Below are 57671 nucleotides of genomic sequence, written 5' to 3' on the forward strand. Positions count from 1 at the left end.
AAATTGGAAGTTCCTATTGATGTAATGACTATTGCTTCTCCAGAGCCATCATTTGAGGATATGGAAGCACTCCGATGCCAATTAATAAATCAGCACTATGATTTATTAATTGGCATCGGTGGGGGAAGTGTGTTAGATACGACAAAAATTCTTTCTGTTATGTTAACGAATAAGGAAAATATTCGTAGCTTTATTGGAACAGATAATATTAAGCAGCCAGGTGTAGCAACTATTCTGATTCCTACTACAGCAGGAACTGGCTCGGAAGTAACAAATATCGCTATTTTTACTGATTTACAAGACAACATGAAAAAAGGGATAGTTAGTCCTTATTTATTGCCAAATGTAGCTATTGTCGATGCAAACTTAACATTAACGGTGCCTCCAGCTGTGACAGCAGCTACTGGAATGGATGCCTTAGTTCATGCTATTGAGGCTTACACATCTGTAAATGCAAATATGTTAACAGATAGCATGGCAATCCAAGCAATTAAATTAATCGGAGGTGCTATCCGCAAAGCCGTTCATCAGGGGAATGATATAAAAGCACGAGCTGATATGGCGATGGGAAGCTTACTTGCTGGAATTGCTTTTGGTAATGCTGGTGTAGGTGCAGTACATGCACTTGCTTATCCACTTGGGGGCAAATATAAAATTCCACATGGTGTATCTAATTCACTTTTGCTCCCGTATGTAATGAAGTATAATGTAGTGGCAAATGTGGAGAAATTTGCTGAGATTGCAGAAGCGCTAGGAGAAAATGCACGAGAAATGTCTTTAAGAGATGCAGCAGACCAAGCAGTTTTTTCATTGACGCGTTTATGTAAGGACATAGGAATTCCTAGGAGCTTAGAAGAAGTTGGCGTTTCCTTAGAGGCTCTTCCAGCTTTAGCTGAGGAAGCAAGCAAAGTAGAGCGACTATTAAAAAATAACCCACGAACATTATCACTAGAAGATATCCAGAAAATTTATGAAGAAGCGTATCGGGGTTAATTACTCCAATACGCTTCTTTTTTGACGAAAATTAATTGATCTGGTTTACGATAGTTTCTACAAATTCGGTTGTTAATGCTTGACCACCAAGATCTTTTGTTTTAACACCGGATTCCATTGTTTGATACAAGCCTGTTTCTACGATTTCCGCGATTTCTTTAAGCTTCGGATCTTGATGACGTTCTGCAAGCCATTCCATTAACATCACCGTAGATAGAATCATTCCTGTTGGGTTACTAATATTTAAGCCTGCAATATCTGGTGCAGAGCCATGTGCAGCTTGGGCCATTGCTAAATGATCATTTGTATTAATAGATGGTGCTAATCCCAGGCTACCGACAAGTTCGCCAGCTAAATCAGAGAGAATATCTCCATACATATTCTCTGTGACAATCACATCAAAATCTTTTGCACGACGAACTAAATGTGCTGCCATTGCATCTACATGATAGGAATCGACTTCTAACTCTGGATATTCTTTAGCAACATCCAAACAAACTTGCAGAAATAATCCCATACTTAAATGAAGGACATTTGCTTTATGCACGATGGTCAATTTCTTTCGGCGTTGCATTGCCATATTGCAGGCAGCATATGCAATTCGTTGGATCGCCTTTTTAGTAAAAACACCAGCTGTCAGTACAACATCTTCTGTAATTTTCCATTCGCCATGGCCAACATGCATATTACGATCTGCATAAAAGCCTTCTGTATTTTCCCGATAGATGACCAAATCTGCATCCTTTACAACTCCATCAATCCCTGGCATTGATTTTGCCGGGCGAATATTTGCATATAAATCAAGGATATGGCGGAGTCCTCCACTTGGGTTAAGTTGTTTTCGATGTTCGGGTGGATAAGAAGAAGAATCATGGGGGCCAAGAATCCAGCCATGTGTATCCTTCAAAGCGTTTATGGTTGACTCTGGCAATGGCCTATTATCTTTCTTAATCGCTTCCCAACCCATTGGTAAATGAACCCATTCCATATTTGTATTTGTTTTCTTAACAGCAGCTGTAAATACCTTCACTGTAGCATCGACAATTTCTGGACCAATGCCATCTCCCCGAAGTACACCTAGACGATAGTTTTTCATTTTATCTACTCCCATCATGAAATAAAAGATTCTTCCTTGCTATTGTTATTTAAACGAATCAAATTTACTTTAATAATATTCAAAATTATATTATATTTAGAAAGGAATAGCTAAAAAATGAAATGCACCATTTCTTATCAAAGACTTGTAAACCTATTAAAATAGAGCATTCATCAGTGGAATAGAAGTTTTTGATAATAAGCAATAAAAATATTAAATTTGAAATCTGGATTCTAATTTTGTATAGTATATTCAGAAAATAGAAAGAGGGAGATATTTTGAAAAATTCACCTAAATTGGCGATGTATGATTTTGGAAAAACAACATTGAATGCGTGTCAATTTGATCTGAGATTTTCTTATTTTACTTATGTTCCAAGTGATTATGATCCAGAAGGGGATCAAATCTATAACTTAGCTGTAATTGTTCACGGAACAAATCGTCCAGTGCAGGAATATCGTGATGCTTTTATCGATTTTGCGGAAGCAAATCAATCCATTATTCTTGTACCAGTCTTTCCAGCAGGAATCGCGTTTCCTGGTGAATTAAGTTCTTATAAATTTATTCATTATGATGGTATTCGTTATGATGATATTTTATTTGCAATGATGGATGAATTAGCAGCAAAATATCGTGTGAGAACAGATAAAGTTCTAATGCACGGGTTTTCCGGTGGAGGACATTTTACACACCGCTTCTTATATTTACATCCTGATCGCTTATTAGCTGCATCTATTGGTGCACCAGGTAGAATTACATATTTAGATGATACAAAGCCTTGGTATCTTGGTATTAGTGATTTTGAAGAAAAATTTGGTGTGCCAGTTCGTTTTGATTTGATGAAGCAAGTGCCAGTTCAAATGATTGTTGGCGGCGATGATGTAGAAATGGAAGAAATTAATGATACCAATGATCCATTTTGGATGGACGGAATGGACGCTTATGGGAAGACAAGAGTAGAACGCTTAAAAGCGTTGCATAAGAATTTTGCAGACCATGGAATCGAAGCACGGCTAGATATCGTTCCAGGTGTTAAACATGAAGGATTTAAAGTATTAGAGCCAGTGAAGGAATTTTTTACTAAATCATTAAAAAAATAAGATGTTCTAACAATTAGTGGGTAAGGTCATGTAAAAGTGACCTTGCCTACTATTTTTCATTTTAGAGGCATAGTCTATTGCTGATCCAAGCGAATATCAATTTATCTCGGTTGTTTGAATTGCTCCAATTCTACTAGAAATCAGCTTTAAAAATCATAGACTTGGAGATTATTCCAAGCATTCATTATAATGAGAAGTATATTGATAATGAAGAGAAATGATGTGAGATAAATGAAAATTTTCCATACAGCTGATTGGCACTTAGGAAAATTGGTTCAAGGCGTTTATATGACAGAGGATCAGGCATATATTTTAGATCAGTTCATTCAAGCAATTATTGAAGAACAACCAGATGTGATTATTATTGCTGGAGATTTATATGATCGTGCAGTACCGCCCACAGAAGCCGTTCATCTTTTAAACGAAGTATTAAATAAAATTGTTTTGGAATTAAAAATTCCTGTTATTGCAATTGCGGGAAACCATGATAGTCCTAGTAGACTTCAATTCGCGAGCGGTATTTTAAAGCAAAAAGGGTTACATCTTGTTGGACAATTACTTAGTGAAATCGAGCCAGTGGTTTTACAGGATGAATACGGGGAAGTTCATTTTCATTTGGTGCCATATGCAGATCCAAGCTTAGTGCGAAATTATTATCAGGATGAAGCCATTAAAACACATGATGATGCAGCGAAGAAAATTGTTGAAAGTATTAAAGAGAAGAAGGATCCATCAGCTCGTCATGTTTATGTAGGGCATGCTTTTATCACGCCAACTGGGGAAGAGGCTGAAAATACAAGTGATTCGGAACGTCCTTTATCTATTGGTGGTGCAGAACATGTATCAGCTCGTTATTTTTTAGAATTTGACTATGTGGCGTTTGGACATCTGCATCAAGCTCATCATGTATTAGCTGAACATATCCGTTATGCAGGATCTCCAATGAAATATTCCATTTCAGAGGGCAATCACAAAAAAGGATTCTATATTATAGAAATGGATGGAGAAGGTGCTTGTCAAATTGAAAAACGTTTATTAACACCAAAGCGTGATATGAGAAGAGTAGAAGCCATGATGGAAGACCTGCTGACACATCCAATTAATGAAGATTATGTATTTGTTACATTATTGGATCAAACGCCAATGCTATCCCCAATGGAGAAAATTCGCTCTGTTTATCCGAATGTGATGCATGTAGAACGGAAAAATACTTTTGTAAAGCTACAAGATGGAGAAAAAGAATCCATTCATCGTAGTAAATTAACAGATTTTGAATTATTTGAAGCCTTCTATAAAGAAGTAAAGGGTGTAGAAGCAACAGAGGAAACCACGGAGGTTTTTAAAGATATTTTAGAAGAAATATTAAAGGATGAAAATAATGACTAGGAAGGAGGACAGCTGATGAAGCCTTTACGATTAACCATGACAGGTTTTGGACCTTATAAAAACACAGAAATTATTGATTTTACTAAGCTAAATGAAAATCGTTTATTTGTTATTTGTGGGAATACTGGTGCAGGTAAAACAACAATCTTTGATGGGATTTGTTTTGCTTTATATGGAAGTGCTAGTGGTTCAGATCGGGAAAATTATATGATGCTTCGTAGTGATTTTGCCGATGATCAAGTACATACGTCAGTCGAGCTTTTTTTTGAAATCCATCAACGCCGTTTTCGCGTTTTACGTCAATTACCTCACGTGAAAAAAGGAAATAAAACGAAAACAGGTGAAAAGTATGAGTTTTATGAAATTATAGATCAGGAAGAAACTCCTGTCGTCGATCGACAAATTGTATCAGAAATTAATTTGAAAATAGAAGAATTAATTGGGTTAACCGAAGATCAGTTTAAGCAAATCATTATGCTTCCACAGGGTGAATTCCGTAAATTATTAACTTCGGAAACAGAAAACAAAGAAGCTATTTTACGGCGGTTATTTAAAACAGATGGTTATCAGAAGATTAATGAAAAGTTGCGTAATAAACGAGCAGAGGTTGAGAAAGCATATGAACGTGAAAAAGCTGCTATTGATACAACAATAAACAATATTTCAGCAACACTTCCTGTACGTGAAGAGTCAATACTATTTCCATCTTTAGCAGCCGAGCATGTTAATGTGGCTCAAGTTTTAACTGGATTAGAAAGAGAAATTTCTTATTATCACCAGAAAATAGAAGAAGATAAAAAAGCTTATCAAGAAGCACTCAAGCTGTATAATGCGAAGACTCAAGCTTTATTTCAGGCTGAGGCCTTGAATGAACGTTTTGGGGAATTAGATAAGAAAAATACGAGATTACAGCAGCTTCAAACAGAATTACCTCATATTCAAACGAAAGAAAAACAATTACTGACTGCCGAAAGAGCAAATCAAATTGAAATCTATGAAAAGCAAGCAGAAGAAGCTGCTAATGAAGTTTTAGGAAAACAGAAAGCTTTAGCAGAAGCGAAAAGCAATGTTGAAAAAGTAACAGAAGCATTAAAACAAGCGGAAATAAAATTACACGAAGAAGAAGCAAAGAAAGATGTTAGGGAAAATATTCGTACAGAGCTGGATCGTTTAAATCAATTTCTTCCAGTTGTTCAAGCAATGGAAGTCGAAAAAAAAGCACTAGAAACATATCAGAAGAATGCGGAAGAGACGAAAAAACAGTTACATCAACTAGAGGAAAATTGGAAAAAGCAAAGTGAAATTATTCAACAAAATGAAAAACAAATTTATCAAGATGAACAAATCATTATTGATCTTCCAGAGAAAATGGAGAAGCGTAGTAAATTACGCGAACATTGGAATATACTTACGAATTTGCGGAAATTAAAACAAACGAATATGCAGATTAAGAAAGAAAAGCAAGAGAAGGACGAAGCTTATCAGCAGGTGAAGAGGCACTATGACTTGTTGGAAGAGAAATGGTTGAACGGACAAGCAAGTATTTTAGCAAATCATTTACATAATGGTGATGCTTGTCCTGTTTGTGGTAGCCTCACACATCCAAACAAAGCTGATCATCAAGAGGAATTTGTATCCCGTGAACAGCTTGAATCTATGCGAAAACAACTTAATGAAGTAAGCAATCATTTAAGTGAAGCAGCAGGTCAGTTGAAAAGTAACCAAACACAAATCGAGCAGCTTCAAGCTTCTATTCATGAAATGGGTATTCAATTTCAATCACTAGAGAAAGTTATTTCTGAAGTTGAATCAGCAGGGAAGCAATTGAATGAAGAAATTATTACTTTGCAGAAAAAGCAAGAATTATTAGCTGAAAATAAGCAAAAGCTTGAAAAAGTGAAACTAGAATATAGGAAATTAGAGCAGCAAAAACATTTATTAGAGAAGGATTATTATGAACAGCAAAATTTATATGATCGAACTCATGCAGTCTATGAAGAAAGAATTCGCCAAATACCTGAATCCTTCCGTGTGTTAGCTACATTGGAAGCTCGTATTCAACAATTACAGAAACAGCAACGTCAATTAGAGCAAGCTTTAGAGCAGGCGCAAGCTAATTACCAAAATCAACGAGATATGTTAACAAATGCTCATGCTACTCTCAAGCATACGGAAACACAGCTTCAGGATGCTAAAACACGAGAAGAAAAATCAATCACTGCATTTGACGAAGCAATTACTCGAGCACAATTTTCTTCTAAAGCAGAATATTTAGAAGCCAAATTACCAGAGTTAGCTTGTACTCAATTAAAGCAGGAAATAGAGCAATTTAAACAAGAAAAGGTTACTGTTGAAAGGCAAGTGAAAGAATTACAAGAATCCCTACATGAAAAAGAAAAAGCTGATTTAACTGTATTAAGTGAAGAAGTACAACAATGGAAAGAGAAATATGAGGAGAAATTAAAAACACTACAGCTATCTGAAAAATATTTCCATGAAGGTACAGAAATAAAAGAGCGCATTGAAAAAACTAGTACACAAGTTACTGCTTTAGAAGCTCGCTATGGAGTGATTACAGATTTATATGATGTCTTGCGCGGACAAAATAGTAAGAAGATATCCTTTGAAAGATATCTCCAAATCGAATATTTAGAACAAATTATTGAGGCAGCAAATTATCGTCTCCAGCAATTATCAAATGGACAATATTTCTTATTACGTAGCGAACGACAAGAATCGCACGGAAGGCAAAGTGGCCTTGCACTTGATGTTTATGATAATTACACCGGTCAAATTCGTGATGTGAAAACTTTATCAGGAGGAGAGAAGTTCAATGCATCACTCTGTCTTGCATTAGGAATGTCTGATGTGATTCAAAGCTTCCAAGGGAATGTTAGAATTGATACGATGTTTATTGATGAGGGCTTTGGCTCATTAGATGAGGAATCTTTACATAAAGCAATCGATGCTTTAATTGATTTACAGAAATCAGGAAGAATGATTGGAGTTATTTCTCATGTACAGGCATTGAAAAATAGTTTCTCAGCAGTATTAGAAGTGAAGAAAAGCAGAGAAGGCTACAGTACAACAAAATTTGTTTTGAAATGAGAATGGAAAAGGAGCAAATAGAAAATCTATCTGCTCCTTTTCTTAAGTTATTTATTTTACACTTCTGGTGTAGGAGTTGGTTCTCCATATCCTTCTTGATAATTTTCCTCAATCATCTCGCGGATTTCTTTGATGCTCTTTCCATTCTGATATTCAACAATGGATTCTACAGCAATAGTTAAGCAAGCATTGCATCTGGTAGCATGATCATCCCATACAATGGAGCCGTCTGCTTCATTTTGATGAATAAAGCAGTCATAGTTATCTTTATGACCAATTGCATCATCACCACAACCACAGTAACAAGGGATATGTTCTAATAATTCTTGATGTTGACTTACCGCAGCATATATATTTCCCATTTCCTCTGCATGATCATTTAAAAAGCTAGGAAGTTCATTAGAGGATGCTGTTTTTTCTCGAAGATCACCAGATGGAGTGTGATGATGTCCATCTTCTTCATGATCAGACGTTGAATCATTTCCAGAACATGCACTTAAAATAAGCAATAGAATAAATATAGAAATCGTTATTTTTTTCAAAAAGAATACAGTCCTTTCTTCATCAACAATAATGTTTGCTACTCTCTATCTTAATATGAATACAATCATGAATCACGGAATTTTATAGAAAAATAAAAATAAAAAGTGATTTGTTACGGATTTTTGAAAAATAAATTTGACAATTATTATGTTTGTATACATAATATATAAAACATAAACAATATACGAACGTTTTAAAAGGAATTAGTATGTGAGCCTTATGATGAAAGAGAGCGAGATTTATAAGCTGAAAAATCTCGTCATTAATAATTCACAGAACCTGTCCTTTGAGTCCTATGCTAAAAACATAGGCGCTTTTTCAGCGTTATGAAATAAAGTGGGGCATATTGTATGTCCAATAATGGTGGTACCGCGGAAGTGAAACCTTTCGTCCTTATAATTATTTTAAGGGCGGAAGGTTTTTTGTATATTTTTTTATATGGTTTTGAATTTTCATGCAAAAAGGTGGCGTATGAATTGGCTAAGAAAAGAATTGTAGTGAAAATCGGAAGTAGTTCATTGACGAATGATAAAGGAGAAATTGATCTAAATAAATTTACGGATCATGTGCAAGCTTTAGCAAACCTCCATGCAGATAAACACGATATTGTCGTTGTATCGTCAGGTGCAGTTGCAGCTGGATTTAAGAAATTGGGCTATAGCTCACGTCCTGTTACTATAAAAGGGAAGCAAGCAGCTGCAGCAGTAGGGCAGAGCCTATTAGTCCAGTCTTATATTGAGCATTTTTCTAAATATGATATTGTACCAGCACAGATTTTATTAACAAGAGGAGATTTCTTAGATCGTGATCGGTATCGCAATGCATTTGCTACTATAACAGAGCTTCTAGATCGAGGCTTGATACCGATTATTAATGAAAACGATACGGTTGCAATTGATGAGTTGACATTTGGTGATAACGATATGCTTTCAGCTTTGGTAAGTGGTTTCATTCATGCAGATCAATTAATTATTTTAACTGATATTAATGGATTATATACTGCAAACCCAAATACAGATCCCACTGCCCAGAAAATTGATTTTCTAGAAGGAATCACAGATGAAATGATGAAAGCTGCGGGAGATTCAGGCTCTAAAGTAGGAACTGGGGGAATGAAATCCAAGCTTCTTGCTGCAAAACGAGCAACTTCCTTAGGTGTATCTGTATTTATTGGGCAAGGGGAAGGACCGGATAAATTAAAAATTATCCTTGAAGGGGAAGGGGACGGAACCTATATTGCTAGTCACACAGAGGGAGCTATTAATACGAAGCGTCAGTGGATTGCCCTTCATTCTGAAAGTGTAGGGAAGCTGTATATAGATCCAGGTGCTGAAGAAGCGATTATGTTTAAAGGGAAAAGTTTGTTACCAGCGGGAATTTTCAAAGTGTCTGGTACCTTCCAAAAAGGAGAAGTAGTTGAAGTACACGGAATGAATGGATTACTTGGAAAAGGAGAAGTAAGCTGTTCGTCAGATGAAGTTATGAAAAAAATTATGAGTAGAAACCAGGAAGAGGCAATAGAGAACTGCGTCTTATCTGGAGAAGTGATTCACCGAGATCGTTGGGTCAAAAAAATTAATGCTTAGGAGGTTATAATCATGAGTGAAGTATTGCAAAAAGGAAAAATTGCAAAAGAAACTAGTTATCAATTAGTAAACATAACGACCGAGGAAAAAAATCAAGCCTTACAGAATATAGCCAAACAATTATTAATAGACATAGAAAGTATTTTACAAGCAAATAAAATAGATTTGTTAGAAGGAAAAGAGAAAGGGCTAACAGATGCATTTTTAGATCGAATTATGCTAGATAAAAAACGTATTCAAGATATGCATGATGCCATTGGGCAGCTAGTTACATTAGTGGATCCAGTTGGAGAAATCTTAGAAACTATTGAAAAAGAAAATGGAATTCATGTACAAAAAAAACGTGTGCCTATTGGTGTAGTTGGCATGATTTATGAGGCAAGACCGAATGTAACGATAGATGCTGCGACATTAGCATTAAAAACAGGAAATGCGATTATTTTACGTGGTAGCTCATCAGCAAAACATTCAAATATAGCATTAGTATCATCTATTCATCGCGCATTAGAACAAAGTAAGATACCTGCAGATGCAGTGCAATTAATTGAAGATACGAGTAGAGAAACAGCGAAAGAATTATTTTGTTTAGAGGAATATTTAGATGTATTAATTCCGCGTGGAGGAAGTCAATTAATTAAAACAGTAGTACGAGAATCTACTGTTCCTGTTATTGAGACTGGTGCTGGGAATTGTCATTTGTTTATTGATCATTCAGCCGACTATCAAATGGCAGAAAACATTGTATTAAATGCTAAGCTTCAGCGTCCATCGGTTTGTAATGCAATAGAATCCCTTCTAATCGAATCAGGTTGGTTTGTAGCTAATGGGGAACGTTTACTTAATAAATTACAGGAAAAAGGCGTATCTATTTATGGAGATGAAAAAGTGCGTCAAGTATGTCCAAATGCATTTGAAGCTACAGAGGATGATTGGGAAAAAGAATATTTAGGCTTATCTATTAGCGTGAAAGTTGTGGAAACTTGCAAAGAAGCTGTGGAGCATATTAATAACTATGGAACAAAGCATTCAGAAGCTATTGTGACAGAAGATAAGGAGAATGCGAAATTCTTTTTACAAAATGTAGATGCTGCCGCAGTGTATCATAATGTATCAACTCGATTTACAGATGGCTTTGAATTTGGTTATGGTGCAGAAATAGGAATCAGTACACAAAAATTGCATGCAAGAGGTCCAATGGGATTGCCTGCATTAACTTCTAGTAAATTTTTTATTACTGGTGAAGGACAAATTAGAAATTAATAAAAAAGAACGCTATAGCCGCTTAGAAAGTGCTGTAGCGTTCTTGTCATTTTAACTCCAAACTTCGTTGGCAATATCAACAATATATTTTAATTTCTTCCACTGATCTTCTTCTGTTAATTTATTTCCATGGTGTGTAGATGCAAATCCACATTGTGGACTAATACAGATTTGCTCAAATGGAATATAATTAGAAGCTTCCTTAATGCGAGCAATAATCTCATCCTTATCCTCAAGCTCTCCATGTTTAGATGTGAATACACCAAGTACTACTCTAGGACCAACTTTTGGTACATGTTTTAAAGGTTCAAATGTTCCAGCGCGCTCATCATCATATTCTAAGAAGAAGCCATCTACTTTTTCTTTAGCAAGTAGGGTAGGTGCAATGAGATCATAGCTTCCTGAGAATGCATAGTTAGAACGGTAATTACCACGGCAAAGATGTGTTGTAATATATAAATCTTCTGGTTTATCATCAAGCACTCTATTGATAACGCGAAGTGCTAAATCAATTAAATAATCTCTATCATATTTTCCATCGTTAAATGGAATGTCAGGAGAAGAGAGACCTGCGATATATACATCATCTAATTGTAGATAGCGGCATCCTGCATCGTAAAATGCTTGGAGTGCATCTTTATATGCTTGTATCACATCATTTGCATATTCTTCGATATCTGGATAGATAGATTCATCAATAATACCTGCATTAAATAGCTGGTTTGGGCTTGGAATTGTTTGTTTAGCAACAGCACGTCCACCAACAATCTCATTAAATAATTTGAAATCCTTAACATGTGGATGATCAGGATTAAATGAAACCTTACCAACGTTGCGAACGTTATATCTTTCTGTTTCTTCACCACCAGCGAATTGGTAACCTTCGTCTGGAACATATCCTTCAATACCATTTAGATGCTCCAAAAAGTCTGTATGCCAGAATCTTCTTCTGAATTCCCCATCTGTAACCGCTTGTAAACCAACTTCAATTTGCTTGTCTACAATTTTTGTAATTTCTTCTGTTTCAATAATGTATAATTCTTCTGCTGAAAGATTTCCTTCCTTAACATCTTTTCTTGCTTGATGGATTCTTTCAGGGCGTAGTAAACTTCCTACATGGTCTGCGCGAAATGGAATTTTAGTCATATTATAATTCTCCCCTTAAATATTTTTAATTTTATTAAATACTTGTTTTAGATCTGCAATGATGTCGGCTGCTTCTTCTACGCCAACTGAAAAACGAAGTAAACGATCACAAATACCACGACGTTCTCTTTCTTCAACTGGCATATCTGCATGTGTTTGTGTCGTTGGATATGTAATGAAACTTTCTACACCACCAAGACTTTCTGCAAATGTTATCAGCTGGATATTCTGTAAAAAAGGATCCACCCATTCTGTTTTCTTCAAACGAAAGGATAACATTCCACCTTTTCCAGCATATAAAACATCTGTAACAATTTCTGGTTCTGATTCTAGATATTTAGCAACTTCCTTCGCATTTGCATCATGTTGTTTCATGCGAAGATGAAGCGTTTTTAAACCGCGTATCATTAACCATGAATCGAATGGAGACAATACAGCACCAGCTGTGTTATGGAACATAGCGAGCTTTTCGGAAAGCTCTTTCCCTTTAGATACGACTAATCCTCCAAGCACATCATTATGGCCACCAATATATTTTGTAGCGCTATGGATTACAATATCTGCCCCCAATTCAATTGGACGCTGGATATAAGGAGTTAAAAAAGTATTGTCAACAATGAGTAAGAGATTATGTTTTTTAGCTAATTTATTAGCCGCTTCAATATCGATTTCATGCATGATTGGATTTGTAGGAGATTCGATAAATAATGCCTTTGTATTTTCATTAATCAATGCTTCGGTTTCTGTTAAATCTGTAAATGTAGAATAAGTTGTATGAATGTTATATGCATCCCTATATTGATCGAAAATACGGAATGTACCACCATAAATATCTTCAATTGCAATTAACTCATCACCAGAGTGAAATAAAGTTAATACAAGTTGAATAGCAGCCATTCCGGAACTACAGGCAAATCCTGCATCACCAGATTCAAGGCTTGCAATACCTTCTTCTAAAATTGTACGGGTAGGGTTTTTCGTACGAGTATAATCGTAGCCTGTAGATAGTCCAATGCCTTTGTGTTCATAAGCAGTGGATAAATAAATGGGCGGATTGATGGCGCCTGTTTTATCGTCGCTTTTGTTTCCAATTTGAACTAATTTGGTTTCTATGTTTGTCATAAGACATTCCTCCTCTCAAAAATTTATTCCAGTGCTAATGGTAGAAAATAAAAAGACCTCTTCTTGAAAGTAGAAGAGGTCTTTAATCAGCGCACTAGATTATTCTCTTCTTATCTTCAAGCATTATGCTACTGGATTTGGCACAGTACTTATAAAAGTCTGTTGCCGAGATATCGCAGGGCCAGTCCCTCCATCTCTCTTGATAAGAAATATAATGATTTAATTGTTGCTCTAACATTACTTTATTTGAAAAAAAATGTCAACTAATATTTGGAAGGTGATTTTAGATTGGAAATTATTAAATAACTTGTAATAGGGAAGAGCATTCAAAATTGACTTTTCTGACATGAATTGATGTATGAAAATACGGAAAATATGTTATATTTAATGCAGAACAGAATTTACATAGAGGGAGAGAGTATTACATGAAGCTTGTTAGTTATAAGGCAAAAGCAAACCAAAGCTCAGCTCGTATGGGGTTTATCGTAGAAAACAAAGTAGTTGACCTTCAGGAAAGCTATCGTCTAGCGATGTTTGCAGAAGAGAATTTATCAGCAATAGAAGAAATTGACAAGGAATTACCAGCATGTCCCAATGCTTTTTATCGAATTGGACAGCCAGCTTTTGATAAAGCAAAAGCTGCTTATGAATATTCTTTACAGGTAGATAAATCAGATGTTATTTCACTAGATAGAGAAAAAGTAACTTTAGAAACACCAATTCCTGAACCACGTAAAATTATCTGTATCGGGCGAAATTATATTGAACATGCCGCAGAAATGGAAAGTGATGTACCGGAATTTCCAGTATTATTTACAAAATACGCTACATCCTTAATTGGACCTGAAGATGCTATTGAAAAAACACCACAAACAGAAAAATTAGATTATGAAGTAGAATTATGTATTGTAGTTGGAAAAGAAGCAAGAGAAGTGAAGAAAGAAGATGCTTTTGCTTATATTGCTGGATATACCATTGGAAATGACACAACTGCTCGTGATTTACAAAAGCGTACACCACAATGGTTACAAGGAAAAGCAATTGACCGTACTTCACCGATTGGTCCATGGGTAGTTAGCGCAGATGAATTATCTGATCCTGCTAATTTAAATGTTCGTTCTTATGTAAATGGTGAGAAGCGTCAAGATTCAAATACGAATAAACTTATTTTTGATGTGCCATTTTTAATGGAATTCATCTCACATTTAGTAACATTAGAGCCTGGAGATATTATTATGACAGGTACTCCAGATGGGGTAGGAGTAGCTATGAAGCCACCTCAATTCCTCCAAGCTGGAGACATAGTTACACTAGAAATAGAAAATATTGGAACATTAGAAAATAAAGTGATTGATCGTCCATAAATGAAAATAGGGATTGTTGAAAAATAAAACCTTCAACAATCCCTGCTTTTTATTTAATGCGATTTTGTAAATCAATTAATGCTTTGTTTAGATCGTCCATCATTTTATCAATAGCTTCTTTTTTAGGAAGGTCAGGATCAAGTGTGATCGGGTCTCCAAAAATAAGATGTGGTTTTCTAAATTTAAATAAGTCACTAAAGTTATTTGGTCCAACATATGCTGCTGGAACAATTGGAGCTTTGGAATGTGTTGCAATGGTAACGGCACCTTTTTTTAATGGAACTTCCTCTGTTGTTCTTGTACCACTTGGGAAAATCCCGACGATTTCTCCATCTTTTAATAATTTACGTGGGATTTTAATAGAGCTTGGTCCTGGATTTTCACGATTGACTGGAAAAGCCTTTAATTTCCCCATTAACCATTTAAGCGCAGGCTTTTGGAATAACTCAACTTTTGCCATGTAGTTAATTTTGGTTGGTAAAATTGAGACACCTAACCATAAAATATCCACCCAACCTGTATGTGTACAAGCAATGATATAGCCGCCATCCTGTGGTAGCTTTTCTTTTTGATGTACTTTTAATGGTCTAAAAATAGTTAAAATAATTTTTAATAAATATGCTGCAATGTAGTAAATCATAGTAGTCCCCATTTCCTATATTCTATTTCTGTATGTTCATTACGATCTATAGGAGAAATATAGAAGCTCCTGTTGATTGCAATTTTGTTTTATCTCTATCATCATTTTACAAGGAATCTCCAATTCGTCAATTGCTGTTTAGATCTCAGTACTTTATTTTAGGTATAAGATGGAAAGAATTTTTCCTTGCATTATGAGGTATTCATCGCTATCATATACATATAGGCTACGGTGTACGTGATAATTCTAAGTTTTAACCTCTATAATTGGAATAGGGAGTTTTAATCGAAGTTGAAATGTCAAGCCCTCAATGTGTAGGGGACGACAGGAAGGCTTCTGCAAACACCCACTTAGCGAAGTGGTGGTTTAAAACTTTTTATTTTTTGTTACGGCAATCGTGGCTTAACCTAAAAAATAAATGATTTGACCAGTTCCTTCTTAAGAAAAGAATATAGGAAGCTGGTTTTTTTGTAGGTAAAAAACTATAGAAAAATAAGCGTTTCATACATAATTGTTTGATTACATAATAGGATTGAATTTAGTCAAAGAAAAACTAGAAATCTTCTAGTTTTTTTAATATGGCTTTTTGAAAGCGCTTTAAAAAGGTGGGAGGGAAATTATTTTTGGACAAGATTCCAATCCAACAACGTTCTACACGAAGTAAATTACCAATTGTTCTCGTACTTATAGCAGGTTCTTTCTTGTCTTTGTTAAATCAGACCCTTTTACTGACCGCTACACCTCAAATTATGCTTGATCTTGACTTAACAGAAAACACAGTGCAATGGCTAACGACTGTTTTTATGCTGGTCAATGGAATTATGATTCCAATTACTGCTTTTCTAATGGAGACATTTACAACAAGGAAATTATTTATGACTTCCATGTGTGTCTTTTTTATCGGAACAGTGATTTGTGCAATTGCACTGAACTTTCCGATACTGATGTTTGGTAGGATTATTCAAGCAATTGGTGCGGGGATTTTAATGCCATTAATGATGACGGTATTAATCATGATTTTTCCTATCGAACGAAGAGGGACAATTATGGGTACAGTTGGATTAGTTATTTCTTTTGCTCCAGCACTTGCTCCTGTGATTGCTGGTTGGCTGATTGAATTTATTCATTGGAGATTTTTATTCTTAATTGTACTGCCATTAGTTATTATTGATATAATTTTTGCTTATTTTGTTTTGAAAAATGTAATTACCCGTACTTTTCCAAAGGTCGATTTTATCTCGATTGCACTATCTACTATTGGATTTGGAGGGTTGTTATTTGGCTTTAGTACGATTGGTAGTAATGAACAATTTAATTATGTCACATTTGGTGTAATTATTTTAGGGTTTATTTCTCTTGGATTCTTTATCCGCAGACAGTTTATACTCAAACAACCAGTTCTAGAATTTCGAGTTTTTCAAAATAAAACCTTTCGAATCACAACCGTCATTGGCATGGTTGGTTTTATGGGATTGATTTCTTCAGAGACTATTTTACCTATCTATATGCAAAACATGGCAAGCTTTACTGCACTAGATGCAGGAATGATGATGTTACCTGGGGCATTATTAATGGGTTTCTTATCACCAATTGTAGGGAGAATCTTTGACCATATTGGAGCTCGTTGGCTACTTATCATTGGTTTAGGAATTACTACGATAACTACATTACTATTTACCAATCTAAGTGCAGATACGACCCTTACCTATTTAACAGTGGTATTTACGATTCGTATGCTAGGATTATCCATGATCCTAATGCCTGCAACAACGGCAGGTATAAATCAATTACCAAGACATTTGATTCCACATGGCACAGCGATGAATAATACGATGCGACAGGTGGGAGCTTCTATAGGGACCGCATTATTAGTGAGCATGATGACATCGCGCTTTATTATTGGTGATGTTGCTGAAAGTAATACAGAAGCTTTTATTCATGGAGTAAATGTTTCATTCTATGCTGCAACAGCGATTACTTTTATCGCATTTATTCTTGCTTTTTTTGTACGAGATAGAGAAAAACATAGAGTGAAACAAGTAATGAGAAAAGCTGTAGGAGAGGAATAGGAAAAGAAGCGCTAAGAAATAGATGCGCTTCTTTTCTTTTGAACTGGAACCTTTTTCGAAGAACTAATACTATGTAAAACCATTCCTAAAATCACGAGTGCCATACCAATAAAGGAAGCCACAGCTGGAAGTGGGGCGCTTAATAAGATAAGCTCGCCAATTAAAGCAAATAATACTTCTCCAGATTGTGTCGCTTCGACACCAGCTAATTTCTGATTATCATTTTTCACGAGCTCCGTTGCATAAAAGAATAATCCGGTCGCAATAACTCCAGAAGAAATTGCCACGATGAAAGTTTGACCGACTTGACTAGCAGTTGGTAAATCTTCAGTTAAAAGTCCATAAACAGATAAAATAATCCAAAACGGCATACTGGCAATAGTCATTCCTAAAATACGTTGAAAGGTTGTTAATTCTCCGTTAGAGATTTGCATCATCTTTCGATTTCCTAGTGGATAGGCAAATGCCGAGATAAGCAGTGGAATGACACAAAGCATCATATGAACCCAAGAAACAGAGGACGCATGTTCAATTTGCATAATAAATATACCTAAAATGATAACGACGGAAATCCATATGCTTTGCATAGGTATCCGTTTTGAACCACTTTTATTAATAAATGGTACTAATAGAGAACCAGCAATAATGGTTAATTGAAATGTAGCAGCAACAAGCCAACCTGGCCCAAAGCTTGAGGCAAAGGTTAATGGTGCATAAAATAGCCCAAAACCTACAGTGCTCCAAAGAATCCACTGTGTAGGATATCGCCTTAAATGTGCCAACACAGGTTTAATATTTTTTTGATAGCCAACAATCAATAATAACATTGGTAGCATGAAGAAAAATCTTAGGGATGCACTCCAAATCCAGCTTCCCCCTTCAAGATCCATCATGCGATTCAAAATAAATGTTACTGAGAAAAATAAAGCAGATAAAATACCGATAAAAATAGCTCTCATCTTCCGTCTCCTTGCAGTAATATTCTATATTGGATAGCGAATTTCAAAGAATTCCTGTCTAATCTAATAATGAAGTAAATCTATTATAGCGCAAACTTGATTTATAGAAGTGAATTATTTTACGATAATTTTAACTAGAAATGAGAGAGGAAACTATATCATGCAGAGAATCCATTCTTTTCCAGCTGTATTGCCGAAAAATCCACGCGTACTTATTCTTGGATCTATGCCTAGTGTGAAATCTTTGGAAAAACAGGAGTACTATGGTAACCCACGTAATCACTTTTGGCCAATTATGTTTGAATTATTTCAACAAAAACCGCTAGAAACATACTCAGAAAAAATAGCTTTTCTAAAAGGGAAGAAGATAGCATTATGGGATGTCATTCAAAACTGCTTTCGCCAAGGGAGCTTAGATGCAAATATTATTGAAGAGGAACCTAATGATATATTCCAGCTGTTAGATACATTTCCAAGTCTAAAGCTAATTGGGTGTAATGGTACAAAAGCATATCAAACATTTCAAAAGCATTTTAAAAATCTTGAAAAGTATGATGTAGAGGTTATCCAGCTTCCATCTACAAGTCCAATTCCCGGTAAATACACTAAATCTTTTTCGGAAAAAGTAGAAGCTTGGTCTATTATTTTGCCTTATTTAATGGGGTAACATTTTCTGCTGAATGATGATATGGATGTTAAAATAAATTGAATCGTTTATAATTAAAATGGAAAGAAGAATTTTAAAACTATTTTAAATAAATATACATTGGAGGGGAAAATGATGAGTATGTTAAAAGAAAAATTATTGCAAAGTTACGATGCGAAATACGATATAGATGGGATTAAAGGAGAGCGAGTAGCTCAGCGTCTTCATGCGATATCAGAAATTGGTCTTAGTCCTGCAAATGGCTCAAATCGTTCTGGATATTCTAAAGAGGAATTGGCTGCGAAACAATTAGTTATCGGCTGGATGAAGGAAGCAGGCTTAGAGGTTCGTCAGGATGAGGCGGGAAATGTTTTTGGACGTCTTGAAGGGAAACAAAATGATTTACCAGTAATTATGAGTGGATCTCATGTAGATAGTGTGCCAGAGGGTGGACATTTTGATGGTCCATTAGGAGTAATTGCTGCATTAGAAGTGGTAGAAGCTTGGAAAGAATCCGGTTATCAACCGATAAAGCCATATGAAATTGTTGTTTTTAGTGATGAAGAAGGATCTCGCTTTATGTCAAGCCTGCAAGGAAGTAAAGCAATGATGGGCTTGGAGAAATTGGAAGATAAATTAGCATTAAAGGATGGAACAGGGGCAACCTTCACGGAAGTATTAGCAGAGGTCGGTTTAGATGCCCAGAAATATTTACAAGCGCAAAGAGATCCACAAGAAATTGATACGTATGTAGAAGTACATATTGAACAAGGAAAACGGTTAGAGAAATTAAACTTGCCTTGTGGAATTGTTACTGGAATTGCTGGCTCTTGTCGTATTGAAATGACTTTTCTTGGAAAAGCAGGACATGCAGGAAATACACCGATGGATGATCGCCAAGATGCGCTATTAGCAGCAAGTGACTTTGTTGTAGCGATTAATAAATTACCACATCAATACAGTGATTCAGCTGTGGCAACAGTAGGGAAATTAAATGTAGAGCCAAATGGTGTGAATGTTATTGCAGGAAAAGTAAATTTATTTGTAGATACTCGTGATATTTACAAAGATAAGCGTGATCAGTTAGTAGATCATATTTTAAAACTTTCTTCAGAAATTGCCGAAAAACATAATGTGACTGTTGAGCATGAAGAGAAGTCACGAGTAACACCAATTCAAATTAGTTCGGAATTACAGGAAAAGCTTGCTCAATCTGTTGGAAAATGTGGAATAGAGCCCTTCTATTTACCAAGTGGTGCTGGTCATGATGCAATGATTGTAGGATCTAAGCTTCCTGTAGCAATGATTTTTGTTCAAAGTAAGGATGGCGTGAGTCATAATCCAGCGGAATGGTCAGAGCTATCTGATTGTGTACAAAGTATTCGCGTATTAAAAACATTTATAGAAGAGCTACAAGAAAATAAATAATAGCTGAAGGGGAGAATAAAATGAACCCAACATTAGAAACGATTATGAATCACCGTTCGATTCGTAAGTTTACAGATGAGAAGCTAACAGAAGAAGAAATTCATACGATTGTAAAAGCTGCGCAAATGGCATCAACATCTAGCTATGTCATGGCGTTTACGATTATCGGGGTTACAGACAAGGAAAAGAAAGCCCAACTAAGAGCAGTTTCTGGTCAACCTTATGTAGAGGATAATGCACATTTATTCGTATTTTGTGCTGACTTAAAGCGAATTCATGACCAATCTTCAAAGGATGAAACAGTTTTAACAAGCTTACAAAGTACAGAAGCATTTATTGTAGCAACTGTAGATGCTTCTTTGGCAGCACAAAATGCAGTTGTTGCAGCAGAATCTATGGGACTTGGAATTTGTTTCTTAGGTAGCTTAAGAAATGATATTCGCCGTACGAGTGAAATTTTAAATATCCCAGAATACGTTATTCCTTTGTATGGAATTGCTGTAGGTTACCCTGATCATAAGCCTGAACAAAAACCTAGATTTCCAATTCCAGTTGTTTATCATGAAAATGGCTATGCTCAAGATGAGAGAGAACAAAAACAACTATTAACAGAATTTGATGAACGTATCAAAGACTATTATGATAGTCGTTCGGAAAATCAAAGATTAGACACATGGACGAATCAAATGGATCGTAAATACAGTAAGTTGACTCGAATGGATGTCACTCAGTATGTGCAAGGTCAGAAACTAAATATAAAATAGAATTTAATGTCGTAGGGAAAGTTTAAAATTCCCTACGGCATTTTATGTTAGTCTGTAAGGTTGAAAATAATGCGTATCTATTTCATCATCCTAAAAATACCACTAAAATAAACAAAGAATCTTTTGTATAATAGATTCATATGATGAACAGGATAAGGGGAGATCGCATGCGCAAAAAAATAAAATACATCGTAATTGGAATCGTCCTCGTATTCTTTGCAATAAATATTGGTGCGAGTTTTTTCTTTTACAACTTAGCTATTGATAGAAATGTAAAAGAATTTTTGCAGGGGAATAATGATCTAGAAGTTTCTGCTGAGGCATTAGAAGTCTTTCTAGATGGAGATTGGCGAGACTGGTCAAAAAATCAAAACTATGAAATTTATAATATAACATCTTATGATGGTCTAGAATTGCAAGGATATTTTCTACCAGCTAAGGAACCTACTCATAAACTGGTAATCTTATCACATGGTTATTTAGGTCATGCAAAGGATATGGCTTTATATGGACAGCATTATTATGAGGAATTAGGATATAATATCTTTTTTGCGGATGCAAGAGGACATGGGCAAAGTGAAGGAGATTATATTGGTTTTGGTTGGCATGATCGCTTAGATTTAGTGCAGTGGGTTGATACATTGGTCGAAAAGCTAGGGGAAGAAACAGAAATAATCCTACATGGTCTTTCAATGGGGGCTGCAACAGTTCTAATGACAGCTGGAGAAGAGCTTCCTGATAATGTGAAGGGAATTATTGCAGATAGTCCGTATACATCTGTATGGGATATGTTCGATTATCAAATTACTCGAATGTTTCATCTACCAGCATTTCCAGTACTTCATTCCACAAGTGCTTTGACAAAAATAAAAGCAGGTTATACTTTTGGTGAAGCAAGCGCATTAGAACAAGTGAAAAAAGCAAATCTACCAATTTTATATATTCATGGAGAAGCAGACACCTTTGTACCAACAGATTTAGCATGGGAATTATATGAAAATACAAATAGTGAAGCAGAAATATATACCTTTCCTGATGCGGGGCATGGAGAAGCATTTGTAATTCATAAGGATGCTTACTTAGAAATACTTGAAAATTTCTTAGACAGCCTTGAAATGGGAAGCTAGATTTGGAATTTTTATGCACTGTCATGGAGGAAAAATAGATGTTAAGTATTGTGAAGAATCCTAAAAATAAAGTATATAGAGAACTACTTGATATCTGTTTTCAATTTTGTGATGAATTTCAACTAGTCTTAAGAACAGATATAGACGAAGATGTCTCAGAGTTGGAAAATGAATTAAAAGTGCTTCAAAATTCATTTACAGTGATGAAAAAAGAATCTGAATGGGCTAGTACGATGTTAGATGGTGCTACAGCAGATGTTTATTATTTCAAAACTACTGAAAACGCAAAAGCAATACTGAAGAAAATGTCTAGTTCTCTTTTTGAATGGCAAATGCCAGATTTACCGGAAGATTTATCTTTCTATCAGAATGGGAAAGTTTGGATGAGCACATCTTCGCATGAAGAACTCTGTTTTATTTATCCTCAAAATAAGCTAGAGACAGAGAAAATCAAAACAATCAATGGATTAAAAATAGAAGAAGTGGAAGATTAATAATTAGTAGTGTAATATCCATTTATTGGGTTTACACTACTTTTTTTATTTAAGCCTCTTATGAAAGAATGTTTTATGAAATTCTCAGTCACTGTTATATGATAATAGTTATGAGAACGGAGATGGTGATATTGATTTTAAAATTGTTATCTAAGGAATTTTCTGTAATACAAGTTTCAGATTTGAGTATGATAGATTTTTCAATAAGTCCATTATTTATTGGGAAAACAGAAGAGGAAACATCTGTAGTTCTTCCTACTGAAAATGTTCCCACACAAACCATCAACCGGGAGGATCATTGGAAAGCCTTTAAAATTGATGATGTTTTAGATTTCAGTTTAGTTGGCATTTTAGCTAAAATATCGACTTTATTAGCTGAAAAATCAATTAGCATTTTTGCAATTTCAACGTATAATACAGATTATCTTTTAGTAAAGAGTGATGATTTAGAGAACGCTATAAAGGTTTTTAGTAATAATGAATATATAGTCAAAATTTAAGTGTTAGAAGATACAATTTCTGGTCTTATTAGGAAAATTTATCATGTCTTGCATCATTAAACATTAAATAAAGGCATTCGGAAAATGTGGTAAACATTTTCCGAATGCCTTTTTAAATTTATTTAGCTAACAGAAATCTTCTTATCTACAATATTAGCATCTTCTTCATATGCTGCTTGTAATTTTCTCGTAATTGGACCTGGCTTTCCATCATTTACTTGCTTACCGTCAACTGAAATAATTGGCATTACTTCAGCTGTACTGCTAGATAAGAATACTTCATCTGCTGTATCTATATCTTCTACGGTAAATGCTTCTTCAATGAATGGAATATTCAAGTCTTTAGCAAATTGCTCTACACGCATACGTACACATCCGTGTAAAATACGGTTTGTTGCTGGGTACGTGTAAATTTTCCCATCCTTCACTAGATATGCGTTGGATGAACTACATTCTGTAATCACACCAGCTTTTTCAAGAAGTGCTTCAAAACAGCCATTTTCTCTAGCTTCTTGTTTTGCTAGAACGTTAGGAAGCAAATTTAAACTCTTAATATAACAACTTTCCCAACGAATATCTTTAGTAATTAGTGCAGAAACTCCATTTGTTAAAAAGTCTAGATTACGTGCTTGATCAGATGCATATGCATAAATATTAGGTACTGTATCTGTTGGGAAAGGGTGGTCACGTAGTGCAGAACCACGAGTTACTTGTAAATAAACTTTACCATCAGCTTTCATATCATTTTTCTCTAATAATTCATGTAATAACTCAGTAAATTTTTCTTTTGAATAAGGCATGTCAATACGAATTGCTTCCACGGAACGATATAAACGATCTACATGTTCTTGAAGTAAATAATATTTTCCTTCATAAATACGTATTACTTCATAAACACCATCACCAAATTGCAATCCACGTTCTTCGAAAGGGTATGTCAATTTGTCACGATGCAAGAATTGATCTTGTGATAAAACAATAGGATAACCAGACATGAACTCTCCTCCTTTAGATAACTACATTTTATATGTTCCTGTTCATATTGTAAATGGTATTCTGCCCCTAAATAAATTATGTGGAGAGAAAACAAGCTAAAGCAAAAATATTTGTATTAGCAGTACATGTATAAGTGATTGATTTTTTTGAAGTTTTTAATTTGCTAGATAATACAATGTTCCTAAGAAAAAAGAAACTAGATTAATATGCTGGAAATATGGTTAAATAGAAAAGTAGAAAGTTTGAAATAAAATCCGCAATAATTATTATTCTTCAAGATATTTAAGAGAAAGGCAATTTAAAAAGGAGGATTTCTGATTTGGAAAATGTAATTGAGCTTAAAAATGTTCGCAAATTATTTAAGCAACAAGCAGCAGTAGAAGATCTCAGCTTTACTGTGAAAAAAGGTGAAATTTTTGGTTTGCTCGGTCCGAGTGGGTCAGGTAAGACGACAACAATAAAAATGTTGACTGGGCAATTAAAAAGTACAAATGGAGAAATGAAAGTATTAGAAAAGGGTCCAAATGAGTTCACATCCTCAGCGTTTAAATCGAGAATAGGAATCTTATCAGATAATAGCGTGCTATATGAGCGTTTAACTGTATATGATAATTTGAAGTTATTTTGTAAACTATACGATGTGTCACTTGATCAAATTGATTATATGTTGAAAGAAGTTAATTTAGCTGGTGAAGAGAAGAAAACTGTTTCAAAATTATCTAAAGGGATGAAGCAAAGAATTTTACTGGCAAAGGCGCTTATTCATAAACCAGAGCTAGTGTTTTTAGATGAACCAACCTCTGCATTAGATCCAGGAAACATGGCACAAATCCATCGAAGCTTAAAAAAGTTAAATGAAGCAGGAACAACTATTTTCTTAACCACCCATAATATGGAGGAAGCAACTGTTTTATGTGATCGAGTAGCTTTTTTACATCAAGGGAAAATTCAAGAATTAGATGAGCCAGGTGAATTACGCTATAAATATTCAACACATGATTTTCATGTGGAAACATTTTCAGGTGAAGTTATCACATTGGCAAATACAGCTGAAAATGGTGAGAAAATAAAACAGTTAATTGAAGATGGGCAAGTAAAAACAATGCAGACTGATAACCCAACCCTAGGAGATATTTTCTTAAAGGTAACTGGAAAGGAGCTAGAGGAATGAACACACAACGAATCTTCGCGATTTTTGAAAAAGATATGAAAGATTTCATGAAAAATACGATGACATTATTTATGCCGATTGTTCCTATTATTCTAGCGTTCTTTTACAGCCGCATTGGTGGCGATGAAGAGATGCCAATAGAAATGATTTATTTAGTCGTAGGTGTTATTTTCTCCTCTGTATCTGCTGGTGGTATCATGATAATGATGGCTGAAGAAAATGAGAAGCAGACATTACGTGGACTTACACTATCTCCAGCCACTATTTTTGATGTGCTTGTTGGTAAAAGTTTAGTTATTGTATTATTAACAATTGCTACAATGATTATTTCCCTAGCTATAATGGGCATGGGGCCAATTTTAGATGTAAAAGTCATCATTGGTTTAATTATTCTATTCTTGTTCTTTTTATTCTTAGGAATTGGAATTGGTTTATTTGTAAAAACAGTTGGAATGACAACCGCTTATTTAATGCCTATTATGTTCTTATTTGGTTTTACACCAATGGTTCAGTTACTTGGCTTAGAAGAGGGAAGCTTAGTACTGAAAATTTTCAACTATTTCCCTATGATCCAGCTGATTGATGCTTATTACCTAGATACATGGACACCAATATTCATTGTTGCGATTTGGGTAATTGTTGCAGCTATATTCATGTATGTTTGCTTTAAACGTACAATGAAGGATGAATAAAAGAGCAAGAAAAAGATTGTAATATTTACACTTTTATCCTATAGTGCAGAAATTCTGTTCTATAGGATATTTTTCTGTATAATGAGAGTAGAAAAATATAAGGAGAGAGCAAGGGAAGGAGGGATAAGGATGAATGTAGAACAGTTGAAAGCAGATCTTATTACATACAGTAAAACGATTGGAATAGATAAGATTGGCTTTACTACAGCAGATGTTTTTGTAGAGTTAAAAGAACGTTTAAGAACGAGCCAAGTTTTAGGTTATGCTTCTGGGTTTGAAAAGGGAACAGTGGAAGAGCGAACAGAGCCAAGAAAGCTGCTTCCAGAAGCACAATCCATTATTTCGATTGCATTAGCATATCCATCACGAATTGAATCACCTCCCAAAAGCACCAAAGAAGATCGCCGCGGTATCTTTTGTCGTGCGTCCTGGGGAACGGATTATCATGTTGTGCTAAAGGAAAGAATAACAAAATTAAATGCATATCTTCAGGAAAAAGTTCCGGATTTAGTAAGTAAAATAATGGTTGATACTGGAGAATTATCAGATCGTGCTGTAGCAGAGCGCGCAGGAATCGGCTTCAGCGGTAAAAATACATTAATTATCACTCCAGAGTTTGGTTCCTTTGTTTATTTAGGAGAACTGATTACAAATATTCCTTTTCCTTCTGATCAACCAGTGGAGGAAACCTGCGGAGATTGTGAAATCTGTTTAACAGCATGTCCAACCGGTGCACTTGTTCAAGGCGGACAATTAAATGCTCAAAAATGTTTGGCGTTCTTAACACAGACCAAGGATTTTTTACCAGATCCGTTTCGTGAGAAAATTGGGACACGTGTTTATGGTTGTGATACTTGTCAGGCAGTTTGTCCTTGGAATAAACAAGTGGACTTTCATTTGCACGAGGAATTTGAAGCTGAACCAGAAATTGCTAAACCCAAATTAAAACCAATGCTTCGAATATCTAACCGAGAATTTCGAGAAAAATTTGGACATATTTCTGGCTCATGGCGTGGAAAAAATCCACTTCAAAGAAATGCAATGATTGCGTTAGCACATTATAAGGATGAAAGTGCAGTTGAAGTATTAACAGAAGTGATGAATAATGATGTCCGTCCTGTCATTCGTGGCACAGCAGCATGGGCTTTAGGAAAAATCGGTTCTAAAGAAGCTTTTATTGCAATTGAACAGGCAATAGATAAAGAAAAAGATGAGCAAGTGCGTTTTGAAATGGAGAAAGGTTTATCGTTCCAGAAACAATAAGAAATGAATAGAGGGGATTAGCATATGAGTGAAACAATCATTTATTATGAAGAAATGGATTCACCCATTGGGCCACTTTTATTAATGGTTCATGATGAAAAAGCTATTCGTATTGATTTTGGTCGACTAACAGATGTCAAAGAAAGAATAGAGAAATGGCTAAACCGCTATTTTCCAAACGCAGTTTTTGTTTGTGAACCAAAGAAATTGCAGCATATAAAGCAGCAGCTAGAAGCTTATTTTGCTAAGCAGCAAACGGCTTTTGAATTTGATTATCAATTCTATGGAACATCTTTTCAAAAACAAGTATGGGAAGCGTTATTTACTGTGCCTTATGGAGAAACAAAGGCATATAAGGATATTGCTATTGCCGTCAATAATCCTAAGGCAGTTCGAGCAATTGGTGGTGCGGTTAATAAAAACCCGATGTCTATATTTTCACCATGTCATCGAATTATAGGAATGAATGGGAAGCTTGTTGGCTATGGTGGAGGATTGGATAAGAAAAAATATTTGTTGAAACTAGAAAACATTTTATAATTTTAATATCACCTTCATATTAGTAAATATGGAGGTTTTTTTATGGACAATAATAAGAATGAGTGGTTGAAATTATTTGCTGTTATGGGAGGAGAAGATTGGTGGGAAAGAAAAAAATTAGAATGTGAAGAGCGTGGCGTAGAAATAATTAAATTACATGCTAGTGCTCAACCTAGCCGACAAATAAAGCTTAATAATGAAATAAAAAATTTTGGGCAAGTATATTTGAGGTTATTAATCCAACAAGAGGGTGAATATTATCATGAAGAGCGTATTATGCCCTATTTGACTATCCGTAATAACGAAGGAGTACGTTTAGTATCACGGTCTAAACAAAATCCTGGTACAGAGTTGAATAATTTATCACATCCTTATCAAAAGAAAGACAGTAAACGAACAACTCGTTTTGTCTATGATCGTTTTGCAGCAGTTCAGTATGCAGAGCGCTGGTGGAATAGTTATAATCCGCAATATGAAATATTTGAGGTGGATTGTACAAATTATGTTTCTCAATGTTTATTTGCTGGAGGTGCACCCATGCACGGCTATCCTAATCGTAGCCAGGGCTGGTGGTATCAAAATAATCAATGGAGCTTCAGTTGGTCTGTTGCACACTCCATGCGCTGGTATTTAAGTGGTGCTGAGAATATGTTGTTTAGTAAAGAGGTAGAATCTGCCCAAGAGTTAAATCCTGGAGATGTTATTTGTTATGATTTTGAAGGGGATGGGAGATTTGATCATACGACAATTGTAGTTGCTAAGGATGCAAATGACATGCCGCTTGTTAATGCACATACAAATAATAGCAGGCATCGTTACTGGACTTATCAAGACTCTCTTGCATGGACACCAGAGACTCAATATAAGTTTTTTCGGATTGGAGAAACATGATATAATCAAGAAGGAAAAAGATAGAGCTTAATAGGAAGTTAGGAGAATTAGCATATGAGTTTACACGTTGTATTATTTCAACCCGAAATACCAGCAAATACTGGAAATATTGCGAGAACTTGCCTGGCTACTGACACTACTTTACATTTAATTCATCCACTTGGATTCTCAACAGATGATAAAATGTTGCGACGTGCAGGACTAGATTACTGGAAGAATGTCGATATTAAAGAGTATCAATCTATCGATGAATTGTATGAAAAATATCCAGATGGTATCTATTATTATATTGAAAACTTTGGTGAAAAATATTATACCGATTATGATTATAGTAGTATAGATGAAGATATCTTTTTTATTTTTGGAAGAGAGACAGATGGAATACCGAGAGAAATGATTTTAGGGAAAGAAGATTATTGCTTACGTATTCACATGAATGATAAGGTCCGTTCCTTAAATTTATCCAATACAGCTGCTATTTTAATTTACGAAGCTTTACGCCAAAGAAACTTTCCAAATATGGATTAAAAAAATCCGTCATCTTATCAAACTGTCCTAGAAGGTTAGAAGGAATCTAACGAGTATAGTTCAGTTTCAGATGACGGATTTTTTATATGTTTTCATTATTGATTTTTCTTTGGAACACCTGGTTTTGCTTCATATGCAGAAGTTAGGCAAGCTACAATAAACACAACACATACACCAGTGATTAGAAATAAATTCATAAAGGATCCTCCTCTTATTATGTATTGCTCTTCATAGTTATTATAATCATATAGGTTGTTTTAATGACTACATTATACATAAAACTTCTCTTAAAGTGAACCTTTAATTGGTTCGAGTTATTTGCAAAAGCATTTTTATTGCTACATAAATAAGCCGAATAGTGAGTAATATTCGTGAAATCATGCAGGAAAAGCGACAATTTTTTTCTTCTATTGTATTCTTGTCGATTTTATGAAAAATAAAGCTCGAACTAAATTGTCATCCTTAAAACTTTTGGTATAATAGAAAGAGGGAATGAAAGGAACAATCCTTTACTTTAACGAAATGCAAAATTTAGGTATATTTGTGTCAATTTATATTATTTTGACAATATTTCGAATAAAGTCTTTTAGTTGATGAAGTTATCTGTCGCTCTTATAATAGTAATGATATATATTTATTATTACTATATCTAATTAAGTTTACTCTAATTGGGGGTATTAAACGTGGTTAAATCTACGGAAGATTTATGGGGGAAGTTTCATGGTCCTAACATAGGTTATGTTGAAGAACAGTATGACCTGTATTTAGTAGATCCCGAAGCTGTAGACCCGTCATTAAAAACGCTATTTGATGAACATGGAGCACCTACATGGCTTTCGCCAGTAACAGGTGAAACTGAAGGAGCAGCTCCAGCAGCAACCTCTATTCAAGATGTGCAAAAGCTATCCTCAGCACTTAAATATGTTGAGGCTATTCGTCGTTTTGCTCATACAAAAGCAGATGTTTATCCTGTTGGTAGTATTGAAGGAGAGGCGAAAAGTCTTGAACCAAGTCATTATGGATTAACAGAAGCAGATCTGAAAAATATTCCAGCTAACTGGCTAGTAGCGAATGTGCCAGCTGGTTTGAACAATGGATTAGACATTGTCAACCACTTAAAAGAACTTTATACTGGAAAAATTTCATTTGAATATGATTATGTAAGCAATGATGAGGAACGTAATTGGCTGCAAGAACAAATTGAATCAGGTAACTATAAATTTAATTTTTCAGCTGATAAAAAGAAAGGACTTTTAGACCGTCTTGCGCAAGTAGAAGGCTTTGAAGCTTTTCTACAAAAGACATTTGTAGGTCAAAAGCGCTTTTCTATTGAAGGACTTGAAGTAATGGTTCCAATGCTTGATAAAATTGTAGAGCAATCTGCAGAAGAAAGCATTGAGAATGTAATGATGGGAATGGCACACCGTGGACGTTTAAGTGTGTTAACGCATGTCTTAGAAAAGCCATTTGATAAGGTATTCTCTGAATTTAATTACGGCTCTGGTAAGGAAATTTTACCGTCTGAATCTTCACGTGAGATTTCATATGGTTGGACGGGAGATGTTAAATACCACTTTGGTGCAGTAAATAATGTTACGACAGAAAGTGGTAAGACAACGAAAGTAACGTTGGCGCATAACCCATCTCATTTAGAAGTTGCTAACCCAGTAGTAGAAGGATTTACTCGTGCAGCTCAGGATGATCGTTCTACAGGTGGACACTCCAAACAAGATGTTTCTAAAGGAGTTTGTGTAGTTGTTCATGGAGATGCAGCATTTATTGGAGAAGGTGTAGTTGCAGAAACAATTAACCTTGGTGGAATTGAAGCATATCACACAGGTGGTACACTTCACATCATTGCAAATAACCTCCTAGGATATACAACAACTGGTAGAGAAGGACGTTCTACTCGTTATACAAGTGATTTAGCAAAAGGATATGACATTCCGGTTGTTCACGTGAATGCAGATGATCCAATTGCTTGTCTAGATGCAGTAAAATTAGCTTTCGAATACCGTCAGAAATTCAATAAAGATTTCTTAATTGATTTAGTAGGCTATCGTCGTTATGGACATAATGAGATGGATGAGCCAAGAGCAACTCAACCACTTCTTTATAAAGAAATTGATGAGCATCCAACAATTACAAAGGTATATGCAGAGAACCTTCAAAAAGAAAATATTATTGCAGAAGATGATTTATCGAAAATGCTTAAAAATGTTGAAGATAAATTACAAGCAATATATGATAGCATGGAAGAAGTAGATTTAGAAGTATCTACTGTTGACATGCCTGCAGAATTAGAAGAATCTCTAGACCAATTTGAAACAGCGGTACCTCTAGAAGAGTTGAAGAAAATCAATGAGGATATGCTGAAACGTCCTGAAAAATTTGCAGGATTCAAACGATTAGATCGTGTGTTCAAAAAACGTGCGACACTTTTCGAAGATGGTCAAACAGCAGATTGGGGAACAGGGGAAGCATTAGCTTTCGCATCTATCTTAAAGGATGGAACGCCAATTCGCTTAACAGGGCAAGATTCTGAGCGTGGAACATTCGCACATCGTCATATGGTATTGCATGATGTGAATAGCGGTGAAAAATATTGTATTTTACACGGTTTAGAAGATACAAATGCATCTTTTGATATTCATAATAGTGCGCTATCTGAAGTAGGGGTTCTAGGCTTTGAATATGGATATAGCGTTCAAGCACCAGAAACACTCGTATTCTGGGAAGCACAGTTTGGTGATTTTGCAAACACAGCACAAGTAATGTTTGATCAATTCCTTTCATCTTCACGTGCGAAATGGGGAGAAAAGTCAAACATGGTATTATTATTACCACATGGTTATGAAGGGCAAGGTCCGGAACACTCAAGTGCACGTTTAGAGCGTTTCTTACAAATGTCTGCAGAAAACAACTGGATTGTTGCAAATGTAACATCATCTGCACAATTATTCCATTTACTACGCAGACAAGCAGCATTGAAGAATACGGATCTAGCAAGACCATTAGTATTAATGACACCAAAGAGTAGTTTATTACGTAATGAACGTGTAGCTTCAGAAATGCAGGAGTTTGCAGAAGGCAAATTCCAAACCTTAAAAGATCAACCGAATTTAAAGGTAAGCAAGAAAAATGCAAAACGTTTAGTAATCGGTAGTGGGAAAGTTATGATTGACCTAGAAGAAGCAATCATTAACTCAGAAGAAAGCTTTGGTTGGTTACGTGCATTAAGAGTTGAACAACTTTATCCATTCCCAACTGAGGAATTGGCTAAAGAATTAAAAGCATTACCGAATCTTGAAGAAATTGTATGGCTTCAAGAAGAACCCCAAAATATGGGACCATGGACATTTGTTGCAGACTACTTAAGAGAACTATTACAAGATGGGCAAACTTTACGTTATGTTGGACGTCCAAAACGTTCTGCTCCTTCTGTGGGTGATCCGAATGTTCATAAGCTATATCAAAACAATATTATTTCAGAAGCTATTAAGCCGTTATAAAGGAGGAAATTCCCGTGAAGGAAATTAAAATTCCAGAACTTGCTGAGTCCATTATGGAAGGTACAATTGCAGAATGGCTAGTAAATGTTGGAGATACAGTTGAAAAAGGTGACGCAGTACTTGAATTAGAAACAGATAAGGTAAATGTAGAGGTGCATTCTGATTTTTCAGGTGTTATTACTGAACTTATAAGTGAAGAAGGCGATGATGTACAGGTTGGAGATGTCGTTGCTAAGATTGACGAAAGCGGAGAAGGTGGCGGATCTGCTCCTGCTGCTACAGAAGAACCAGCAGCTCCTCAAGAAGAAGCAAAAGAAGAAAAAACAGAAGCTCCAGTTGTTGAAGAAAAAGTAGAAGCTGGTAAAGATGTTGTTGCAACACCAGCAGCAAGAAAATTAGCTAGAGAATTAAATATTGATTTAAGTGCAGTTCGTGCAGTAGATCCTTTAGGTCGTATTCGTCCTGAGGATGTAGAAGCAGCTGCGGCAGCTAAGAATGCTCCAGCACCTACTAAGAAAGCAGCACCAGCTCCTAAAGAAGCTGAAACTAGCTTCGATAAGCCAGTTGAGCGTGAAAAAATGTCTCGTCGTCGTATGACAATTGCGAAGCGTTTAGTTGAAGCTCAGCAAACAGCTGCAATGTTAACTACTTTCAATGAAGTAGATATGACTGCAGTAATGAACTTACGTAATGAACGCAAAGAAGCCTTTATCGCTAAAAATGGTGTGAAGCTTGGTTTCATGTCATTCTTTACTAAAGCAGTAGTTGCTGCGTTAAAAGACTTCCCATTATTAAATGCTGAAATTGATGGTACTGACTTAATCGTGAAGAAATTCTATGATATTGGAATTGCAGTATCAACAGATGAAGGATTAGTTGTTCCAGTAGTTCGCGACGCAGATAAGCTAAGCTTTGCTGGAATTGAGAGCAGCATTATCGATTTAGGAACTAAAGCGAAAAATAAAGAATTAGCAATGGGTGATCTTTCAGGTGGATCATTCACAATTACAAATGGTGGAACTTTCGGTTCTATGTTATCTACACCAATCCTAAACACGCCACAAGTTGGTATTTTAGGAATGCACAACATCCAAAAACGTGCAATGGTAATGCCGGATGATTCTATTGAAGTTCGTCCAATGATGTACTTAGCACTTTCATATGACCACCGTATTGTTGACGGAAAAGAAGCAGTACAATTCTTGGTACGTGTGAAACAATTATTAGAAGATCCATATGATCTTTTATTAGAAGGTTAAATAGAAATTTTAAAAGCCATGTTTTGATTATTTTCAATCAAAACATGGCTTTTTTGTAATGGAGTCATATGATATAAAAAAAAAGAATTTCCTTTAGTTACAAACGCATCAACTTTGAACCAGTTGCATATTGTCGTTGTACATATAATAGGCGTATTAATAATGCAATGGAACCAATAGTTAAACCAATAATTAGACCTACCCAATAACCGAATGGTTCAAGTGCGGTGTATTTTGCAAGAAGCCAACCACTTGGTAAACCGATAATCCAATAGGAAATAAGCGCTATATATAATGTGATATTTACATCTTTATACCCTCGAAGTGAACCTTGAATTGGTGGACCAAAAGCATCTGCAATTTGGAAAATAATCGCATAAATAATAAATTGTTTTGTTAAGTCAATGACTTGTGGATTTGAAGAATACATTCGTGCAATTTCATCATCAAAAATAAATAAGATCAAGCCTACAAAAATAGCAATAATAAAACCACTGCTAATCCCTATATAACCAAATGTTCGAGCATGACTAAATCTTCTTGCACCAACCTCGTATCCTACGGCAATTGTTAGAGCCATCCCAACACTAAGTGGAATCATGTATAACAAAGAAACGAAATTCATTGCTGCCTGGTGTGCTGCAATAGTATATGTACTATAAACACTGATGAAAAGAGTTACAGCTGCAAAAATACTAGATTCAAAAAAGATGGAGATACCAATAGGCACTCCTACTTTTAATTGTTCCCACCAATAAGAAAATAAAGGCTTACTCCATGATTTAAAAATATGATAAGGACGAAAGATTTCCGATTTATAGATGATTACAATTGTAATGATACAAACTAGCCAATAAGTGAGTGAAGTAGCTATTCCAGAGCCAATTCCACCAAGTGCTGGAAATCCAAATTTCCCAAAAATTAAAAGATAATTTAACAGAACATTGATTGGTAACGAAATTAAAATAATAAACATAGAAACATTTGTTTTTCCAAGTGCATTCATAAAGTTTCTAAGTGTTGTAAAGATAAATAAAGGCATAATTCCAATACAAATTGCGAGTAAATAATATTTCGCAATATATAGTACTTCAGGTTCTAATGATAATAAGTTCAAAATGGGATTTACTAAAAGTAAAATAGCAATAATGACAATAATTGAAATAAAAATGGAAACATAAATTCCTTGTTGAACTTGTTTTGGAATATCATCATATTTGTTGGCACCAATTAATTGAGCAATAATTGGTGTTAGGGCAAGTAATATTCCAGTCACACTTGTAAAGATAGGAGACCATATGCTAGCTCCTATTGCCACTCCAGCAAGATCAACAGCTCCGGATTGACCTGACATAACTGTATTAAAGAAAGTCATTAAATTTAAGCTAATTTGTGTGATGAGGATGGGAAATAAAATAATGGAAAATAATTTTAGTTTTTCTTTTAATGAAAAAGTTTGATACATATTTCTCATCCCTTTTATTATATTTTTGTTATGATAGATAGGAAATTATAAAATACCATTAAAAACAGTATAGCGTGTTAAATTGGATTGGCAAAGAAAGGAAGTTCAAAAAGATGAAAAAGAAAAGAATTCTTTTTACAGGTGGGGGAACGGCAGGACATGTCATTGTGAATGTAGCATTGATTCCCCTTTTTCAAAAAGAAGGCTGGGAAATAGATTATATTGGTTCAAAAGATGGAATTGAACGAAAATTAATTAGTGAGCTACCAGGAGTTCAATATTATCCTATATCTACAGGAAAGCTACGACGTTATATGTCTATTGAAAATATAAAGGATCCCTTTAAAGTATTGAAGGGGATATTCCAAGCATGGAGAATTATTGGGAAACGAAAGCCTTCTGTTATTTTTTCAAAAGGGGGATTTGTATCTGTTCCAGTTGTACTTGCAGCTAAATTACGTGGTGTACCTACAGTTATTCATGAATCAGATTACACACCAGGGCTTGCTAATAAGCTATCTATGCCATTTGTAAAACAAATTTTAACTACATTCCCTGAAACTTTAAAATATGTAAATCAAAAAAAAGCAACCTATGTTGGGGCGGTAGTACGTGAAGAGCTTTTTATGGGAGATAAACAGAAGGGGTTAAAGCTTACTAATTTTACTACAGATAAGCCTGTTTTATTAATTATGGGTGGAAGTGCTGGCTCCCAAAAAATGAACGAAATTGTTCGAGATAGCTTAGATACATTATTGGATCATTTCCAAATTATTCATATTTGTGGTGAGGGTCATGTTGATGAAAAAATGAATCAAGCAGGTTATGTTCAATTTGGGTATGTAAATGAAGAGCTTAAAGATTTATTAGCAATTACTAATTTCGTTATTTCTCGTGCTGGAGCAAATGCTATTTTTGAATTTTTAGCATTAAAAATTCCTATGTTACTTATTCCTTTGTCTAGAGCGGCAAGTCGTGGAGATCAAATTATTAATGCCAAATCATTTACCAAAAGTGGTTATGCTAGAACAATAGAGGAAGAACAATTAACAAAGGAAAGCTTTATTGATGAAATAACTCAACTTCAAAAGCATGCACCAGCTTTACTAGAAACAATGAAGAATTATCAGAGTGATCAAGCTAGAGATACCGTTATGGCTATCATTAAAGAAAACAGTAAATAAAATAATAGTGACCTAGCACATAAAAGGCTATGCTAGGTCACTATTATAGTATAAAAAATATGCAAATTAAAACTTATTCAAAGTTAGCGCTCTGCACTTTTCCTTCTCTATTCTCTTGTAACAACATCCGCTTTACCAGTGTGTGGATCAATAACAAGTCCATGTACTTTTACCTGCTTAGGTAGAAGTGGATGATTACGGATGATTCGAACACTTTGTTCAATTGATTCTTCTACAGTGTCGAACCCATGGAATTCCTTTTCTAAATAGATGCCTGCATGTTTTAATGTGTCTAGGGTTTCCTGAGTAACCCCTCTTTCTTTCATATGCTCAACAAGGGCAGTTGTATCTACTCGAGACATACCACAATCATGATGTCCAACAACAATAATTTCTTCTGCTTTTAGTTCATAAACAGCAACTAAAATACTTTTCATAATACTATCAAAAGGCTTACGAATAATAGCTCCAGCATTTTTAAGCATTTTCACATCGCCATTTTTCAAATCAAAAGCTTTTAAAAGTAATTCAATAAGTCTAGACTCCATACAGGTGAAAATCACCATTTTTTTATTAGGAATACTGTCTGTTTCATACTGCTTATATTTTTCCTCTGCAACAAATTTTCTGTTATATTCTAGTAATCTTTCTAATGACATGAAAAATTGCTCCTTTATGAAGTTGTTCAAAAAGTCCAACAAAAATGACGCATCGAACAGGGAAACTTCGACTAAGTTCCGACACGTCCTGCATCTAACGTCGAAGTCACTACAACACGCGCAAGTCCATTACTCGAGGCTACGTTGCCTTGAGCTTTCGATGTATATGATGTGCTGCGAAGTACAGGATGTACTATTGCGGATGTTGCTCTCGTGAAGTGGCGTACTTAATCCGTATTCCTTTAAATGTGTTGCGAACTGAACTGATTACAGTTTTTTATCGAACTTTTTGACCATACACTTTATGGAAAGTAAAAATCCTGTTCTTATTTTAAGAGAAAAAGAAAAAATAAGCTACTATTATTTAGAAAAACGTAACTTTCCATTGTAAATATTGATATATAAATATAAAATCCTGTATTCCATTGTGAAAATTCCCCATTACAATCGACTGAACAAAGGAAGAAGGTATATACTTAGGGTAGAATATGTGATTGAGGTGCTATATGGATAAGAAAGAGCATGAAAATCAGGATATTATTGATAAGGATCTTTATGAAGATATAGATGATGAAGAAATGTATGAGTTGGTGCAAGAAGCTAGAAGAGAAATTTTGGAAAAAGAAAGGGAGGAAAAGGAAAATCCACCACCCCGAAAAAGTTTTCCAAAATGGACATTTTGGATTATTGCAATTGCATTGGTTATAAATATTATTGCTTTATTACCACAAACCATATCGATACCAGCTATTGATTTTATTAAAACTTCTATCCGTTTATCTGCACAGGAGGATATTAAGGAATATAAGAAATCAGTTGTTGTGATTGAAGCTGGAGATTCGCGTGGTACTGGGTTTTCTATTTCTGAGGATGGTACCATTTTAACGAATTATCATGTTATTGAAGGGGAAAATCCTGTTACGATCGCATTTCCAGAAGAAGGTTTATACAGTGGAGAAGTGACAGAGGTATATCCAGACATTGATCTTGCGGTAGTAGAAGTAAAAGGGGAAGGCTTGCCCCACCTCACACTAGCTGATCAAACAGATTTTCAACAAGGTGATAAGATTAATTTTATTGGTAATCCGTTAAATTTTAATGGAATTGCTAATGAAGGAGAAATAATAAACTATACTCGATTAGGTAGCTGGGATGAGGATGTTATTATGATTCAAGCACCTGTTTATCGAGGAAATAGTGGAAGTCCAATTATTAATCAAGATGGTTTAGTAATTGGTATTATCTTCGCAACCATGGAAACTGACTCACATGGAAAGGTAGGATTATTTATTCCAATTGACCTATATTATAAATATATAGATGAATAAATTAGTGAATATAGCAACTGCTGTAACAATATATTAATATATTGTTTGCATCATTTTAAAGAGAATATCTCTACAAAAAGGGTTTAGTAATAGCTAGGTTATAATCATTTAGTCCTAGATGTCGAGTAGTTGTTTTGTTCGATATAAAGTAATACAGATTTAAAATAATTGTAAACGGACCGATATACCATATGTAGCATTCGTGCGATAAGATTAATCTTAAATACAAAAATGAACATATGGTGAATGAAAATGTTACAAATAAAAAATAAATTACATAATAAAAAATATTTAACACCCAAAAAAGGATATTTGTTTACGAACAATATGATAGGGGTGCTGAAGATATGATGATTACCCCTATCAGTGAAACAAATAATGAAAAGATGACAATTGAAGATATGATTGCTTCTGTACAGCAAGGGGATATAACGATGCAGAATTATTTATTGCATGCATATCAGCCTTTTATTGCAAAATGTGTATCAGAAGTTTGTAAAAGATATATTGATCGAAGAGATGATGAGTTTAGTATTGGCTTATCAGGATTTAACGAGGCAATATTACATTATTCCTCCCATAAGGGTTGTTCGTTTTTCGCATTTGCTCAATTAGTTGTGAAGCGAAAAGTAATTGATTATATACGTTCGATACAAAGTACAATGATAGTAACTTCTCTAGATGAAAAATACGATGACGAACAAGTAGAAAATACGAATGAAATTATTGTTGCCACAAACTTTTATATGGAACAACAAGAGTCATGGCAACGTAAAGAAGAAGTAAAAGATTTTAGTGAACAATTGAAAGCGTATAAATTATCTTTAATGGAATTAGCCGAGGTTTCCCCAAAACATAGAGATGCGAGGGAATCCGCTATTCAAATAGCAAGAACGATTTATAATGAACCAAAATTACGAGATTATGTAATAGAAAAGAAAAAACTGCCTATTAGAGATCTTTTAAAAATAGTTAAAGTAAGCAAGAAAACATTAGAGAGAAATAGGAAGTATATTTTAGCTATTTTTATTGTTTTAAATGAGGGCTATGTATATTTAAATGATTATTTAAAGGGGACAGGTTTGTGAAACAAGGGATTGTTATGGGGTGTTACGATCGCTTTATGATTGTTTTAACAAAAGAGGGTGAATTTGTTAAAGCTAAACAAATCAGTGATTGTACAATTGGTGAAGAGGTCAATTTCGAGCTTTTTACACAAGATAAACGAATTCATCTTGCTAAAAAGATTACATCACATGTATTAACAGTGGCTTCTATAATGCTATTGATTATCGTACCTCTAAGTTTATTCTACCATCAGCCAAAATCGTATGCATTTATTAATATTGATGCTAATCCAAGTATTGAAATAGAGTTAAAGCGTGATTTAACCGTGAAAAATATAAAACCTTTAAATGTCGATGCCATACATACAATAAGACATTTTGAACAAACAAAAGGAATGGCATTTGAAGAGTTTTTATCTCACTTAATGATGATATGTGAAAAAAGTGATTATCTTGATGATAAGCGGCAAATGTTAATTGGAATAAACTACGGCATAGAAGAAACAGAACATGAGCAAATTGATATAAGTGATTTAAAAACAGACCATGACAACTGGGAAATAGCAGCATATAATGTTCCAAGTGAAGTAAGAGAAATCGCTAAACAATCACATTTGTCTATGAATAGAGTATTAGCCAATAAAATGGAAGAACAAGATGAATCAATTTTACGCATGTTTGAAGAAACCAACCAAGATAGCATTCAAAAGAAGGATATGATCACCACTTTTTACGATGAGTAAAAAATATATCTTTATCAGTCGAATAATACATCTCATAAAAGAAGCTTATTGAAGTGATTTTATCAATAAGCTTTTTTGTGTTTACTACATAACATTCACGTTTTGTGGAATCCTAGCAGAATCAAATAAATAAATAGGTTTGTTGGGCATGATCTAAGTAATGAATTAATCTGTCATGTGAATAAATTAATTGGTTAGGATGATACTGAAAGTCGCATAAAAAATCATAAATTCTCTTTGATAAAAAATCATCATTTGTATGCATCATTAATACGAACAAGTTATCCCATTGCTTTTCTAATAGAAAATGAACAGCTTTATCATAATCCGTACTAGTCATTCACATTCCTCCTATACTTAAAGGCTTCACATATTTTTCACTCCTGTTCAGTGAGAGAACAAACTTTAAATCCCGTAGCTGCTAAAATTTTTCGATAGCAGTTGAACTGTAGCCTAATTAATTTGAAAAACATATTTGGCTTCTCTTTTAGAGTTTCCAATATCATTTATTTTGTTCGTACCCATTAATGGTACTGTTGGTAAAAATAGGCGAAGCATAAAATTTTCCTCTTGAAACATACTAAAAGCAAAATAGGAAGGAGGAACAATTGTGAATAAGAAATTAGTAACAATTGGAATCGCACTAACATTAACACTTGTTGGCTGTAGTACACAACGAGATGATACTAATAACACAGACAACATAGAGCCAACGCGATATAATGAACAAATGAATAGGGCAAATGATGGTAATCGACCTGGGGATGGTACAATTTATCCACGAGGTGTAGGGGATGAGGCGAGAGATAATGGCGATGACATGAATCGTCATGAAAGAACAGGAAATTACTCTGTATCAGAAGAGGCAGCAGATCGTATCGTTGATCAGATGGACGATATTGATCAAGCGTATGTATTGATGACAAATCGTAATGCATATGTAGCGGCATTATTAGATACAGATCGTGCACAAGAACGTATGGATGATCAAACAAATTATGACATTGCAGAAAATACTACTGAAGAAGGTCATATACTAACAGATGATGTGAAAAATAAAATCTCTGAAATTGTTCAATCAGTAGATAGTAATGTAGATAATGTGTATATTACAACAAATCCTGACTTCGCTGATTTAATAAATAATTACATGGCGGATGTTGATGCTGGAAAACCAGTAAGAGGATTTTTTGATCAATTCGGCAATATGATTGAGCGCATTTTCCCTCAAAATAAATCATAATGGATAGATGATAAAGGGTGCCAGGGTCAGCTGTTGACTTTTAGGTGCCCTTTTCCTCGTTTGGAAACTTTATTAAACGATGTAGAAGTAATCAATGAAGAAATGTTTTCTACTACATATTGGTAATTATTATGATAAGATGAAGAAATAGAATTTGATTTAGGAGGAAAAAATAATGCAGAAAACACTTCAATATTTACAAGAAAATAAAGATAATTATCTAAAAATTTTAAAAGATTTTTTATCCATTCCAAGTATTAGTACAGATAGTGCATATAATGATCAAGTTCAAGAAGCAGCAAATTTCTTAAAGAAATATATAAGCGAAATTGGTTTTGATAACGTGAAGCAATTAGAAACAGGGAATCATCCTGTTGTTTATGCTGAGTATTTACAAGCTGGACCAGATGCACCAACTGTTTTAATTTATGGTCATTATGATGTACAACCTGTAGATCCTATCGAACATTGGGACAGTGATCCATTCCAAGCAGAAGTTCGCGATGGTCGTTTATATGCGAGAGGCTCAAGTGATGATAAAGGTCAGGTATTTATGCACCTTGCTGTATTTGACGCTATTTTAAAAGCAGAAGGTAAGCTTCCAATCAATGTGAAGCTGTGTATTGAAGGAGAGGAAGAGATTGGCAGTGCTAATTTCAAACCAGTATTAATAGAACATCAAGAGCTTTTAAAAGCTGATTTTGCAGTTGTTTCAGATACAAGTATGATTACAGCTGGACAGCCAACTATTTTATATGGATTAAAAGGCTTAACAGGATTAGAATTTACAGTTACAAGTGCTACTCATGATTTACACTCTGGAATGTATGGTGGAGCAGTTCGTAATCCATTGATGACATTAGCACATATTCTGTCAACTATGAAAAATGAAGAGGAAGTAGTTACCGTGGATGGCTTTTATGATGGTATTGAAGAACTTTCTGATGAGGAACGTGCATTAATTGCAGAGTTAGAAGGAGAAAATTATCAGGAAACAACTGGAGCTATTGAAACAGTATCAGAGCAAGGCTATAGTGCAAAAGAACATACAATGGCAAGACCTACACTAGAAGTAAATGGAATGCATGGTGGCTATCAAGGAGAAGGTACTAAAACGATTATACCTGCTTATGCGAGTGCCAAAATTACTTGTCGTCTTGTTCCAGGTCAAGACCCTGAACATATTCAAAATTTATTAGAAAAACATATTTTAGAGCATACACCATCAGGAGTTAAAGTAACGATAGAAAAAGGAAAAGTATCTGCAAAATCTTATAAGGTAGAACCAGATCATCCACTTATCAAGCAGGCAGCAAGTAGCTATGCAAAAGCATTTGGTAAAGAGTGTGTGTTTATGCGCATGGGAGGATCTATTCCTGTTGTAGAATGGTTTGATGAAGTTTTTGCATATCCAATCATCCTATTGGGATTTGGGACACCGGAAGATCGTTTGCATTCACCTAATGAAAGTTTTCCATTAGAGAATTTTGAAAAAGGAATGGAAACACTTGTATATTATTGGGAAGAAGTAGCAAACTGAGCAAAACAGGGGGAGAAATGATGAAATATGCTGTTGTAACAGGAGCATCTCGGGGGTTAGGAGAAGCTGTTGCTAAATTATTATTGGAATCAGGTATTCATGTGTTCGGTATTTCACGAAATGAAAATAAGACTTTGGTAGAGGTAGCTAAGCAAAACAATGTGGATTATGAACATTTTAATTGTGATTTAGGAAAGACAGAAGAAGTAAATCAATTACTTCAACTAATGATGGAGCATTTGGCCAAAGTTGAACTAACAAATCTTTATCTTGTGAATAACGCAGCAGTGGTTGAGCCTGTAAATCAGGCGCTGAATATTGCCGGTGAAGATTTAGCCTATCATGTGCATATTAATAATATTGCTCCAATGTTATTAATGAACCGTTTATTAAAGTTTTCGACAGAAACAGACATTTCATTTATTGGAGTAAATGTGACATCTGCAGCAGCATTACGTCCTGTTCTTGGCTGGAGTGCATATTGTAGCTCGAAGGCAAGTATAAATTTATACACTAAAACAGTTGCTTTAGAGCAAGATGAATATCAATCAGGTCATAAAGTTTTTGCTTTTAATCCAGGAATTATGGATACAGGCATGCAAGAAGCAATACGTTCCAATTCGGAAGATGCATTTAAAGATGTAGAACGTTTTAAAAAATATAAAGCGAATAATGATTTGAAGTCTGCTGATACAGTTGGCGGCATACTCGTAGATATCATGCTTGATGGATCAAATCTTGAAAATGGAAAGATATACGATATTCAAGAATATATTGGCGGTTAATAAAGTAAAATAATAAACAAGCAAAATGCAGAGGCTAATTCCTCTGCATTTTATCTTGAGATAAGAAAGTATAAAAATTGCGCAAACTAATGCTTATTCAGAGATAGTGCTGTCTGGCTCCGAGCACCAAAAACTAAGAGATTTCGCGAGCCACCCTACAATAAGTCAACATCAGTTTTGTTTGATAAGGAAGTCCGACTAAAACCAGGCAAAGCCTAACGTCGGATACCCCTAAAGAGGCATGTTTCCTTTATCTCGAGGTAAAGGAAGTTCGACTAACATCGAAGCCCCCCAAAGAACGGGGGTGCAATCTCTACGTTTTTCGACGCATAGGATATGCTACGACATACAGGATGTACTAGTGCGGATGTTGCTCTCGTGACGTGGCGTACTTAATCCGTATTCCCCTAGCATTGTGCTCGTGACGTCACGTTCTTAGCCTGTAAGGGCGCGACTTGCGCTTTTCGTTCTCAACTAGCAAATATCACTGACCTGAATCAAATGGCTTATGATGTCATATTTATCATACTTATCCTCCACCAAATTAATGTGAAATATGATACAATTTATTGTGGATTAGATTAGGGTTAGTGAAGTAATGTAGAAAGGAAGAGATCTATTGATTATTAGAAAAAGCAAGCGTGAAATAGAAGCAATGAAAAAAGCAGGTGACTTACTTGTTTTATGTCATAAAGAAATAGCTAAAATGATTAAACCTGGTATTACAACAATGGAAATTGATACTTTTGTGGAATCATTCTTAAAGAAACATGGAGCAACACCAGAGCAAAAGGGGTATAATGACTATCCTTATGCAACATGTGCATCGGTGAATGATGAAATTTGTCATGGGTTTCCTAGAAATGAGAAATTAAATGATGGAGATATTGTTACGATTGATCTTGTTGTTAATTTAAATGGTGCACTTGCGGATTCTGCTTGGACCTATGCAGTAGGTAATGTAGATGATGAAGGTAAACGACTTATGGAAGTAACAAAAACTTCATTATACAAAGGGATAGAGCAAGCTCAAGTTGGAAATCGTATTGGTGATATTGGTCATGCTATTCAGACTTATGCAGAAGCAGAAGGGTTCTCTGTTGTAAGAGATTTCACGGGTCATGGTATTGGACCAACTATCCATGAAGCTCCTCAAATCCCGCATTTTGGTTTGCCTAATAAAGGTCCTAGATTACGCGAAGGTATGGTTATTACAATAGAACCAATGATTAATGAAGGCAAATGGGAAAGTAAAATGGATGCTAATAATTGGACAGCAAGAACGATAGATAAAAGTCGTTCAGCACAATATGAGCATACGTTAGCTATTACAAAAGAAGGTCCAATTATTTTAACTGATCAGGATAATGATTAAGTTAAACTTGCTATTGAATATGAAATGAGTAGAGCTACTTTCTATAAAAAAGAAAGTGGCTCTTTTGTATGTATAGCAAGGTAAATAGCTTATGGATAATGTTAAAATATGTCTGAATTTGATCAATAAAATATGTCCTTGATTTTAAAATTCCCTTCCAATTTTTCTTATACCAAATAATTGAAACCGCTTTCAATATATAGTATATTTGTTTAATACAGAATAATAAAAATTTTTGCAAGAGGGGGTTGCACTTTTAAATACTTCTGTTTTAAAAAAATGAAGCATCACAGGAGGGTATGAGAGTGAAAAAGTTAGGGAAAGTATTTGTTTTAATTTTGTTAATGATGGCAGTAATTTTGGTAGGTTGTAACAAGGATTCAGGAAATACGACAGATAATGATGATGACACAGTAGAAAACAATGACAATGATAAAGATAATGATGATGCAGAAGAAGATGCCACAGCAGATGAGGGAGATGGTACTGGTGGTGAGATTAAAGTAGCAATCAATGCACAACCACCTTCCCTTGATCCACATATGACTACAGCAGGAGCAACAAGTGATATTAGTAAAATGATGTTTGAAACATTGTTAACAACCGATTCAGGATATAATCCAGTTCCAATGTTAGCTGAAAATGTAGATGTAAATGATGATAACACAGAATTCATCTTTACTTTACGTCAAGGTGTTAATTTCCATAATGGCGAAGAAATGACTGCAGAAGATGTAGTTGCTTCCATGAATCGCTGGTTGGAATTATCAGGTGTTGCAGCTGGAGCATTTGGAGATGTTGAATTTGAAGAAGTTGATACCTATACAGTGAAATTAGTGTTGAATGAACCTTCTTCTATTGCGCTTGGTGTTATGGCTTCTAGTGAGCAATTCCCTGCAATTATGCCAAAAGAAATTATCGAATCTGCTCCGGCAGAGGGGGTAGAGGAATTTATTGGAACTGGACCATATGAATTTGCAGAATGGAAACAGGATCAATATATTCATGTAACTAAATATGATGAGTACGCAAGCCTAGATACTCCGGCAGATGGACTCTCTGGTCAGAAGAATGCTTATGTTGAAGATATTTACTATTATGTTGTGACAGATCCTTCTACACGTTTAGCTGGTATTCAATCGAAAGAATATGATATTGCATATTCTTTACCAACTGATAACTATGAACAATTAACAAATATGGATGATTTATTCCTTCTAACACAACATACAGCTACAATGGATCTTATTTATAATAAACGCGGGGAATTGATGGGGAATCCTAAGATGCGTCAAGCTGTAAATGCGTTGCTTAATATTGAGGAAGTTTTGCAAGCCTCTCTCGTTAATGCAGAACTTTATAGTATGGAAGCAAGCTATATGAATTCAGAAATTGAACAATGGGCGACAAATGCAGGAGAAGAATTCTTTAATCTGAACGATCCAGACAAAGCACAAGAATTACTAGAAGAGGCAGGCTATGATGGAGAAACAATGATTATCATGACTACAAGAGATTATGAACATTATTATAATGCTTCTGTAGTAATTCAAGAGCAATTAGAGAAAATTGGTGTGAATACAGATTTACAAGTATATGACTGGCCAACAATTACGGAACGTAGAGAAGAGCCAGATACTTGGGATTTATTTGTTAATGCATTTCCATTTAAAACAGATCCGACTCAATTATTACAATTAAATCCTAGCTTTGCGGGAGGAATTGCTGATGAAAAAGCGGATGGATTATTGGATGATATTGCTACAGCAACGTCAGAGGAAGAAGCAAGTAGTATTTGGGAAGAACTACAGGAATATGCTTGGGCAGAATATGTACCAATGACCCGTTTAGCTAGTTTTGGTTCGGTGACGGCAGTACTTAATCATTTAGAAGATCTAGAGTCCAGCGTTTCTGGAACTATTTTATGGAATGCTAAAATAAATGATTAATATTAATTAAGAATTTGTTCGATTTTAACATAATAAGTAGAAATCAAAAACTGGGACAATAAGTTTGTAAAATCAAACTGTTGTCCAGTTTTTTTATTTGGATTAAATTATTAGATTAATCCTTCTTTTGCAAAGAATCAAACAGCCGAATTGACTTCATTATTTTTAATCGCTATCATAAAAAGTAATGAACGTATTGATAGAAGATGTATGCCCAATTGTTTAAACGTAAGAATGATGTGAAATTTCAGCTGATTTCATAGGTTTATTGGGGCAAAACCACTTAGGAGGAATTTTGATGACAAAATCGCTAGACGGAAAAGTTTCAGCACATGTAAAAGATACAGTTAACAATCTATTAAAGAATGACGTAGTGCAAAAAGGGATGGAATTTATTAAAGCAGATCATCAACATACAGTGGATGAACAAATTGAAATTACAGAAATTCCAGCACCTCCTTTTAAAGAGCATAAGCGTGCGGAGGATTTAATGCGTCGTCTAAAAGAATTAAATCTCCAAGATGTTCGTATGGATGAAGAAGGCAATGTATATGGTGTGAGACCAGGTACTGGAGATGGCCCTAAAGTATTTATTTCAGGGCATATTGATACTGTTTTCCCTGAGGGAACTGATGTGACAGTAAAGGAAAAAGACGGTATTTTATATGCACCAGGAATTAGTGATGATACACGCGGCTTAGCCGAGCTATTAGGGGTTATCCGTGCTTGCAATGAAGCTGATGTTAAAAATATTGGTGATATTGTTTTTGGTGGAACGGTGGGGGAAGAAGGAGCAGGTGATTTACGTGGAGTGAAAGCATTCTTTAACGAAAATAAAGATATTGATGGTTTTATTTCCATTGATGGCCCTACTCCGGACAATATTGTGTATTTAGGTACAGGAAGTTATCGTTATCAGGTTACATACAAAGGACCAGGGGGACATAGCTTTGGCGCATTTGGATTACCCAGCGCTATTCATGCATTAGGACGAGCGATTGCTGGTATTTCTGATTTAGAAACTCCTAGCGAGCCGAAAACAACATTTACAGTTGGAGAAATTACTGGAGGAACTTCGGTAAATGCGATTGCCTATGAAGCAAGTATGAAGGTAGACTTACGATCCAATGAAAAGAAAGAGTTAGATGAATTAGCAGAGCAATTTTTAGCAATTGTTAAAAAAGCTGCAGAAGATGAGAATAAACGCTGGAACACAGATGAAATTACTGTGGAAATTGAGAAGTTTGGTGATCGTCCACCAGCAAAACAGTCTCATGATGATGAAATTATTCAAGTGGCATGGACTGCGATTGAAGCAATTGGCTCTAAGCCAGTCTTAGATACACCAAGTAGTACAGATTCCAATCATCCAATGAGTATAGGTGTGCCATCCATTACCTTAGGTAGAGGTGGTAAAGCGGGTGGAGCCCACTCATTAGACGAATGGTATGATCCAACAGATGCATACATTGGAGTACAGAAAAACTTCCTTACTTTATTAAGCTTAGTTGGGGTTGAGGGTGTTAGTGAACCATTATTAAGTAAGAAAAAATAAGGAAGCTAGGGGAATGACTACCCCTTAGATAAAAGATGCTGTAGCAGAAATGTTTGCATGAATAATAAGAAATAGACATATTATTTTACAAGCATCCTGTGATTCAGGGTGCTTGTTTTTAGAGGAGAGTGGATATAGATGAATACAGATGAAAAGCTACTAGCATATTTAACAGCAAAATCAGCATATCAATCAAAAGCAATATCAAAGGAACAAGGTTTTACTTTCATCTCCAAAATAACTGGTATTCCTCAAATATGGACATTAAACGGCAAAGGAGAACCAGTACAATTCGCTGAATTGGAAGATAGGGTTTTAAGTGTGTTTCACTCACCAAATGGAAAACAGACGGCAGTTGGTATGGATCATCACGGAAATGAAAAACAACAATTATATTTAATAGAAGAACAAGGAAAAGAAGTATTCTCCCTTATCAATGAGCCAGATTATTTTCATCATATTGGCGGCTGGTCTCCTGATGGTGAGAAAATAGTGTTCTCAAGTAATCGTAGACATCCAGGACATTTTGATTTGTTTACTGTTGATGTAGTATCCAAACAAGTAACAAAGCATTTTGAATATGACGGGAATCTTGTACCTATTGGTTGGTTGCCAAACGGAGAAAGTATTTTAATAAAAATACGAGAGACAAATATTGACAGCTCTATTTACATTTATCATATAGCTTCTGGAAATAAAGTGAAAATTGGAAAGGATCAGGTGCTTGGTCGCTACGATGGAATAAAAGTAACAAAAAATGAAGAGAAAGCATATCTCCTTACAGATGTAGAAGAAGAGACAGTGTATATTGGTGTTGTTGACTTAAAGCAGCCAGAGAATATTGAGAAGGTTGTTCATGTAGAAGGATGGGATGTAGAAGAAATAAGCTTGTCTCCAAATGAAGAGAAATTAGTGTATACATTGAATGAAGGTGGTATTTTTAAATTATATTCACTAGATTGTACAACTGGTATAAAAGAGAATTTGGAAATAGCATCTAAAGGAGTTATTGATTCTATTTCGTGGTTAGATGATGAAACATTTATTTTTACGATGATTTCTCCAGTATCTCCTGGTGATATTTGGAAATATTCATTTGCAACAAATCAATTTGAACGTTTAACCTATATTAGTCAATCAGAGGTAGAGAAAGACTGGATAGAACCAGATATATGCACATTCAAGTCATTTGATGAACTTGAAGTGCCATATTTCTTTTACGAAAAAGAAAAAACAGCAAACCGACCGGTTGTTATTTATGTACATGGTGGTCCAGAAGGGCAAACTCGTGCAGAATACAATCCTGTGATTCAATTTTTAGCAGACCAAGGATTTGCAGTTGCAGCTCCGAATGTTCGGGGAAGTAGTGGATATGGTCGAACCTATATTAAGCTAGATGATGTTAGAAAACGGATGGATTCTGTGGCAGACTTGGCATGGTTAGTAAAGGATTTAATTTCTACACATCAAGTGGATCCGAAAAAAATTGGAGTTATGGGAAGAAGCTATGGTGGATTTATGGTATTAGCGGCATTAACACATTATCCAGATTTATGGGCAGCTGGTGTAGATATTGTCGGAATTTCTCATTTTAAAACGTTTTTAGAAAATACAGGGTCATGGCGTCGTCGTTTACGCGCCTGTGAATACGGAACATTGGAGGATGATACAGATTTCTTTGAAGAGATTGCACCACTAAATCATTCTGAGCGTATTCAAGCACCTTTAATTGTTTTCCACGGGCGAAATGATACACGAGTGCCCGTTAGTGAAGCAGAACAGCTTGTTGCGGATATGCAATCTCGTGGTCAAACTGTTGAATTCACCGTGTTTGAGGATGAAGGACACCAAACGGAAAGAATAGAAAATCATATTACAATGAACAGTGAAATCATTCAGTTTCTAAAAAAATATTTATAATTAGGATGTAAAGACGAATTAGCTATAAAAATAGCAATTCGTCTTTTTTGAGAAAGAATTATGGGAAAAAAATAAAAATTAACAATTGACTTTATACTTGGATATATTTAAGATGATATGTATATATTTTTTAAAAAGGAAATGGGAGGGGTATGAACATGAAGCAGAGACAGAAAAAATTATGGTTATTTGCCTTATTGATTGTTGCGCTATTTTTATTCTCAGCTTGCAGTAGTACTGACGAAGATGCAGGAACAGATACTAAAGGCGGAGAAACAGAAGATCAAAATGATGCTAATGAAGAGGAAAATAATGGAGAAAATGAAAGCGCTACCAATACAGGGGGAGACTTAAATATTGCTGTAAGTGCTCAACCACCAACTTTAGATGCTCATATGACTACAGCAACTGTAGCGCTTGATGTGTCACGAAATATTTTCGAAACATTAGTAGCTGCAAACGAAAATCATGAATCTACACCAATGTTAGCGGAATCTTATGAAATTAGTGATGATGGGTTAACATATACATTTAAACTACGTGAAGGAGTAAGCTTCCATAATGGACAAGAAATGAAAGCTGAAGATGTTGAAGCATCAATGAATAGATGGCTTGGGCTTTCGGCACGTGCTAAGACGCTTTTGGAAGGATCAGAATTTGTAGCAACAGACGATTATACAGTTGAGCTACGATTAGCAGAAGTAGCTTCTGATACGTTGGATATCATGGCTGGTCAAGGACAATTTCCAGCAATTATGCCAAAAGATGTTATTGAATCAGCTAGTGAAGAGGGAGTTCAAGAAATCATTGGGACAGGACCATTGATGCTAGATGAATGGAAACAAGACCAATATGTTAAATTAACTAAATTTGAAGATTATGCAATGCGCGAAGAGCCTTCAAGTGGGTTTGTTGGGAAGAAAGAAGTACTTGTAGACAATGTATACTATCATATTGTAATAGACTCAGCTACTCGATTGGCAGGATTGCAAACAGATGAATATCATTTAGCAGATTCCATGCCATATGATAACTATGAGATACTGCTTAATACGGAAGGTGTAGAGACACATGTGCTTCTAGATGGGTCATTAAATATGTTCTATAACAAGAAGGCTGGAATGATGGCTGATCCTAAGATGAGGCAAATGATAAATGCAGTAGTAGAATCAGATTCTGTAATGCGTGCTAGTTTCGCTAATGAAGATTTATATATATTAAGTAATAGCTTCATGAATCCTGAACAGGTAAATTGGGCTTCAAATGCTGGTGAGGAATCATATAATCAAAATGATCCTGAGAAAGCGAAGCAACTAGCAGAAGAGCTTGGTTATGATGGGGAAGAAATCCGTATGCTTGCGACACGTGATTATGATCACCATTACAATGCCTCCATTGTAATAAAAGAACAATTGGAGCAAGCTGGATTTAATGTATCTTTAGAGGTTTATGACTGGCCAACATTATTACAAAAGCGTGATGAGGAGGAGAGCTGGGATATCTTCTTTACAGGTACAGGATATGTTACAACACCATCACAATTATTAGTATTGAGTAAATCCTATGCAGGCTGGCCTGATGATGAAAAAGCGGATCAGCTATTAGATGAAATTCGTAGTTCCTTAGACCATGAAGATGCTAAAGAAAAATGGGATGAATTACAAGCTTATTTATGGGATGACTATGTATCTTCTACATTGTTTGGACATTACACACGAATTATTGGAGCTTCCGAAAATATAGAAGGCTTCACTGCCTTTGAAGGTATCATTCCTTGGAATGTTTCGATTAAAGAATAAGTAATGAAATAGAAGCACTTTCGTTTATGGCGAAAGTGCTTTTTAAATTTACTCCTGAGAAATTAGTAAACTTGTATCTATTTGCTTAATTATTTATAATTAAATGAGTAGACAAATGTTTTGAACTACTTAAACTTTGTATGAAAAGAAGGGATCTAATAATGAGTAATGACCATGTAAGAGAATATTTAGAGAGCAATGAAGATACTTTTTTTAAAGTAAGTAAATATATTTTCGAACATCCAGAAATTCGTTTCCAAGAGCACGAATCAGCGACATTTTTTGCAGACGAATGTGAAAAGGCAGGCTTTACAGTTGAACGAGGCGTAGCCAATATTGAAACTGCATTCGTAGCTACATATGGAAGTGGGAAACCTGTTATTGGATTTTTAGGAGAATTTGATGCGTTATCTGGTTTAGGACAGCAAGCTTTTGAAACAAAACCAACTCCAGATGGAAATTCTGCAGGTCATGGTTGTGGACATAATTTATTAGGAACAGGTGCATTTGCTGCTGCATGTGCGGCAAAGGACTATTTAGAGAAGAATAATCTTCCAGGAACTGTAAAATTCTTTGGTTGTCCAGCTGAAGAAGGTGGATCAGGTAAGACATATATGGTAAGAGAAGGTGTATTTGAAGGTGTTGATATTGCACTGACATGGCACCCATCTCCAGCAAATAGCATTATGAGTGCTTCTAGTTTAGCAAACTATCAAGTTTATTTTAAATTTGAAGGAGTTTCATCTCATGCTGCTGCATCTCCTCATTTAGGACGAAGTGCATTAGATGCCGTTGAACTGATGAGTTCAGGAGTAAACTACCTACGTGAGCATGTTGTTCCTGAAGCAAGAATGCATTATGCATATACAAATACAGGAGGAATTTCGCCGAATGTTGTTCAGCCTGTAGCAGAGGTTCTTTACTTAGTTCGTGCACCTCATGTGAAGCAAGTGGATGATATCTTCAAGCGTGTTGTGAAAATTGCTGAAGGTGCGGCATTAATGACAGAAACAAAAATGACAATGAAATTCGATAAAGCATGTTCGAACTATATTCCAAATCGTGCACTTGAGAAAGTTCTATATCAAGGCTTATTAGATTCTAAGGTTGAACCACCAACAGAGGAAGAGGAATCTTTTGCTAAGGCAATTTGGGAAACCTTAACACCTGGAGAAAAGGAAAGTTATGTGGACGGGCTAATCGGCTTTGGATATGCAGGTGATGGCAGTGAGTTTGAAGGGAAATATGTTTGTGATTCTATCTCACCATATGAAGCGATGGACTCAGCATTACCTGGTTCTACTGATGTAGCAGATGTTAGCTGGGTTGTTCCAACAGCACAGCTCTCAGCAGCAACTTCTGCATTAGGTACACCATTACACACATGGCAGATGACGACACAAGGTATTGGTACATTTGCGACAAAAGGAATGTTAAGATCTGCTGAAGCAATGGCGAAAGCAGCTATACATTTATTCGAAAATGAAGAGGATTTTAAAGCTGTAAGAGCAGAATTCGAGGAATTTCAAGCGAAAAATCCTTATACTTGTCCAATTCCTGCAGATGTTCAACCTACTATTTTACCGAAAAATTAAAAATGAAAAGCAAGGATTAGAATATTTAAACCGACTTCTGGAACTTATATCTAGAGGTCGGTTTTTTTATCGTAATTTACACTTTAAAATCTAAGTTAGATGATAATTAGCCAACAATTAATCGTCTTTATAAGTGATATTTCGTTTTGTTTTTCTCTTGCAATTATTCTAAAGATTTAGGATAATAAAATAAAGGGATGAAAGGGAGAGTTCCATGAAAAAGCAAAAAAGGCCTTATCTATTTATTATGTACACTGGTCAGCCTATTCATGCTCGAAGAGAAATACCATACGAAATAAAATTAACAACTCGATTACTATTAGATGAACTGTGCTTTCAGTGGAATAAAACAAGATTAGAAGAAGCTATCAATGAATCCCTTGAAACAGGTAATCGCGCAGAATTTTATCAATTAAGTGAAGCATATCGTTTAACAATAAGAGAATAATGTTCAAGCCTCATTTCAATTAGCTTATAGCGATGGAATGGGGTTTTAATTTTTTACGAGTTGTAAAGCCATCATCTCTATTAGGTGGAAGGAGAGGCTCGCCAATGAATCCAGTCTTACTTTGCCTAGGTTCCGTAAAAAAAACTATTTCAAAAAATGAAAAAGAATAAAGAAACTATTCATTATGAAAAAATTTGGTACAATAGAAGATGATGGTTATGATGATAAAGGAGGAAAATACATATGGAGTTTCGTATTGAGAAAGATACATTAGGAGAAGTGAAAGTACCTGCTGATAAATTCTGGGGTGCACAGACAGAGCGTAGTAAACAGAATTTCCCAATTGGAAATGAGAAAATGCCTCAAGAAATCATTCGTGCGTTTGCAATTTTAAAACAAAGCACAGCGAAAGCAAATTGTGAATTAGGCCTTTTAGATAAAATCAAGGCAGATGCAATTACGTATGCAACAGAAGAAATTCTTGCCGGAAATGTAGACGATCATTTCCCATTAGTAGTATGGCAAACAGGTAGTGGAACACAGTCTAACATGAACGTCAATGAAGTAATCGCATTTGTAGGAAATAAGTGGTTAGAAGAGCAAGGTAAAGAAGAGCGTATTCATCCAAATGATGATGTAAACAAATCACAAAGCTCTAATGATACTTATCCAACAGCTATGCATGTTGCATTTGTCTTAAAGCTAGAGGATTATATGCTACCAGCAGTTAAGCAATTAAAAGGTACACTAGAAGAAAAAATGAATGCATTTATGGATATTGTTAAAATCGGACGTACACATTTACAGGATGCGACACCATTAACATTAGGTCAAGAAATTAGTGGTTGGCACCGTATGTTAGAAAAAGCAGAAGTGATGATTCAGGAAAGTGCAAATCACTTAAAAGAATTAGCAATTGGTGGGACAGCTGTAGGAACAGGCTTAAATGCACATCCTGATTTCTCTAACCTTGTATGTAAAGCAATCTCAGAATATACAGGGAAAGAATTCACGTCTGCGTCTAACAAATTCCATTCTTTAACAAGCTATGATGAAGCAGTTTATGCACATGGGGCATTAAAAGCACTTGCTGCAGATATGATGAAGATTGCAAATGACGTAAGATGGTTAGCTAGTGGTCCTCGTTGTGGTATTGGTGAAATTACTATTCCTGCTAATGAGCCGGGAAGCTCAATCATGCCAGGTAAAGTAAATCCAACTCAAAGTGAATCTGTTACAATGGTTGTTACACAGGTAATGGGAAATGATGCAGCAATTGGATTTGCAGCAAGCCAGGGTAATTTCGAATTAAACGTATTCAAGCCAGTTATCGCATATAACTTCTTACAATCTTGTCAAATACTAGCAGATAGTATCGTGTCATTTGATCTTCGTTGCGCACAAGGTATTGAAGCAGATCGTGAGAAAATCGAGAAGAATTTAAATGATTCATTAATGTTAGTAACTGCATTAAATCCGCATATTGGTTATTACAATGCGGCTAAAATTGCACAAACTGCATATGAAGATAATGCTACATTAAAAGAAACTGCTGTTAAACTTGGTTTATTAACAGAAGAAGAATTTGATAAATTTGTTATTCCAGAAGAAATGACATATCCAAAAGCATAAAAGCAGCTAAAAGTGGTTGGGACAAAAGAAGATTTTAACTCAAAAACTGAACAATGTATAAATGAGGTGTAAAAAACTTATTACCTTCTATTGTAATAAGGGATTCGCACATCATGGGAGCAATTATTTGCTTCATAAATGTTTAGAGTTTGTTGGGTTAAAGGTCTTTTGTTCCAACCCTTTTTTGGTATCTTAAAAAATATAAAAGTTTTTCCAAAATTAATTTTTATGCAGAGATAGCGCTGTCTAGCTCCAAGCGCCAAAAACTACGAGATTTCGCGTCACGCCCTACGATAAGTCAACATCGGCTCTGTTTTATAAGGAAACCGACTAAAACCAGGCTAAAGCCTAACGTCGGATACCCCTAAAGGGGCATGTTTCCTTTATCTTGGTTGTGCCACTCCAATCTCTATGTTTTTCGACGCACAGGACGTTGTGCTCGTGACGTCACGTTTTTAGCCTGTAACGGCGCGCTCTACGCTTTTCATTATACAGCCAAGCTTCGTTTTGTTATAGTGGAAAAAGACAAAGGAGGGTGAAAAAATGTCAAATGTATATGATCAAGCATATTTATTGGAGAAAGCAGTTCGCGAAAGCGATGGCTATCAAAATTTAAAATCCGCTTTTGAAACGGTTATGGGTAATCCAGAATCTAAAAAACTATTTGAGGATTTCCGTAATACTCAAATCCAATTACAAGAAAAACAAATGCAAGGCGCAGAAATCACAGAAGAAGAAGTAGAAGCTGCTAAAACAGTTGTAGAAGCAGTGCAGGCACATGATTCTATTTCTAAATTGATGGAAGCAGAGCAACATTTAAATGTGATTATTAATGAAGTAAGTGGAATCATTATGAAACCTTTAGAAGATTTATACGGAGCTCCTGGTGAACAGGAATAGTTAAATCAAAAAATATCCTCCTATCTCATTTCTGAGCAGGAGGATATTTTTTGATTAATTAACGATGAAAGAGCAAGAGCTTTCCATCAGAGGAAACACAACGATGTGTTCTTTCAGCGTTACCTGACTCCAACAATAATTGTTTACCTAATTCTTTTGCCTTTTCATGATTTTCTGCTGTAAATGTCTCTTCCAATAACTTTTTCCCAGTTTTATCAAAAGCAGTTAATATGTATTTATCCATAGTCATTCCCCTTTCTCACAAATCCGCTGACAGTAATGATTCCTTTAAAAGAGTGTT

Annotated in this window: 48 protein-coding genes, 1 other RNA gene, 1 pseudogene, 1 riboswitch and 1 other annotated feature (1 of these 52 only partly in view); of the genes and pseudogenes, 39 read left to right on the forward strand and 11 right to left on the reverse strand. The window is 35.1% G+C overall.

Going from position 1 to position 57671, the window contains the following annotated elements:
- A protein-coding gene (locus AB4Y30_RS05365; RefSeq protein WP_368654461.1) for an iron-containing alcohol dehydrogenase crosses the window boundary here: on the forward strand, nt 1-993 show its 3' portion. Its footprint begins 159 nt before the window's first position; the window shows 993 of its 1152 coding nt (coding positions 160-1152); its start codon lies beyond the left edge, outside the window; its stop codon occupies nt 991-993.
- 31 nt (nt 994-1024) lie between these two features.
- Here the strand turns inward: AB4Y30_RS05365 and AB4Y30_RS05370 are convergent, their stop codons facing one another.
- Nucleotides 1025-2089, reverse strand: a complete 1065-nt coding sequence (locus AB4Y30_RS05370) for an isocitrate/isopropylmalate dehydrogenase family protein (protein ID WP_368654462.1) — start codon at nt 2087-2089, stop codon at nt 1025-1027.
- 278 nt (nt 2090-2367) lie between these two features.
- On the opposite strand from AB4Y30_RS05370, the gene AB4Y30_RS05375 reads away from it, so the two are divergent.
- From AB4Y30_RS05375 to AB4Y30_RS05385, 3 genes are all read left to right on the forward strand, one after another.
- A complete protein-coding gene (locus AB4Y30_RS05375) occupies nt 2368-3189 on the forward strand; it encodes a hypothetical protein (RefSeq protein WP_368654463.1) in 822 nt (273 codons plus the stop codon).
- A 231-nt stretch (nt 3190-3420) separates the two neighbouring features.
- Complete coding sequence (locus tag AB4Y30_RS05380) at nt 3421-4575, forward strand: exonuclease SbcCD subunit D (RefSeq protein WP_368654464.1); 1155 nt, start codon at nt 3421-3423, stop codon at nt 4573-4575.
- Nucleotides 4576-4590: 15 nt separating this feature from the next.
- A complete protein-coding gene (locus tag AB4Y30_RS05385) occupies nt 4591-7683 on the forward strand; it encodes an AAA family ATPase (protein WP_368654465.1) in 3093 nt (1030 codons plus the stop codon).
- A 56-nt stretch (nt 7684-7739) separates the two neighbouring features.
- Here the strand turns inward: AB4Y30_RS05385 and AB4Y30_RS05390 are convergent, their stop codons facing one another.
- On the reverse strand, nt 7740-8225 hold the full coding sequence (locus tag AB4Y30_RS05390) for a PCYCGC motif-containing (lipo)protein (protein WP_368654466.1): 486 nt from the start codon (nt 8223-8225) through the stop codon (nt 7740-7742).
- Between the two features lie 185 nt (nt 8226-8410).
- Nucleotides 8411-8624: a binding site (T-box leader), on the forward strand.
- 78 nt (nt 8625-8702) lie between these two features.
- Here AB4Y30_RS05390 and proB point away from each other — a divergent pair.
- On the forward strand, nt 8703-9812 hold the full coding sequence (gene proB, locus AB4Y30_RS05395) for a glutamate 5-kinase (protein ID WP_368654467.1): 1110 nt from the start codon (nt 8703-8705) through the stop codon (nt 9810-9812).
- Between the two features lie 12 nt (nt 9813-9824).
- Complete coding sequence (locus AB4Y30_RS05400) at nt 9825-11072, forward strand: glutamate-5-semialdehyde dehydrogenase (RefSeq protein ID WP_368654468.1); 1248 nt, start codon at nt 9825-9827, stop codon at nt 11070-11072.
- Between the two features lie 51 nt (nt 11073-11123).
- On the opposite strand, the gene AB4Y30_RS05405 is transcribed toward AB4Y30_RS05400, so the two are convergent.
- Together AB4Y30_RS05405 and AB4Y30_RS05410 are read right to left on the reverse strand one after the other, a co-directional pair.
- Nucleotides 11124-12218, reverse strand: a complete 1095-nt coding sequence (locus AB4Y30_RS05405) for a 5-methyltetrahydropteroyltriglutamate--homocysteine S-methyltransferase (protein ID WP_368654469.1) — start codon at nt 12216-12218, stop codon at nt 11124-11126.
- A 15-nt stretch (nt 12219-12233) separates the two neighbouring features.
- On the reverse strand, nt 12234-13340 hold the full coding sequence (locus AB4Y30_RS05410; RefSeq protein WP_368654470.1) for a methionine biosynthesis PLP-dependent protein: 1107 nt from the start codon (nt 13338-13340) through the stop codon (nt 12234-12236).
- Nucleotides 13341-13447: 107 nt separating this feature from the next.
- Nucleotides 13448-13549, reverse strand: a riboswitch (SAM riboswitch).
- 216 nt (nt 13550-13765) lie between these two features.
- On the opposite strand from AB4Y30_RS05410, the gene AB4Y30_RS05415 reads away from it, so the two are divergent.
- Complete coding sequence (locus AB4Y30_RS05415) at nt 13766-14704, forward strand: fumarylacetoacetate hydrolase family protein (RefSeq protein ID WP_368654471.1); 939 nt, start codon at nt 13766-13768, stop codon at nt 14702-14704.
- Nucleotides 14705-14753: 49 nt separating this feature from the next.
- Here the strand turns inward: AB4Y30_RS05415 and AB4Y30_RS05420 are convergent, their stop codons facing one another.
- Nucleotides 14754-15344: a lysophospholipid acyltransferase family protein gene (locus tag AB4Y30_RS05420; protein WP_368654472.1), complete on the reverse strand. Its 591-nt coding sequence runs from the start codon at nt 15342-15344 to the stop codon at nt 14754-14756.
- 220 nt (nt 15345-15564) lie between these two features.
- Between AB4Y30_RS05420 and ssrS the strand changes: the two genes are divergently transcribed.
- Nucleotides 15565-15752, forward strand: a non-coding RNA gene (ssrS, locus tag AB4Y30_RS05425) — 6S RNA.
- A gap of 215 nt (nt 15753-15967) precedes the next feature.
- Nucleotides 15968-17413 carry an MDR family MFS transporter gene (locus tag AB4Y30_RS05430; RefSeq protein ID WP_368654473.1) on the forward strand — a complete coding sequence of 482 codons (1446 nt, stop codon included), beginning with the start codon at nt 15968-15970 and terminating at the stop codon, nt 17411-17413.
- An 11-nt stretch (nt 17414-17424) separates the two neighbouring features.
- Here AB4Y30_RS05430 and AB4Y30_RS05435 read toward each other — a convergent pair whose 3' ends face one another.
- Entirely contained in the window at nt 17425-18372 is a 948-nt protein-coding gene (locus tag AB4Y30_RS05435; protein ID WP_368654474.1) for a multidrug resistance efflux transporter family protein, read from the reverse strand.
- A gap of 160 nt (nt 18373-18532) precedes the next feature.
- On the opposite strand from AB4Y30_RS05435, the gene AB4Y30_RS05440 reads away from it, so the two are divergent.
- The 6 genes from AB4Y30_RS05440 to AB4Y30_RS05465 all read left to right on the forward strand — a co-directional run bounded on the left by AB4Y30_RS05440 (nt 18533) and on the right by AB4Y30_RS05465 (nt 23331).
- The gene (locus AB4Y30_RS05440; RefSeq protein WP_368654475.1) at nt 18533-19039 is read left to right on the forward strand and encodes a DNA-deoxyinosine glycosylase; all 507 of its coding nucleotides are present in this window, start codon (nt 18533-18535) and stop codon (nt 19037-19039) included.
- 114 nt (nt 19040-19153) lie between these two features.
- Entirely contained in the window at nt 19154-20446 is a 1293-nt protein-coding gene (locus AB4Y30_RS05445; RefSeq protein WP_368654476.1) for a Zn-dependent hydrolase, read from the forward strand.
- A 20-nt stretch (nt 20447-20466) separates the two neighbouring features.
- Nucleotides 20467-21210, forward strand: coding sequence for an oxygen-insensitive NADPH nitroreductase (nfsA, locus tag AB4Y30_RS05450; protein WP_368654477.1), 744 nt, complete (start codon nt 20467-20469; stop codon nt 21208-21210).
- 167 nt (nt 21211-21377) lie between these two features.
- Nucleotides 21378-22337 carry an alpha/beta hydrolase gene (locus tag AB4Y30_RS05455; RefSeq protein ID WP_368654478.1) on the forward strand — a complete coding sequence of 320 codons (960 nt, stop codon included), beginning with the start codon at nt 21378-21380 and terminating at the stop codon, nt 22335-22337.
- Between the two features lie 38 nt (nt 22338-22375).
- Nucleotides 22376-22831, forward strand: a complete 456-nt coding sequence (locus AB4Y30_RS05460; RefSeq protein ID WP_368654479.1) for a stage III sporulation protein AH — start codon at nt 22376-22378, stop codon at nt 22829-22831.
- A gap of 131 nt (nt 22832-22962) precedes the next feature.
- Nucleotides 22963-23331 (forward strand): ACT domain-containing protein, encoded by a 369-nt coding sequence (locus tag AB4Y30_RS05465; RefSeq protein WP_368654480.1) that lies wholly within the window; start codon nt 22963-22965, stop codon nt 23329-23331.
- A 122-nt stretch (nt 23332-23453) separates the two neighbouring features.
- Here the strand turns inward: AB4Y30_RS05465 and dat are convergent, their stop codons facing one another.
- The gene (gene dat / locus AB4Y30_RS05470) at nt 23454-24326 is read right to left on the reverse strand and encodes a D-amino-acid transaminase (RefSeq protein WP_368654481.1); all 873 of its coding nucleotides are present in this window, start codon (nt 24324-24326) and stop codon (nt 23454-23456) included.
- A 320-nt stretch (nt 24327-24646) separates the two neighbouring features.
- Here dat and AB4Y30_RS05475 point away from each other — a divergent pair, with 320 nt between their 5' ends.
- The 8 genes and pseudogenes from AB4Y30_RS05475 to odhB all read left to right on the forward strand — a co-directional run bounded on the left by AB4Y30_RS05475 (nt 24647) and on the right by odhB (nt 34183).
- Nucleotides 24647-25498, forward strand: coding sequence for an ABC transporter ATP-binding protein (locus AB4Y30_RS05475; RefSeq protein WP_368654482.1), 852 nt, complete (start codon nt 24647-24649; stop codon nt 25496-25498).
- Nucleotides 25495-26190, forward strand: a complete 696-nt coding sequence (locus AB4Y30_RS05480; RefSeq protein ID WP_368654483.1) for an ABC transporter permease — start codon at nt 25495-25497, stop codon at nt 26188-26190. Before AB4Y30_RS05475 ends, AB4Y30_RS05480 begins: the two co-directional genes overlap by 4 nt.
- A 129-nt stretch (nt 26191-26319) precedes the next feature.
- Entirely contained in the window at nt 26320-27453 is a 1134-nt protein-coding gene (queG, locus tag AB4Y30_RS05485; RefSeq protein WP_368654484.1) for a tRNA epoxyqueuosine(34) reductase QueG, read from the forward strand.
- A gap of 24 nt (nt 27454-27477) precedes the next feature.
- Nucleotides 27478-27993: a methylated-DNA--[protein]-cysteine S-methyltransferase gene (locus tag AB4Y30_RS05490; RefSeq protein ID WP_368654485.1), complete on the forward strand. Its 516-nt coding sequence runs from the start codon at nt 27478-27480 to the stop codon at nt 27991-27993.
- 42 nt (nt 27994-28035) lie between these two features.
- Complete coding sequence (locus tag AB4Y30_RS05495) at nt 28036-28884, forward strand: amidase domain-containing protein (protein WP_368654486.1); 849 nt, start codon at nt 28036-28038, stop codon at nt 28882-28884.
- Between the two features lie 54 nt (nt 28885-28938).
- Nucleotides 28939-29412: a tRNA (cytidine(34)-2'-O)-methyltransferase gene (locus AB4Y30_RS05500; RefSeq protein WP_368654487.1), complete on the forward strand. Its 474-nt coding sequence runs from the start codon at nt 28939-28941 to the stop codon at nt 29410-29412.
- Between the two features lie 683 nt (nt 29413-30095).
- Nucleotides 30096-32952 (forward strand): annotated as a pseudogene (locus AB4Y30_RS05505) (2-oxoglutarate dehydrogenase E1 component).
- The gene (odhB, locus tag AB4Y30_RS05510) at nt 32939-34183 is read left to right on the forward strand and encodes a 2-oxoglutarate dehydrogenase complex dihydrolipoyllysine-residue succinyltransferase (RefSeq protein ID WP_368654488.1); all 1245 of its coding nucleotides are present in this window, start codon (nt 32939-32941) and stop codon (nt 34181-34183) included. The pseudogene AB4Y30_RS05505 and the gene odhB overlap by 14 nt, the downstream one beginning before the upstream one ends.
- 97 nt (nt 34184-34280) lie before the next feature.
- Here odhB and AB4Y30_RS05515 read toward each other — a convergent pair whose 3' ends face one another.
- Complete coding sequence (locus AB4Y30_RS05515) at nt 34281-35648, reverse strand: MATE family efflux transporter (RefSeq protein WP_368654489.1); 1368 nt, start codon at nt 35646-35648, stop codon at nt 34281-34283.
- A gap of 113 nt (nt 35649-35761) precedes the next feature.
- Here AB4Y30_RS05515 and AB4Y30_RS05520 point away from each other — a divergent pair, with 113 nt between their 5' ends.
- Complete coding sequence (locus AB4Y30_RS05520) at nt 35762-36832, forward strand: undecaprenyldiphospho-muramoylpentapeptide beta-N-acetylglucosaminyltransferase (protein ID WP_368654490.1); 1071 nt, start codon at nt 35762-35764, stop codon at nt 36830-36832.
- 107 nt (nt 36833-36939) lie between these two features.
- Here the strand turns inward: AB4Y30_RS05520 and AB4Y30_RS05525 are convergent, their stop codons facing one another.
- Nucleotides 36940-37491: a beta-class carbonic anhydrase gene (locus tag AB4Y30_RS05525; protein ID WP_368654491.1), complete on the reverse strand. Its 552-nt coding sequence runs from the start codon at nt 37489-37491 to the stop codon at nt 36940-36942.
- Between the two features lie 506 nt (nt 37492-37997).
- Here AB4Y30_RS05525 and AB4Y30_RS05530 point away from each other — a divergent pair.
- The 3 genes from AB4Y30_RS05530 (at nt 37998) to AB4Y30_RS05540 (ending at nt 40629) form a co-directional block, all read left to right on the forward strand.
- Entirely contained in the window at nt 37998-38819 is an 822-nt protein-coding gene (locus AB4Y30_RS05530; RefSeq protein WP_368654492.1) for a S1C family serine protease, read from the forward strand.
- 347 nt (nt 38820-39166) lie between these two features.
- Nucleotides 39167-39907, forward strand: a complete 741-nt coding sequence (gene sigI / locus AB4Y30_RS05535) for an RNA polymerase sigma-I factor (protein WP_368654493.1) — start codon at nt 39167-39169, stop codon at nt 39905-39907.
- Nucleotides 39904-40629, forward strand: coding sequence for an anti-sigma factor domain-containing protein (locus AB4Y30_RS05540; protein WP_368654494.1), 726 nt, complete (start codon nt 39904-39906; stop codon nt 40627-40629). Before sigI ends, AB4Y30_RS05540 begins: the two co-directional genes overlap by 4 nt.
- A 121-nt stretch (nt 40630-40750) precedes the next feature.
- Here AB4Y30_RS05540 and AB4Y30_RS05545 read toward each other — a convergent pair whose 3' ends face one another.
- Nucleotides 40751-40969 carry a YhdB family protein gene (locus AB4Y30_RS05545; RefSeq protein WP_368654495.1) on the reverse strand — a complete coding sequence of 73 codons (219 nt, stop codon included), beginning with the start codon at nt 40967-40969 and terminating at the stop codon, nt 40751-40753.
- 270 nt (nt 40970-41239) lie between these two features.
- On the opposite strand from AB4Y30_RS05545, the gene AB4Y30_RS05550 reads away from it, so the two are divergent.
- The 12 genes from AB4Y30_RS05550 (at nt 41240) to AB4Y30_RS05605 (ending at nt 57370) form a co-directional block, all read left to right on the forward strand.
- The gene (locus AB4Y30_RS05550) at nt 41240-41872 is read left to right on the forward strand and encodes a YhcN/YlaJ family sporulation lipoprotein (RefSeq protein ID WP_368654496.1); all 633 of its coding nucleotides are present in this window, start codon (nt 41240-41242) and stop codon (nt 41870-41872) included.
- Between the two features lie 172 nt (nt 41873-42044).
- Nucleotides 42045-43412 carry a dipeptidase gene (locus AB4Y30_RS05555; protein WP_368655175.1) on the forward strand — a complete coding sequence of 456 codons (1368 nt, stop codon included), beginning with the start codon at nt 42045-42047 and terminating at the stop codon, nt 43410-43412.
- Between the two features lie 20 nt (nt 43413-43432).
- Nucleotides 43433-44197, forward strand: a complete 765-nt coding sequence (locus AB4Y30_RS05560) for a (S)-benzoin forming benzil reductase (RefSeq protein WP_368654497.1) — start codon at nt 43433-43435, stop codon at nt 44195-44197.
- 619 nt (nt 44198-44816) lie between these two features.
- On the forward strand, nt 44817-45572 hold the full coding sequence (gene map / locus AB4Y30_RS05565) for a type I methionyl aminopeptidase (protein ID WP_368654498.1): 756 nt from the start codon (nt 44817-44819) through the stop codon (nt 45570-45572).
- A gap of 305 nt (nt 45573-45877) precedes the next feature.
- Nucleotides 45878-47521 carry an ABC transporter substrate-binding protein gene (locus tag AB4Y30_RS05570; RefSeq protein ID WP_368654499.1) on the forward strand — a complete coding sequence of 548 codons (1644 nt, stop codon included), beginning with the start codon at nt 45878-45880 and terminating at the stop codon, nt 47519-47521.
- 298 nt (nt 47522-47819) lie between these two features.
- On the forward strand, nt 47820-49076 hold the full coding sequence (locus tag AB4Y30_RS05575) for a M20/M25/M40 family metallo-hydrolase (protein ID WP_368654500.1): 1257 nt from the start codon (nt 47820-47822) through the stop codon (nt 49074-49076).
- 138 nt (nt 49077-49214) lie between these two features.
- Nucleotides 49215-50996: an alpha/beta fold hydrolase gene (locus AB4Y30_RS05580; RefSeq protein WP_368654501.1), complete on the forward strand. Its 1782-nt coding sequence runs from the start codon at nt 49215-49217 to the stop codon at nt 50994-50996.
- A gap of 158 nt (nt 50997-51154) precedes the next feature.
- Nucleotides 51155-52795 (forward strand): ABC transporter substrate-binding protein, encoded by a 1641-nt coding sequence (locus AB4Y30_RS05585; RefSeq protein ID WP_368654502.1) that lies wholly within the window; start codon nt 51155-51157, stop codon nt 52793-52795.
- Between the two features lie 161 nt (nt 52796-52956).
- Complete coding sequence (locus AB4Y30_RS05590; protein ID WP_368654503.1) at nt 52957-54390, forward strand: amidohydrolase; 1434 nt, start codon at nt 52957-52959, stop codon at nt 54388-54390.
- A 214-nt stretch (nt 54391-54604) separates the two neighbouring features.
- On the forward strand, nt 54605-54838 hold the full coding sequence (locus AB4Y30_RS05595) for an IDEAL domain-containing protein (RefSeq protein ID WP_368654504.1): 234 nt from the start codon (nt 54605-54607) through the stop codon (nt 54836-54838).
- A gap of 243 nt (nt 54839-55081) precedes the next feature.
- Nucleotides 55082-56470: a class II fumarate hydratase gene (gene fumC / locus AB4Y30_RS05600; protein ID WP_368654505.1), complete on the forward strand. Its 1389-nt coding sequence runs from the start codon at nt 55082-55084 to the stop codon at nt 56468-56470.
- 543 nt (nt 56471-57013) lie between these two features.
- The gene (locus AB4Y30_RS05605; protein WP_368654506.1) at nt 57014-57370 is read left to right on the forward strand and encodes a YlbF family regulator; all 357 of its coding nucleotides are present in this window, start codon (nt 57014-57016) and stop codon (nt 57368-57370) included.
- Nucleotides 57371-57428: 58 nt separating this feature from the next.
- On the opposite strand, the gene AB4Y30_RS05610 is transcribed toward AB4Y30_RS05605, so the two are convergent.
- The gene (locus tag AB4Y30_RS05610; protein WP_368654507.1) at nt 57429-57614 is read right to left on the reverse strand and encodes a YhzD family protein; all 186 of its coding nucleotides are present in this window, start codon (nt 57612-57614) and stop codon (nt 57429-57431) included.
- Nucleotides 57615-57671 lie beyond the last annotated feature (57 nt).

Origin of the sequence: Ornithinibacillus sp. 4-3 (assembly GCF_040958695.1) — a bacterium.
GTDB lineage: Bacteria > Bacillota > Bacilli > Bacillales > Amphibacillaceae > CALAMD01.

Bases quoted from the DNA above. Each gene is read 5' to 3' on its own strand.
- AB4Y30_RS05460 (WP_368654479.1), top strand. From the start codon at position 22,376: ATGTTAAGTATTGTGAAGAATCCTAAAAATAAAGTATATAGAGAACTA.
- AB4Y30_RS05380 (WP_368654464.1), top strand. From the start codon at position 3,421: ATGAAAATTTTCCATACAGCTGATTGGCACTTAGGAAAATTGGTTCAA.
- AB4Y30_RS05385 (WP_368654465.1), top strand. From the start codon at position 4,591: ATGAAGCCTTTACGATTAACCATGACAGGTTTTGGACCTTATAAAAAC.
- AB4Y30_RS05545 (WP_368654495.1), bottom strand. From the start codon at position 40,969: ATGACTAGTACGGATTATGATAAAGCTGTTCATTTTCTATTAGAAAAG.
- AB4Y30_RS05490 (WP_368654485.1), top strand. From the start codon at position 27,478: ATGAGTGAAACAATCATTTATTATGAAGAAATGGATTCACCCATTGGG.
- AB4Y30_RS05525 (WP_368654491.1), bottom strand. From the start codon at position 37,491: ATGTCATTAGAAAGATTACTAGAATATAACAGAAAATTTGTTGCAGAG.
- AB4Y30_RS05410 (WP_368654470.1), bottom strand. From the start codon at position 13,340: ATGACAAACATAGAAACCAAATTAGTTCAAATTGGAAACAAAAGCGAC.
- AB4Y30_RS05595 (WP_368654504.1), top strand. From the start codon at position 54,605: ATGAAAAAGCAAAAAAGGCCTTATCTATTTATTATGTACACTGGTCAG.
- queG (WP_368654484.1), top strand. From the start codon at position 26,320: ATGAATGTAGAACAGTTGAAAGCAGATCTTATTACATACAGTAAAACG.
- AB4Y30_RS05530 (WP_368654492.1), top strand. From the start codon at position 37,998: ATGGATAAGAAAGAGCATGAAAATCAGGATATTATTGATAAGGATCTT.
- AB4Y30_RS05400 (WP_368654468.1), top strand. From the start codon at position 9,825: ATGAGTGAAGTATTGCAAAAAGGAAAAATTGCAAAAGAAACTAGTTAT.
- AB4Y30_RS05435 (WP_368654474.1), bottom strand. From the start codon at position 18,372: ATGAGAGCTATTTTTATCGGTATTTTATCTGCTTTATTTTTCTCAGTA.
- AB4Y30_RS05575 (WP_368654500.1), top strand. From the start codon at position 47,820: ATGACAAAATCGCTAGACGGAAAAGTTTCAGCACATGTAAAAGATACA.
- nfsA (WP_368654477.1), top strand. From the start codon at position 20,467: ATGAACCCAACATTAGAAACGATTATGAATCACCGTTCGATTCGTAAG.
- AB4Y30_RS05605 (WP_368654506.1), top strand. From the start codon at position 57,014: ATGTCAAATGTATATGATCAAGCATATTTATTGGAGAAAGCAGTTCGC.
- AB4Y30_RS05585 (WP_368654502.1), top strand. From the start codon at position 51,155: ATGAAGCAGAGACAGAAAAAATTATGGTTATTTGCCTTATTGATTGTT.
- AB4Y30_RS05445 (WP_368654476.1), top strand. From the start codon at position 19,154: ATGAGTATGTTAAAAGAAAAATTATTGCAAAGTTACGATGCGAAATAC.
- AB4Y30_RS05415 (WP_368654471.1), top strand. From the start codon at position 13,766: ATGAAGCTTGTTAGTTATAAGGCAAAAGCAAACCAAAGCTCAGCTCGT.
- dat (WP_368654481.1), bottom strand. From the start codon at position 24,326: ATGTCTGGTTATCCTATTGTTTTATCACAAGATCAATTCTTGCATCGT.
- AB4Y30_RS05455 (WP_368654478.1), top strand. From the start codon at position 21,378: ATGCGCAAAAAAATAAAATACATCGTAATTGGAATCGTCCTCGTATTC.
- AB4Y30_RS05495 (WP_368654486.1), top strand. From the start codon at position 28,036: ATGGACAATAATAAGAATGAGTGGTTGAAATTATTTGCTGTTATGGGA.
- AB4Y30_RS05480 (WP_368654483.1), top strand. From the start codon at position 25,495: ATGAACACACAACGAATCTTCGCGATTTTTGAAAAAGATATGAAAGAT.
- fumC (WP_368654505.1), top strand. From the start codon at position 55,082: ATGGAGTTTCGTATTGAGAAAGATACATTAGGAGAAGTGAAAGTACCT.
- sigI (WP_368654493.1), top strand. From the start codon at position 39,167: ATGATGATTACCCCTATCAGTGAAACAAATAATGAAAAGATGACAATT.
- AB4Y30_RS05420 (WP_368654472.1), bottom strand. From the start codon at position 15,344: ATGATTTACTACATTGCAGCATATTTATTAAAAATTATTTTAACTATT.
- AB4Y30_RS05520 (WP_368654490.1), top strand. From the start codon at position 35,762: ATGAAAAAGAAAAGAATTCTTTTTACAGGTGGGGGAACGGCAGGACAT.
- AB4Y30_RS05405 (WP_368654469.1), bottom strand. From the start codon at position 12,218: ATGACTAAAATTCCATTTCGCGCAGACCATGTAGGAAGTTTACTACGC.
- AB4Y30_RS05590 (WP_368654503.1), top strand. From the start codon at position 52,957: ATGAGTAATGACCATGTAAGAGAATATTTAGAGAGCAATGAAGATACT.
- AB4Y30_RS05440 (WP_368654475.1), top strand. From the start codon at position 18,533: ATGCAGAGAATCCATTCTTTTCCAGCTGTATTGCCGAAAAATCCACGC.
- AB4Y30_RS05580 (WP_368654501.1), top strand. From the start codon at position 49,215: ATGAATACAGATGAAAAGCTACTAGCATATTTAACAGCAAAATCAGCA.
- AB4Y30_RS05370 (WP_368654462.1), bottom strand. From the start codon at position 2,089: ATGAAAAACTATCGTCTAGGTGTACTTCGGGGAGATGGCATTGGTCCA.
- AB4Y30_RS05500 (WP_368654487.1), top strand. From the start codon at position 28,939: ATGAGTTTACACGTTGTATTATTTCAACCCGAAATACCAGCAAATACT.
- AB4Y30_RS05560 (WP_368654497.1), top strand. From the start codon at position 43,433: ATGAAATATGCTGTTGTAACAGGAGCATCTCGGGGGTTAGGAGAAGCT.
- AB4Y30_RS05515 (WP_368654489.1), bottom strand. From the start codon at position 35,648: ATGTATCAAACTTTTTCATTAAAAGAAAAACTAAAATTATTTTCCATT.
- AB4Y30_RS05610 (WP_368654507.1), bottom strand. From the start codon at position 57,614: ATGGATAAATACATATTAACTGCTTTTGATAAAACTGGGAAAAAGTTA.